The organism is Flammeovirga aprica JL-4, assembly GCF_012844305.1.
Taxonomy (GTDB): Bacteria; Bacteroidota; Bacteroidia; order Cytophagales; family Flammeovirgaceae; genus Flammeovirga; species Flammeovirga aprica.
In genome coordinates, this window is the sequence record NZ_JABANE010000025.1 from 1 (window position 1) to 57,671 (window position 57,671).

The following is a 57,671-nucleotide window of genomic DNA, read 5'->3' on the forward strand; positions in this document are numbered from 1 at the left end:
TCTTCCCTCCGAGGGGCGAAACAGCTTTCTTTCAAGCTGTCGGGATAGTTTGCATGCAGGGCAAACAAAAAAACCTATTGAGTAAACTCAATAGGTCAAAGTGTTATGTATAATATATGTCTTTATTGGTTAAGGTATAATATCTATAATGAAACCGCTAGTGCGATTGCGAATCCTACCGCGATAACCACTGTTGCAATTGTGAAATTTTTCATGTCTATAGTGTTTATATATGATTAAAACTATTTCTCTTTTTTTGTACTTCAAATGTATATCTTACCCTTATTATTACCAAACTTTTTTTAAAGTATTTTTTACACTTATTGAAAGATGTTTTTATAATTTTTCAAAGAATGAGCTTTATTTTTAAATTCTTAAAAACAACCCCTTTAAATATTTTCAATAACACATAAAATAAAGTGTAATTAATACGGAAAAAATAATTTCATAAAAGTTGAAAAAAGTTGTTTTTAAGGCAAAAACAGAAGGTAAAATTGGCTATAAACGCCCCTCTTGTTGGGCTCTTTTTTTTGATCAATAAATTATTTAATCAATTATGGAATAATGCAATCTGTTTTTTTTGTTTTTAAGAAAAAAAGACCGCATTTTGGATGTCCATATTTTTTAACTTGGTTCATGAAAAGGAACCGAGACCTATACTATTAATATTATGAGCAATTTAACTGTGCTTTATTGGTTCATAAGTACTAAGACACCTAAATTGCTTTATAGACTCCGAAAAATTTATGAATAAAAACTCAATTATTCCATTTGGTAAAACTAACCTTTATGTTTCTAGAGTTGGATTGGGATTGGCAGCGTTGGGAAGACCTGGATATATAAACCTTGGACACGGAAGCGACCTTAACAATAACTACGATATAGATGTAATGCAAAAGAATGCGGCAGAAGTGATGGACATCGCTTTCAAAAATGGCATTCATTATTTTGATACGGCTAGAAGCTACGGTAAAGGAGAATTATTTTTAAAAAGCTGGCTGGATCAGCAAGAAAATACATCAAAATTGGTGATCGGTTCTAAGTGGGGGTATGAATATACTGCTGAATGGAACGTGAAGGCTGAACACCACGAAATTAAAAGTCATAATATTGACCTTCTAAAAAAACAATGGGCTGAAAGCGTCACCTTGCTGGATGATCATTTGAATATTTACCATATTCACTCCGCTACTTTAGAAAGCGGCGTTCTGGACAATGAAGAAGTCATCCAACAGCTTTGGGATATAAAAGCTACAGGTACAGTCATTGGGCTTTCACTAAGTGGTGAAAAACAAGGAGAAACGCTTGAAAAAGCTTTGAAAATACAAAGAGAAGGAGAACACCTTTTCCAATCCGTACAAGCTACTTACAATATTTTGGAAAGGTCAGCTTCTAAAATGCTGGAAGAAGCCGCCTATCAAGGATGGGGCGTTATCATCAAAGAGGTGGTAGCCAACGGACGTCTGACAGATAGAAATGAAGAAGAGGATTTTAAACCTTTCAAGCAGAAACTGACTTCAATTGCTCAAAAGCATGAGGTAGGAATTGATGCAATCGCTATGGCTTTTGTACTATCTCAACCTTGGGTTTCGGTGGCATTAAGCGGTGCTTCTACACCACAAATGCTTTTGGATAATCTAAAAGGTGCTGAAGTGCAGCTCGATATGTTTGATCTTCAAATGCTGGATGAAATTTTTGAAGAAAGTGAAATCTACTGGCAGAAAAGAAAAGAACTAGATTGGAATTAATTGATAATGTTCTAACTTTACAAGTACCTATTAATGAATAGATTTAATAGGTACTTAAGCATCTACAACTCCAAAACAACTTTTTAATTGCTCAGAAATCTAAAGACAGCAATAGAAAGCAACCTAGAATTACTTAACTATATCTATATATCAAGACCATTAAACTATGAGAAAATTACTTTTTTTCTTCACACTATTCATTATCGCATTTTCAGTCGATGCCCAGAAAAAAAGCAAAAACAAGAAACCTAATATTCTTGTGATATGGGGTGATGACATAGGCTGGGCCAATATCAGTAAATATAACCACGGCATGATGGGGTATCAAACTCCAAATATTGATCGTATTGCCAACGAAGGGGCTATGTTTACAGACTGGTATGCTCAACAGTCGTGTACTGCCGGAAGAGCCGCTTTTATTTTAGGACAGCATCCTTTTAGAACTGGTTTGCTTACCATTGGTATGCCTGGCTCAAAACAAGGCATCAAGGACAATCAGCCCACTATTGCGGAGTTATTAAGACCTCTGGGATATACTTCTGGACAATTTGGTAAAAACCACTTAGGAGATCAGGATGAGCACCTCCCTACTAATCATGGTTTTGATGAATTCTTTGGTAATCTATACCATTTGAATGCTGAAGAAGAACCAGAAACTTATTACTATCCTAAAGATCCTGAATTCCATAAAAAATTCGGCCCACGTGGCGTCATTCACTCTTATGCTGATGGTCGTGTACAAGATACAGGTCCTTTGACAAGAAAAAGAATGGAAACTGTGGATGATGAATTCACACAAGCCGCACTTCAGTTTATTGAAAAAGCACACGAAGAAGGCAAACCATTCTTTGTATGGTTAAGTGCTACGAGAATGCACGTTTGGACCCACCTGAAAGAAGAAAGTAGAGGTGTAACTGGTATTGGTCTCTATCCTGATGGGATGGTGGAACACGATAAAAATATAGGTATAGTACTGGCAAAATTAGAGGAGCTCGGTATTATTGACAACACCATGATCATGTACTCTACAGATAACGGTGCAGAGAAATTCTCTTGGCCTGACGGTGGTTCTACTCCTTTTGCAGGAGAGAAGGGAACAACTTGGGAAGGAGGTTTCAGAGTACCTTGTGCGATTCGTTGGCCAGGCGTAATCAAGCCCGGTACTATCGACAATAACATTTACTCGCATGAAGATATGTTACCGACAATCTTAGCCGCTGCAGGAGTTTCAGATGTAAAAGAAAAACTTTTGACAGGTTATAAGGCTGGAGACAAGACTTTCAAGGTACACTTGGACGGTTATAATCAAATGAGTTTCTGGAAAGGAGATATTGATAAAGCACCGCGTAATGAGATCTTCTATTTTGATGCGGCTGGAAATCTGAATGCTTTAAGGTATCAGGACTGGAAACTGCATTTTGCTATTATGGAAGGTGCTATTAATACCGCCTACAGAAAAACTCCTTCATGGCCTATCCTTATTAATCTGAGAGCAGACCCTTATGAAGTCTCTTACAAATCAGCCTTATATATCCGCTGGTTTGCAGATAATATGTGGACTTTCGTTCCTGCTCAAGCCTTCACTGCAAAGTTCTTAGCTACTTTCAAAGAGTTTCCTCCTGTTCAAGGTTCCTCTTTGGGTATCGATAAAGTGTTGCAATCGCTACAGACAACACCGAAAAATTAATACATAAAGTGAACCGACCAATAGACCTCCTCAATTAAGTTTGTGGAGGTTTTTTATTCTGAAATCCTATTCATCAATTATTTTATTTAAAATCTTATTGGCCAACGGAGCAGTATAAATTCGTGAAGAGGGACCTCTTTTTTATCATCAAAAAATGTTAAATCAACACCGAATCAAAACAAATGTGAACTCTACCACATTTCATATGTAGATACTTCCGTAACATTGTATTCATAGAATAATACAAACCTAAATAAAACATTATGAAAAGGATACTCGGATTACTTACATTATTATTAGCGTTAAGCAGCATTACATTTAGTCAGGATATGGAGAAGAAAACAAAATTTAACCCTCTTACAGATTTTGAGAAATATGTTATAGTTCACAAAGGAACAGAACGACCAGGAACTGGTATTTATAATGCTCATTTTGAAGAAGGAACCTATACCTGTAAGAGATGTGATACACCACTTTATAAATCAGATGATAAGTTTGACTCCCACTGTGGATGGCCAAGTTTTGATGATGAAATTGAAGGTGCTGTTAAAAGAGAAACGGATGCTGACGGTAGAAGAACTGAAATTTTATGTGCCAACTGTGATGCACACTTAGGTCACGTATTTATTGGTGAACGATTGACAGACAAAAACACGAGACATTGTGTCAACTCAGCATCATTGAATTTTACGCCTGCTGAAGAAGAAAAAGCAGCTGAAACAAACGTAGCTATTTTTGCCGGTGGATGTTTCTGGGGAGTAGAATATTACTTCGCAAAACTGCCAGGTGTTATCAGTACATCCGTAGGCTATACGGGAGGCGAAAAGAATAACCCTACTTACAAAGAAGTATGCTACACTGATACAGGACATGCAGAAGCTTTGGAAATCAAATATGATCCCAATAAAGTTTCTTATGAGGAGTTAGCAAGGTTATTTTTTGAAATTCATGATCCTACTCAAGTCAACAGACAAGGTCCTGATGTTGGAAAGCAGTACCGATCAGAGGTGTTCTATACTTCAAATTATCAGAAGGAAATTGCTGATAAACTAATCAAGGAATTAGAAGATAAAGGGTACAATGTTGCTACTAAAGTAACAAAAGCGTCCACGTTCTGGGATGCTGAAGAATACCATCAAATGTATTACTTCAAAAAGAAATCAAAACCTTATTGTCATATCAAAACAGAGAGATTCTAATAACGCTCAAACTAACCAGCCCATGGGACTTTTAATTCCATGGGCTTTTTTATATCTTGATGGTTATAAGTACTTCTAACTAAATAAATATAAAGTGGATTTAAAGCATTTGATTGTCAATTGCGGCAGTGTAAAAACGAAGCATTTTGGTGAAATCTTAGAGCAGGATAAATTAGAATATTCTATTGTCAACATTGACAAACTTACGGACGAACATCTGAAAAATGCCGATAAGATCATCATCAGCGGTGCTCCTATTTTGCTGACAGAAGTAGACCCAAAACCCTATTTAAAGCAATTTGAAATATTAAAAACTCTTAGCACACCTGTTTTAGGTGTATGTTTTGGCCATCAAATTTTGGGAATACTTGAAGGCGGGCAAATTAAAAGAACAGAAGAGGCTCGAAGTCTGGAAACAATACATCAGTGCGGTCCTTCACCTCTGTTTGATAGTATCCCGCAAGACAGTTCTTTTGCAGAAGACCACTGTGAAAGTGTTACGTTGAGTGAGAATTTCAAATTATTAGCATTTTCTGATTCCTGTGAAAATGAAGCCATGCAACATAAGCATTTGAATTGGTGGGGAGTACAATTTCACCCAGAAGTGTCCGAAGAATATGGTACTTTACTAATGAAAAATTGGTTAAATCTTTGCTCTTCGACAAATAAATAATTAAACCATTACAAGATAAAAACTGTGCAAACTGTATATAAATTTGCCTCAATCGTTCTTAGTTTACTTCTATGCTTTAATCTGACAGCATTCAGCAGTGTGAAGCAATTGAGCATTAAACAGGGTATGAAAATGGAAGATAGTGCCAATAAAGTGGAAGTACTATCAGCAATGGCTTTATTGGAAATAGAGAAAAATCCTTCATCGCAAAAGGAACCTTTTCTTTTAATAAATCAAGCAATACGCACTGCCAAGAAGATTTCTAATAATCAATCTCTGGCAATGGCGTATAACACCAAAGCAATTATTTTCAGAGAATTTTCTACCTTCTCACAGGCGGTGAGTTTTCATCAGAAAGCCATAAAACTATCTGAAAAATCTACTCAGGAATCAGATAAGGTCAACTTCCTGCTAGACCTTGGTGCCACTTATAGGGTAAGCCTTGATTTTGAAAACGCCAAATCCTCTTTTGAAGAAGCACAAGCTTTATCTAACACTCTTCAATTGCCTATTTTAGAAGTGATCTCTTATTTAAATATTGGTTTCCTGTATACTTCACTCGAAATTCAAGATGAAGCACTTCCCTATTTTGAAAAAGCAGAAAAGATAGCAAGTGAAAACAGTATTAAAGATGCCTATATTCTTGCTATTATTGGTAAAGGAATCAACTATTCGTTAGGAAATGATCCTGCTTTATCAAAAGCTAAAAAATTCTTCGTGCAAGCTGTTACAAGTAGTAAGAAGAATGAGAAAAAGTATTTCGAAGGTGTTTCCAGAATATTTTTAGGTAGGACCTATTTAAGAATGAATAAAATCAGCGATGCTTACCGTCAGCTGAATTCTTCTGTTGGGTTACTGGAAAAATACAAGTACAAGCCGGTTTTGAAAGTGGAATACAGAAGCCTGGATGATGTGATGAAATTCAGAAACTTCTACTCTCAGGCACTTTCATATTTCAACAGTATAAAATATTACAGAGGAGAAATTTCTCAAAGTCAATATAATGCCGCCGTTAAAGAAGAGCTTGAACTCTTTGGAAACCCTGATCAAGATGAGCTGGAACAACTAAGAGATGCTTTAGCAGAACTGAAAAACCACTACTCTTTTCTTGACAGTATCAATCAGCTGGATGAAGAAGAAGCAGTTTATCTGTTAAAAAACTACCTTGATCAGCAGAATAATAAAATGAACTCCCTTGAGTCTGACCGCTCTTACTTGAAAAAACTATTGGAAGAAACTGAGAAAGCCGCTAAGCAAAAAATTGAGATTTTGGAGCAAAAAAATCAGCTTCAAAAGGCTTTAATTTCCAAACAGTATTGGGCAGCTGCTACTTTATTATTACTGTTGGTATCACTCGGTGTGGTGGGAAGCCTACAGTATAAAAATGCGATTCAGAGAAAGAAAACCAACCTTGAGTTGAAAGCTAGGAATGAAAAAATATCAGAACAGAATTTTGAAATCCGTTCTACTGCTAATCAACTAGAAGATGCTCTTTCTTCTTTACAGCATCAGAGTAAAAAAACAGAAGAGAGTATTCATGCAGGCTGGCGTATTCAAAATGCGATGCTTCCTGCTGAAAAAAGTTTTTCTGACTTTTTCGCTACTCACTTTGTAATGTATCAGCCTAGAGATATTGTATCTGGTGATTTTTATTGGGTAGGCCAAAAGAATCAGCAGACAATCATTGCCGCATTAGATTGTACGGGGCATGGTATTCCGGGCGCGTTTATGTCTATGATGGGCAATGCATTGATGAATCAGGTGGTCAATATTGAAGGGCTTACCTCGCCTTCTGAGATACTCGCCAAAATTGACAAGTACATCGCGCAAGCTTTACATCAGGATGAAAATGAAGATTCACGTGAAGGTATGGATGTAGCCATCTGTACAATTGCTGAGGATAAAAAATCATTGCAGTACGCAGGTGCAAAAAATCCGCTTCTAGTAGTGAAGAATAATGGACAACATGAGTTCTACAAAGGAACTAACCGTCATGTGGGTGGCAACAGAGTAAAGAACAAACAGAAAACCTACGAGGAGCACAATATTACTATTGACTCAACGGATACTTTCTATATCTATTCTGATGGTATTCAAGATCAGTTTGGCGGTCAGGAGAATAAGAAATACATGAGAAAACAGTTGATTGAGGACCTCTGCAAATGGAATCAACTTCCACTTGCACAGCAAAAAGAAAATATGATCAAGAAGTTTGACAACTGGAAAAACGGCAGCAAACAAATTGATGATATTCTGTTAATAGGCTTCAAATGTTAGGACTTAATCAATATTATATTTGGATTTTACAACGATTAACACAACAATATTTTAGTAATCGGAATTTTATTATTTCTTGCAAGTAGTTATTTAAAGCTTGAAGAAAATTTACTTTCGATTCATATAAATTACAGAGGCAATTCTTTTGAACATTGATTTGCCTCTTTTTATATTCAATTTCTAGGTATAGAGGTAAATTGACAAATACATCAGAATACTTCCTGCCAAAACAAACAGGTGCCAAATGGCATGATTGTATTTCAATTTTTCCCATACATAAAATACCACACCTAACGTATATGCTATTCCTCCTCCTATCAGCAACCAAAAACCGGCTCCTAATTCATGATATAAAGCACCTAGTTTAAAAACAGCAATCCATCCCATTCCGACATACAATGTCACTGAAATCCATTCATACTTTATCTTGAAAAATAACTTATAGATCATCCCTAAGAATGCAATCGTCCAGATGATAATTGCCACCGTCACTCCTCCATCATTTTCTAGCGAAAGCAATGCAAAAGGGGTATACGTTCCCGCAATTAAAAGATAGATACCACTGTGGTCTAATTTCCTCAGAAACTGTTTCAGTTTTTCTAATGCCACCATATGATATAAAGTAGAGGCCAAATACAACAAAATCATACTTGCTCCAAATACGCTATATACCACATAATCAAAAGGAGTGTTGGCTTTAATCAGCAGAAACAACAATCCTACAATACTCAACAATACACCAATTGCATGGGTAATTGTATTCCAAATTTCTTCACGGTCGCGGGTTAATAAATACATATCCTATAAATTTGAATGAATATTCATTTTATATTTATAAGACAATCTGAACTGTGAAGTTGTGACAATGAAGAATGTTAAAAAAAAGAATATTTTATGCTACTACTTCGACTTAATGCACCATCACAAACGCTCCCCAGTAATAAGGATCTCTGTATTCTTTCATCAAAGTCAATTGAGCATTTCTAAAAGCCTGATCAATGTCTTTGGTTTTAAACCATTGCTCATAAAATTCATTCATCAATTTTTGAGTAGCCACATCATCTACACTCCAAAGGCTCATCACTATTGTCTTTACCCCTGCAATACTAAAGGCATATTGCAAACCTGAAATACCATCACCATCCGCTATATCAGACACGCCAGATTGACAAGCTGAAAGGATCAATAAAGAGGTATTTTTCAAGTTCAATCCTTTCACCTCATACGCCGTCAGAATTCCATCATTGCCTGATTTATAAATGTCCCTTACAGTTTTATCATTGTTGGAGGAAATTTCGGTAAAGAATAAGCCTGATTTTAACAGCGGGTTTTGAAGAATTGGATTGATCAATTCATCAATATAAATACCGTGTGTGGCAATATGCATGATTGCTGGAGAGGAAGGCAGTTTTTTGATATTGTTTTCAGTGGCCTCATTTTCATAATAGGCATTTACATTCCATCCTCTGCTTGAAAATAAAGCCTGAGTATTTTCAAGTTCTGTTTTTGTTCCAGGAAGATTCTCAAGGTAGAATGAATACTTCTCTTGATCTGAAGCACTGTTACCAGTTGCCTCTCTCACCCCTAAATCTTCCGCATTTCCCTCAAAAGATGGATTACCGAATAAACAGATATTATTATTTTTAAAATTGGATAATTGTTTTTTCGTTCTAATATCCGATGTGCTGATCACCAAATGAATATCCTCCTCTTCAATCAAATATTTTTCGGTCACATCATTATATAAAACATTCAAATTAATGGCATTATAGATACCATCTTTACTTAAATAAATAGTCTCAATATCTTCTTCCCATTCTTCTAGTCCCTCCTTGATTGGTTTCCAGTAATACTTATAAGAAGAAACTTTTTTAGTAGTATTTTTTTTATAAACCAACGACCTTCTTTTAGGTTGGATTTCTTTGGTATATATACTGAACAAGTCATTTTCTAGTAACTGAGCATTGCCAATAGGGATGAACTTCGGCAGTTTACAATCTTTAGAAATTGCTATTGCCACATAAAATTCTGAAGTTTTATCTATGGTTTTTAGTTTTATAATTTCAACAGCTACCTCCTTCTCTTTTAGGTGACGTTGTATTTCCTTCCATGAGATATACTCTGATACATTCAATGAATCCTCATCTGAATTTGAAGCAAAAGTCAATGATTTCTCCAAGTTATTTATTCTATCCGTGAGCATGTAAGTATCTATCTTCAAGTCATTACGCTCTTGAATGGAAAAGAAATTAGCAGTAGCTAACTTTGATTTTTGCTGATTGAGGTGTTGGTTGTAGTTCGTAAAATTCATCTGACGTCTGTATTTGCCCAGACTTTCAATTTTCTTTTTCCTGACAATCGCCTCATTCAAAAAGTACTTCCTATAATTGATCTGAAGATCATAGCACTTTTCTACCATCAATCCCGACTTATAACCTTCGGGCATTGACATCAAACTGAAAAAATATCGGAAAATGCCTGATGTATGATGCACATAATTGATCTTTTCATCTTCACTTGTAAAATTGAGCTGTGTATCATATTGATTCAAACGGATATTGACACCTCTTATCGCTAATTCCCTTGCTTCTTCCCAGTTGCCCTGTAATGCTTTCACATAAGCAATTCTTCCTAAAAACGCAGGGAAATAAACGGATTCATCTGTGAACTTTCCTTTTAAAACTCTATACTCATCCAAGGCTTTATCTAATTCACCTTTTTTGATATAGATATTTCCCATATAATCGATGATTTGAATTTTCTGAAAATGCAATTCCTCAACCCCGTGTTTATTAGCAAAGTCAAGTGCTTTTCTAAAGTAGGTAATCGCCTCATCATATTTTAAAGCATCAGAACAGAGACCTCCCTTCAAAGTATTGGTTTTGATAAATAAGGGATGTTTTGGATTGACAAAACGAGTAAGCGTATCCTCTATATTTGTAATCTGCATCATCGCTTCCGTCTCATCGATCAGTTTCTCATACCACTGAGCAGACAAAAGTGTTAATTTCAAATCTAAGTAAGTCACACTTTTATTTCTTCCTCTTTTTTCTAGAAAGTGGACTTCATTTTCACATAAACCTATTGCATTCTGCAACCTGCCCAAAGTGATAAAAAGCTCTGTCAGGGTCACAATTGCTTTGCTGTAATGCTTGGTGAAAAAGACTTTCTCTTGTCTGACAATGGAAACCAATTCCATCAATTTAAGCTCAGCATTGATATAATCTCCATTGATAAAACAAAGGTCGCCTTGTACTCTCAGATAAAAGAAATACAAATCTCTTCTAGTAGTATTCTCAATGCCCACACTTTCGAAATACTCACTTGCACTTTCTGCATCACCTTTTTGTAAATAAACATCAGCAATATTGAGCAATACTTCAGCCTCTAAATTGACATATTCCTTATACTTGCCTAAATATTTTTTAGCGATCTCAAAATAAAGAAGAGCGTTATCTAAATAGCCTGTTTCTGCAAGAATTTCACCCATCTTTAAGGCCGACATTACTGTAGCAATATGATTTTCTCCATAGTACTCCTTCCTATGGTTGTATAATTCTTCATAAAATGTATAAGACATTTTATATTCATTATCATATAAGTAATGTTTTGCCAATGCCTCCAGTAAAATAGAATACAAAGGACTTTTCTCCCTTTTCTTTTCTATGAGATCATTTTGAGTCTCTTGTAATAATACAAGTGATTTTTCAGGTTTATACCAATTTATATAAAGGTGTGAAAACTGAATTTTCAACCATTCAACCGAGATCGTATTAGCAGTTTTGCTTTTCATTAACTCTTCCTTATTCTCTTCTATAAATTGAAAAGATTTCAGGAAGTAATCTTCACTTTTCTGAAATTCTCCTAAATGAAGATTGAGAATAGCTCTATTGATATTGCATAAATTATAGTCAGGATGTTGTTTTGAAAGCGTTTTATAGTAGATCATTTCAGCCTCATTGAGCAAAGGGAAAGCGGCAAACTTGTCGCCTAAATTGATCTTGCAGAAAGCGAGATAATTGAGTGCTAATGCATAATCAGGATAAAGCCACCCAGAAGAAAGATTAATTATTGCAATGGCTCTTTCCAGGCTTTTTACAGCATCAGTATATTCATAATAAATAATATTGAGCTCAGCTTTCACCAAAAGAGGAATAACTACTTCAATCGCTTCATCACCATATTGATCTTCTGTGTCTTCAAGCCAAGTCGTCACTAGGTCTTTGGCTTCCTCTATTTTACCCTGATCTTTTAAAACATTGATTGAATCAGGCGTTATTTCATGAACTGCATAAGAAGTCACCGGCAATAGAAAGGCGCCGATTATAAGTAGAAAGTAAGTGGTAAGTTTATACATCATCTAAAGTTATAATTAGGTATCGTTTCTTAGGGGGAATACAAAGTTAATAACTTCAAACACAACTTGGGCTACAAATCTTTCTTTTAACAAAAAAAGACTGCCCTTTCGAACAGTCTTCTTTTATATATTTGAATGTATGGATTAACCACCGAAGTCGTCAAATAATACATTTTCTTTCGGTACACCGAAGTCTTCAGTCATCTTAATTACTGCTGCGTTCATCATAGGAGGTCCACAGAAGTAGAATTCGATTTCCTCTGGCTCGTCATGCTTACCTAAGTAGTTGTCAATTAAAGCTTGGTGAACAAATCCAACGAAACCATCGCCTTCTCTGTCAGCCATGTCTTTCTTAGGCACCCAGTTATCTTCTGGAAGTGGCTCAGACAATACTTTGTAGAAACGGAAGTTCGGGAATTCATCCTCGATCTTCTTGAAATCCTCTTCGTAGAATAACTCACGACGAGAACGACCACCATACCAGAACTGTACCTTACGGTCAGTTTTCAATGTGTGGAATAAGTGGAATAAGTGCGAACGCATTGGCGCCATACCTGCACCACCACCTACGTAGATCATCTCAGCGTCAGTCTCTTTGATGAAGAATTCACCGTAAGGACCTGATACTGTTACTTTATCACCTGGCTTACGTGAGAATACGTAAGAAGAACAGATACCTGGATTTACGTCCATCCAACCGTTTTTCGCTCTATCCCAAGGTGGAGTCGCGATACGGATGTTCAACATGACAATGTTACCTTCTGCAGGGTGGTTAGCCATTGAGTAAGCTCTGAAGATCTCCTCATCGTTAACCATTTTAAGATCCCAAAGACCGAATTTGTCCCATTCTGGTTGGTATTCGTCTGGTTTCTTACCCATACGAGGGTGAGCAGTGATATCGATATCCTTGAAGTTTACAGTTACTTCAGGAACGTCGATTTGGATATATCCACCTGCCTCGAAATCAAGTGTCTCACCTTCAGGAAGCTGTACTACGAATTCTTTAATGAAAGATGCCACGTTGTAGTTAGATACAACCTCACACTCCCATTTCTTAATTCCGAAGATTTCTTCTGGTATTTCTACTTGCATGTCATTTTTTACTTTAACCTGACAAGCAAGGCGGACATTTTCATGTTGTTCGGCACGGCTTAGGTGACCTACTTCGGTAGGGAGTACATCTCCACCACCGTCTGTAACGCGACATTTACACATCGCACACGTACCACCACCACCACAAGCAGAAGGCAAAAAGATTTTTTGCGCTGAAAGTGTCGTTAAAAGTGTTGAACCCGCAGCAACAACTACTGGGTTTGACTCATCACCGTTTAAAACGATGCTTACGTCACCACTTTGAACTAACTTCATCTGTGCGAATAGAAGTACGAAAACCAAAAACAGGATCAAGACCGTAAAGGCCACAATCGCTGCAGGTACTACTACTGATAGTTCCATAAATAAAAATTTGGAAAGATAAGTTTTAAAATTTCCTTAATCGGCTACAAATATAAAAGCCTTCTTCTCTAATTAAAAGTAAAACAGGCTATAAATATTCTAAATAAATGATATTAAATCTTCCTTTGTTAAATTGATATAAAACAGATGAAAATTCATTAATACAGAATACTAAACCACAGCAGTATTCTATCATTCATTTTTGAATTTGTACTTATATAACGTTTTGTTTAATTACTTCTGAACATCCATTTGAAAATTTCTGCGTAAGTAGGCTTTTTGCCATAAGTCAGCAAACCAATTCTGTAAATTCTGCTTGCGACCCAAAGTGAACCTACAAAACCTACCATCAGTGTTACCATGGAAATAAGCACCTCTGTACTAAAACCAATAAACGGCAATCGTATCATCATCACAACAGGCGAGGTCAATGGAAATACTGACAGCCAGAAAGCCATGGTTCCCTGCGGGTCTGACACTATACCTCCTGAAAGGGATATGGCCAAAATCAATGGCATCGTCACAGGCAACATAAATTGTTGTGAATCTGTTTCATTGTCTACACTTGCACCTATGGCGGCAAACAATGAGGAGTACATGAGATAAGCAAAGATGAAATAATAGATAAACACTAGGGTAGTTGTAGCAAAATCGAAATCACCTATGGTATAGTATAACTCCGTAAATTTATCTACTTCTACTGGAGGCTGTACATTGCTGTCAATTTGTGCAATTTTGTTTTGCTCAAACTCTTCGTAAGGAATATCTACAAAAGTGGACAATGTACTTACGGCAATAATTCCCAACATAATCCACAAAAAAAGCTGTGTTAGACCAACGGCCCCTACGCCAATGATTTTTCCTAACATCAATTGGAATGGCTTCACAGAAGAGACAATCACCTCTACTACTCTACTTGTTTTTTCTTCCAACACGCCCTTCATTACCATAGAAGAATACATAAAAACAAAAAAGTAAATCACCAATCCACCTACAATGCCAATCACACTTGAAATCCCAACATTACTATCAGACTCCTCTCCATCGCCTGTGAGACTGACTGTTCTGATAGGGATAGACTGATCTAATATTTTAATTTCCTCTTCCGTCACTCCTAATCGTGGCAGCCTCAATTCCTTTACTCTTCTTAATATCCTTTGCTCCAGTTCAGAAACAGCTTTTGCTCCCAAACCTTTGGATTCAAAAAGTACAACTCCTTTTGTATTATCGATTGTAAAATCTTTCGGTATAAATAAAAAGCCATCAATTGCTCCGCTGTTCAATTGCTCTTTACCATGGTCCAACCCTCCAAAAATTCTCAAAAACTTAAATGAAGCGGTATTATGGTCAAAATCATTTTCAAAAAGACCTGATTCATCTACTACCGCTATTTCTTTCTGATCGCCGTCAGAGATACTTGCCCAAATGATGATACCGTAAAAAGCAATAATCAACAACGGTCCTAAAATAGACATGATGATAAAAGAGCGCTTTTTTACCCGGTTCAAGTACTCTCTTTTTATTATTAATAAAATCTTGTTCATACGTTTACTGCTGTTCGGTAGTCGTTTTAATATTCCCGTTTTGTACTGCCTCAATAAAAATATCATGCATACTAGGAATATTTTCCTGCATACCTAAAATAGTGCTTTGCTTGGCGGCTTCTTCTAGCAATTGATTTGGAGAAGCATCAATGAGGCGTAAAGTTTGTTTATAACCGTACAATTCTTTTTCAGTAGAAGCGATCACTTTATGAGGCGTTGTACTGATGACCACCTCTTTTTCAGTGATCAAATCAAATTGATGATTTCTGTACGCATTCTTAATATCAAACTGCGTTCCTTCCAATACTTTTTTTGATTTATTGATGAGAGCAATACGGTCACACAGCTGTTCCACCGACTCCATTCTGTGTGTAGATAAAATAATAGTTGCCCCTAAATCTCTTAATCTGAAAATCTCATCTCTGATCAGTTGCGCATTTACAGGGTCAAAGCCCGAAAAAGGTTCATCAAGAATTAATAGTTTGGGCTCATGTATAACGGTGGTGATAAACTGCACTTTCTGTTGCATCCCTTTTGAAAGGCCTTCTAACTTGCTTTTAGACCAAGCTTTCAGTTCCAAACGGTCCAGCCAAAAGTTCGTCTTTTCTTTAGCCTCTTTTAAGGACATTCCCTTCAGCTGTGCCAGATACAAAATCTGTTCAGCTACTTTCATTTTTTTATAAAGCCCTCTTTCTTCTGGCAAATAACCCATTCTAAAAACATCCTCAGGCTTCAGAGGACGGCCATCAAAATAGATTTCGCCTTCATCTAATGAGATAATTTGTGTAATTGATCGAATCAAAGACGTTTTTCCTGCTCCATTAGGTCCAAGCAAACCATAAATACATTGCTTAGGAACAGTAATAGAAACGTTGTCCAAAGCGGTATGATTTGCATATTTTTTCGTAACACCCTTGATTTCTAATATATTCAATTTTTGGTATAGTATTAATATTGTAATAATTTATTGTACGCAAAATAAAACATATTCTCTTAAACGACCTATTTTTATTGAAAGATCCTCAATTCTGTACATCAACTAGTTCAAGTTCAGCATTTTCAGTAAATTGCAGTAGCTTAATGATTCAAAAGGTGCGAAAGGCACCGCCTACTATCACAGTCTTTATAGAGACTACAACTACTATTTATTTAAACCTAATTTTAAAACTATTATGATTAGATCAATTAAATCGCGCTACCACTTTAAGCGCACAGAAGCTAAGCCTAAAGTCAATAGAGAATTAGAAGGCTTTGACATCAAAATCAACAGTTCGGGAGAGATTGAAAGCTCTTATACTGTAGATCAACTCAATGAATTTTTGAATAAAAACGTTTTTGACAAGAAACTCAAAAACACCAACGAGTAATCAATAATGATTGTGATAATTTTTAATTATCCGTCTTTAATATATCGCAATAAAAGTCTTTCCTGAGCGGGAAGGCTTTTTTTGTTTTCATGGTTCTGGATAAAAAAATGAGACTCAATGCATTCCCTCCTTCACTAACTACAACCTCTATCTCATCCCTCATTATTAACATAATACAAAACAACCTTCTGATATTAAAAACCCTACTACTACTCCCTTAATAATTACAAATAAGATCAACTCATAGAAAGTAGCACCGTTACTAGAACTGTATTAAATGAAAAAAACTCATGAAAAAGATTTTACAACTTTCTATCTCTTTTGTACTAATAGCTTTCACAACTATTTCTGTTCAAGCTCAAGAAAAAAGCACTTTAAAGAGAGGTGACAAAATAGAAAAAGTGGATATCCGTGATTTGAACAACAATGATGCGGTAACGCCTGGTATAGGAGAGAAAGTAACATTAATCTTTTATCCTGATCCAGATAAACCTTCACAAAATGAATATTTCATTGAAGAAGTGAAAAAATGGAAATTCCCAGAGGATGAGTATTTAGCTTATGGTATTGTCAACCTTGCTGATTCTCCTTATCCAAATGGTATTATCCGTTTTATGACTCGTCAAGTAAGAAAGCGTTCGAAACAAGAAGCGGATGCCTTGATTCTTACGGATCCAAAACGTTTTATACAAGATGCCTGGAATACGGGTGATTGTAATAACACATTTCCAATTTTGTTAGTGGATGCTGATGGAACAGTATTGTTCTGGAAAGCAGGAGAATTGACAAAAGAAGAAGTAGATTTTGTGATTAATGAAATCAAAAACAGTGTTTCAGAATCACATAAATATACTGAAGAGGAAATGGCTCAGTTTGCTTTATAGTCCATTATCATATATTTCTCAAAAAGGAAAAAGCCTCACTTTTCGGTGAGGCTTTTCTTTTTATCTACCAATTTTAATGTCAATTGGCTTAACCATATCTTAAGAAGTCTTCCCATCTTCTAATCAATCGCTGCATATCTTGAGGGATTTCAGAGTTGAATTGCATCCACTTTCCAGTTACCGGATGTTCAAACCCTAGAGATTTTGCATGCAATGCCTGACGAGGACAGATCTTGAAATTATTTTCAACGAATGTTTTATATTTCCCTGTACTCACTCCCTTCAGAATCTTATCACCACCATACATGGAATCAGAAAACAAAGGATGACCTTGATGACGCATATGAACACGAATCTGATGAGTTCTTCCTGTTTCAAGCTTACATTCCACCAAACTCACATAACGCATATCTTTCAATACCTGGTAGTGTGTTATGGCGTGCTTTCCATAAGTAGCATCATCAGGAAGAACGGTGTATACTCTGCGGTCCTGTGCAGATCTACCAATCAATGATTTAATTGTACCTTCCTTTTCTTCATCAGGAAATGTACCCCAAACCACCAAATTATAAGTTCTTTCAATAGTATGATCGTAGAACTGTTTTGCCAGATGCGTAAGTGAGTGTTCTGTTTTGGCAACCACTAACAACCCTGATGTATCTTTATCAATACGATGGACCAAACCCGGCTTGTCGCTTCCGTTGAAAGAAGTCGGCAAATCCTTGAAGTGGTATGAAAGGGCATTGACTAAAGTACCCGATGTATTATTGAAACCAGGATGTACTACCATTCCCGGCTTTTTATTGACAATCAATAAATCCTCATCTTCATAAACGATATCAAGAGGAATATTCTGAGGCTCAATTTCCTGTGCTCTTGGCTTTGGCATAAATACCATCACCACATCCCCTGCTGTCACCTTGTAATTAGGCTTCACAGGCAATCCATTGACTAAAAAGTGACCTTCTTTTAGACCGTTTTGAATTCTGTTTCTTGACAAATTAGGAATTCTGTCTACCAAAAATTTGTCAATTCTCAAGGCAGTTTGCTTAGGATCTACCTCAATGCGTAATTCATCAAACTCATTAAGAGATTGTAAGTCTTTTTCTGTAAGATTAAAATCCTCTGGCCTATAATAAAAGTCTTCCGCATCCTCCTCTTCTTTTTGAGAAGTTGTTTGACTTTCATTCATCACTGAAGAATCAGAAACTACATTATCGTTTCCAGCTGTGTCATTAGGCAGTGAATTTGCCGAATCTTTTACTTCTTCCTGAGAGGTATTTTTTTTCGACATTTCTTCGTTATTATGATGATTAATTTCTTGTTTCTTTACGTAATTGCTTGTTCCGCTCATCTTTTTTGATAATCAAGTTATAGATTAAAAGTTAACATTAATTGGTTCTAAGAAAGAGTGTTGATTTACTGTTTTGAAAGTTATAATTCTGAGAGTAAAACTGTCAATTTATACATCTCGTAACACAATACTCTTGCTTAATATAAATGAATACAGACCAATAATAAAAGTTCCCCTTTCATCTTTAATTAAAAAGCAAAATGATTTCTTATTTGAATTCAATTCATTCAAATAATTTGCGTGAATAACGCATTTTATTTAATGTACACAGTGGTACTTATTTATTTTGATTCGGAAGCTTGAATCCATTCTTAATGAAGTCAATAAACTCCTGAAAAACAGCTTTATCAGTAAAAACACTTTTTACAATCCCCCAGAATCCGCCAACTGCTTTCTGCTGTTCCATCTGCGCTTTTGAAATGGCCGCCTTTTCCTGAATCAACTGACGCTGTTCCTCTTCTTGCTTCGCTTTTTCTTCCTTCCAGTCCTCAAGAAGTTCAGTGATTTCTTTTTTCTCAGGATCAATACCTTCATAACCTACAAGGTCATTTGACTTTTTGTAGTGCTCCTGTGCTTTATCCCAAGCGCCAGTCTGCTCCTGAATCAAACCAAGGTTGTTATGAGCAATGGCATCTTCCGGATCTAGCTCAATCGCTTTTTCATAATCAGCAATTGCACCTTTGGTATCCTTCATGTGTGCCTTTACAAATGCACGGCTTGAATATCTGAATGGATTTTGAGGTTCGATCTGAATGGCTTTATCAAAATCGTGTATTGCTCTTTTGCTATTGCCCTGCATGTGCAGTACGATACCTCTGTGTGCGAAAAAGTCAGCATTTAACGGCTGAAGGTTAATCGCTTTGTTGATGTCTCCTAATGCACCGTCGAAAGCTTTCATTTTATAACGAGCCACTGAACGATGGTAGTAAGCACCAATATTTTTCTCGTTCTCTTTTAATACAGCATTAAAGTAAGACACCGCTTCGGTATACTTACCTTCTTTAATCAATTCTAAACCTTGACTATATTCTTCCATATCTATTTACGAAGTGAATTTCACCTCCAAATTTTTATCCTTTCCCTTCTTCTGATAAAAAGTTCTTTAAATACTGTTATTCTACACAAATAACAATGAAAAAGCATTTTTGTTTACATTTCTAGCTTCTCACTCAACTTTTGCATCAAGTGACTTGACACTTCAATGTCTCCTGAGTTTTGAGAGAAGAAATCTTGCATCTCTGAGATGTAATCAATAAATGAATCTCTGTCTCTAGTTTGGATGATATCAAACAGCTTGTTCATTTCATCTCTGAAAATTCTCACCACTTCATATACATATTCATTTCTCATTTGAATATCAGCGTATAGCAATGGATTCTGCATGACATATCGAGTATAAAATACGATAAAAATTCTGTAAGGAGGGGAAGCAACACTCTTAATATCTTCAAAGTCCTCGTTATATCTTGCCATTGTCTTGGCTGATACAAAAACATTGAAGTGATTTAGGCCTTGCACTAGTCCCATCTGCTTGTCATGCTTGATGTACTCAACATCTTTCACAATTCCTTTATGGTGTGTGAAAAACTCTTTGAACGCTTTTTCTAAATCTTCCGCACCGTCCACGTGGTTAAACAAAACAACGTTGCCATCAAAACTCTTGATAGAAGGACCAAACATAGGGTGAATAGAAAGATACTTTGGCAACACCTCTGAATAAACTTTTCTGAGAGAATAATATTTCTCCACTACAAATTTTTTCACGGATGTTAAATCCACCAAATACTTATCGTCTAATGAAGGAAATACTTCTTCCATCACATTTGACATGGCTGAAATCGGTACTGCAAGGATCACAATATCCGCCCAATCTGCCAGCTGTCTATTCGACTCAAATTCACTTTCTTTGCCTCTTGATGAAAACCTAGTTTCTATGCCTTGGGCTCTGAAAAATTTCACAACCCAGCTTCCCAAACCTTGGTTACCACCAACAACTCCTATTTTTTGCTTGTCTAGTTCCACAATTATCTCACTCAGATTTTTTATATTCGTTAAAATTACTTCATTTTTGAAGATTCAAACGAGATTCTTTTTGCATTCGTCATGCAAAAGTACGTATTTCATTTTTTATTTGGGAGTAGAAGCAACGGGAAGTGGCGAAATGACGATGACTTTTGATTATTTTATGCCTGTAGACTGTACAGGCGAGACATTAGATGAGTATTTAGAAGAGGCTTGGTTTAGAGATGGACCAATGATGTCTCGCTATGAGATGATTTATTTTAGAAATCATGTCTACTCCATCGTGCCCATACGTGTAGGCCTTGACGGTTTTAAGTTTTCTAAAAGCCAAAGAAAGCTGATGCGTAAGAACCGCTGTTATGAAATCAAGATACAACCGCTTGAAATCACAGAGGAAAAGGAAAAAATGTACGCCGAACATAAAGGGCGTTTCCAGTCTCCTAACTCCCCTACTTCTCTAAAAAATTATTTCTTGGAAGAAGGAAATGAAGAGTCTCCTTTTGAAACATGGGAACTTCAAATCCTTGACGGAGATAAAATTGCCGCCATTTCATTTATGGATTTAGGCAAAAATTCCATCTGTAGTATCTTGGCTCTTTTTGATCCGGAATACAGCAAGCAGTCATTGGGCATCACTACCATGCTATTGGAAATAGAATACGCTCAGATGACCAACAAGAGTTTCTATTATCCTGGTTATGTGCTTGATGAAGGTTCGGTCTTTGATTACAAGAAAAGATTAAATAACCTTTACTTCTTTGACTGGGAGGATTATACATGGCAGGAATGGGATAAATTTCAGCCAGAAAAATCTACCAATGCCATATTAAGACAAAAGCTGGGTGCTGTTCAGGAAATTGCTCAAGAGCTAAATGAAACGAAACTAGAACTTGTGCAGAATGAGGCCTTCTTTTATAATATATGGCACAATACTTTTGATGTATCTGGTATAATTCCTTCTCCTTTATATTTAGAGTGGGAATCGCAGTGGTTCCATCAGCTTACTATTAATGTTGATTTCCTCGAAGATATCCACGAACCGCTTTATGTTCTTACACATCAGCAAGAAACTTTAGAGCAATCCTACTCTGCAACGGCCATTAATGATTCGCTTCATAAATTCCAGATGCGTATCAGAAATGCCGCCATTGTACAGCAGCAAAACCTTTTCTTGCTGGAAGAATATTTAATACAGGAAAATATTGAGACCGACATTACGAAAATGTTCTCCAATGGTAATAAGCTGGATGGATTTATTGAATTAGCAATTGAAGGAAAACACCTTACAATATATATATCCTATATTCTTTCAAAAAGAGTATTTTTAATGCAGGCTTCTAATGATCTCCGCGATATTACCGTGGATACATTCGCCTCAGCTAGAGACTGTGCTATGGCCATTAAAGAATGGTATTATAGAAAAACCTTGAGTTTGGTATTATAAGAGCATGTGTGATCATCTCTTTTAGTAAAAAATATATTCCAAACGTGCTCTAAAGCTTTTCCAGAATTTTAGCACCAAGGCGATGCTTAGCTTAGTACTTGTCCATTTAAAATATTTTCAATTCTGATTGTATTTTTTAGATGTATGAAAAAAACTTTCTCTCTCTTATTTATCGTTTCCATCCTTTGTTTTTTCTCATGCGAAGAAGAACAAGGTGATCAGTTCCATCCCTCCCACTTTTTTGATTTAAGTGATTTTGACACACTCACTTCTCCAAAAGACAATTTCTATCAGTATGTCAATGGCAATTGGCTCAACAATGCTTCCATCCCAAACGATAGAGGCACATGGGGAAATTACGCCGCTTTGAGATCAAAGAATGACATCAGAATAAAATCATTGCTTGAAAAGACATACAAAGAGGGCAATTATGAGGAGAAGACCAATACAGCTAAAGCGCTTCTATTTTTTAATGAAGGGATGGACTCTGCTAAAATAGAGAAATTGAAAGCAGATCCTGTGCGACCAATGCTGAGAGAGATTATTGATATTGAGAATTTCTTTGACCTGCAAAAAGTAATTACACAATTGCACACCAAAGGTATTCATCCATTTTTCAAACCTACCATCTTTCAAGATTCTTACAGAAATAACAAACAAAGTCTCTTCTTAGAGCTTTCTGGAATAAGCATCCATAATACTGTCTTTTATGCACTTCAGGATGAAAATGCGAATAAAATGCAGGAAGAATATATGCATCATATTCAGCAGATGTTTCATATACTTGGTTACACTCAAGACGAAGCTTCTGTGATTGCCAAAACGGCCTATGCTGTAGAAGAAGACATAGCAGAACAGTACAATATTTCTATCCGCAACCATACCAACGAAAAATATTATAACTTAAAATCATTACCCGAACTGACTGACATCTGCCAGTCTTTTGTGTGGAAACAGTATAATAATGAGATTGGTATTCAGACAGACACCGTAATTGTCACCAATATCACTTACTTTTCAAGCATCGATGCTATTATTCTCAAAAACGGTATTGCAAAAATCAAAAACTATTTGCTTTGGAGAGTACTCCATCATGCAGCACCTTATCTTTCTCATGAATTTGTAACGGAAGATTTCAGGTATTTCGGCAAGAAAAGGGATGGACTTCGCGAACAGCCCGAACGATGGAAATCAGTATTAAAAGCCACAAATAAAGCTGTAGGTTTTGCCGTTGGCGAACTCTATATCAATGAGTATTTTCCAGAAGAAGCAAGAATAAAAATCAAACTGATGATTGATAATATTCTTCTAACTGCTGAAGATCATATTCAGAATGTGGAATGGATGGATAGTAAAACGAAGGAAAGTGCTTTACAGAAACTCAAAGGCTTAACCATCAAAATAGGCTATCCTGATAAGTTCCCTTCTTATGCTTCCTTAAAATTAGGCTCATCCTATTACGAAAATATTATCCTGTCTAACGAATGGCTTTTTCAGAATAAAATCAAAGCCTTCAATAGCGGAAGCAATGCCAAAAAGTGGATTATCACACCACAAACGGTCAACGCTTATTACCATACTCTTTATAATGAATTTGTGATTACGGCAGGTATTTTACAACCGCCTTTCTTCCATCATCAAGCCGATGACGCGGTTAATTATGGAGCTATTGGAGCTGTGATTGCCCACGAAATCACTCACGGTTTTGACAACATTGGCAGAAGATACAATGCAAACGGGAATGTGCAGAATTGGTGGACCACCAAAGATTACTATGCTTTTAAAGACCGCACAAAGAAACTGATTGAGCAGTTTGATCATTACGAACCTCTTCCTGGAATCACGATCAATGGCAATCTCACATTAAATGAAAATATTGCTGACCTCAGCGGTTTGGCCATTGCTTATCATGCCTTGGGACAATCTCAGGGAAGCAATCTAGATATTTCGAAAATTGATGGCTTTACCCCTCAGCAACGTTTTTTCCTTTCATGGGGTACATTATGGAGATCGAAAACACGAGTAGAAGTACTTCGTCAGAAATTAATGACAGAAATGCACGCTCCCGGTGAATACAGGGTAAACGGCCCACTCTCTAACTTCACTCCTTTTTATGAGGCTTTTGGCGTACATGAATACGATGGCATGTGGAGGAAAGAGGAAGACAGGGTGAAGATTTGGTAAGTTGTGTAAATCGTAATTGTCGTTTATTTAGAGAGTGTTTACTTAACGCTGTCTCTATTTACTTGTAGTTTCTTTTTCTAGGCGACTTCAAAGTTCTTTTTTTCTTCTTCTATTTCGACCTTCGATAATTCTGTCAATCTAATTAGAAAAATAATGTAGTTTGACATTTTTAATGAGTTAACCTTTATACCTTTTTTTCTGTTATTTGTATAAATCTTAATTTCCCTTTGATTACCTCCACCCTTTCTTTTTTTGTTATTCTATTTATATCAGTAAGAATAATCTTCCTATATCTGATACCATTGTTAAGTAAAAGTGCATTTTTCGTCAGCCTAACCTTGGCAGTCGTATAAAAAATCAACCATATACACGAAAGTCCAAACACTAAAAATCCCACTGTGAGTACTAAGAAAAATGGATGAATACTTGATAAGTTAACGTCTTTAAGGTGTAAGAAAGTTTCATATAAAAAATACCCAACTGACACCAACCCCAATACAGAAATGAGTAAGGTCAGTATATTTGGTCTCGATTCGAAAATTATTTCATCTTTAGTTTCCATATTTTGAACATATAATTTCACCTAACATTTTACTAAACTGCAAACAAGGATGTTCAATCGAAACTTGCTGTTTATTTTTTGCTATAAGTTGTTGAATTTTCGGTTTTTTGTTTAATATGATTTAGAACACGTTCATGTATTCTGTGTAAAATATAATTTGTCCAAATTTCCCAATAAATGACAGGTTTGATATTTAAAGTATACCACGTTGTACCTGATAGTTTTGTTTTATTTTTCCCAATCGCCTCTAAATTGAATTCACCTTTTTTAGAGAGAAAATAACCATTTAAATGAGGAGGCTGAATTTCCCAAAATGGATTCATTTCATGCATAGGTGTTGGTTGACTTGTTACAGAAAATGCTAACTTATGTGGCTTTTCCCATACAGTAATAGGCTCAATAAAACTACCTGTAGTAAAATTACAATATCTAACAGCACCAACTCCATTACCCTCAATATTAGCATTAATTGGATAAGAAATACCTGTCTTGAAAAGTAATTCAGTAGGTTCTGGTATAGTTCCAAAGGCTATGACTTCATTCCAGATATCTTCTATTGGAGCATTAACTATAACAGATGTGGTAACTGGTGTTAGTTTAATATTTGTATTTTTATTAGCATAATCAAAACCACAAAAAATGAATCCTAAGATAATTAGAATACCATTAATACTTTTTATCGTTGTTTTATTAATAACCATTATTGCAACACTCACTCCAATCCATTGACAAATTAAGATCAAAGGTAAGGTCATTAAAATACAAATAAGTCCTTCTATTTTGAATATTAAGATTCCTAAGATTATAACTCCCAATACTTTTAATGACAAGAAAAATAAACTTCTTTTCCTGATTTTTTCTCCTAATCTTAATATTAAAAATGAAGGTAAAAAACCCATTAAAAATGGTAGAAATATAAAAATAAATATTCCATAAGATTCTATAAAATAAACTCCAAATACTAATAACATAATAGTGTTTATTGAAGTTATCCCGATTACTTTTAGTTTGTTCATTTGATGAATAGTAAATAGTTTGCATTACTGCTAAATTATTGAGCCTATGCGTGCAACATGTGACCTGGAGGTTTAGCTACAATTTTATTTTTTTGAATCACAAAGTAAATCCTTATGATTAATCTTAAAATGTAATTAGCCGTTTTTTATTTACTTATCGGATTGATTTTCAAATCCAATATTTCAATTACTTCACAATCGGCAGAATACATTGGACCTTCTCTAAAATTACATTTTAATCCGATCATAATTTTCTCATATATGATTGGCCTTCTTTCTGGATTGATTACCCACATTCTAGCAGTTCCTTCATTCGGGACCTGTCTATCATTATTCGTTATCAGTTCCCCTGATTCATCTTCAAACTCAGGCCAGATCATATATAGATGTTTTTCATTTTCACCTTGAATTGAAAAATCACATTGAATTCCTTGAAAGGGTGTTCCAGATATTCGTCCACCATCTTCAGGTGATCGAAATTTGTAGCTGACTCTAAAATCAGCTCTATGTCCAAGCCTTATTTCGTAAGATTCATGCATATCTACTACAATTCAAAGTTTTTAGAAACCTTCAACTTCTGTGCTATTAGCTTTCCATATATATACCCCATACACAATTAGAAAATTCACCTGCAGCAAATTGTATTTCTATATTTTCTTTAACAATCTTATATATACTCAATTTATAAGATTGTCCATACTTTGGATCTTTAACCTGAATAGAATTTCCTGTATTCTCCCATTGAAAATCCCATATATTTAACTCTTTTAGCTTAAATGTTTGACCATCAATGATAGTCGCTTTATGTTTCCAGATACCGCTCATATTATTATTGCTAACATTTAGTGTACATGTTGTGCTGACAAAAACGGAGATATGAATATCATACATATTGTTCTCCGCTTTTTCTTTATTTAATCTGTTGATGAACCACAAATTCCTATATACCAATCTTTTTCAGGATTATACACAGTCCAAAAGAATGTTCCCCACCATTCCTTTCCAGCATCGAAATAAGGTGAATAATCTGTGCTCCATTTCATAATTTCTATTTTCTTCAAATCTGAAAAGATGTAGTTCATAAACTCTATGAGATATTCTCCTTGCTCTTTTATAGTCTTACCTATTTGAATAGAGAAAGGAGGTTCCATAAAAGCATAAATAAAATCACTATTCGGAGTTTCATACTTCAAGTTAAATTCATTAATCCTATTATTTATATCAATTTTATTTGTTGTAAGTTCTTCAGAATCATAATAGAAATATGAGTTTATCGTATCATTACCTTTTATTCCTCTCACAAATGGCTTTTCAAGTTTAAAGTCATAAAAAGGTCCTAAAAATTCTTCCAAGCCAATCTCTAATCCACTGTTATCAAAATTTGTTTGATATACAGGTAAAGTTTTTCGGTTTCCTTTTGATGCACTCCTGTTCCAATGGTGATTCATATCAGAATTTATCCGTTCCATTATTTGCTTAGCGACAATTAAATGGCACTCGTATTTATCAGATGGTTTGGCTCCTTCGTAATTTTCAAATATTCGGAATATGTGAAAGTGTAATACTCCTCCTTTCTTTTCAAAGTCTTCAGTTCTCTTTAGAACCTCTTCATTCCGTATTTCTTGAATATTTATGTGCATTTTTTATTTTTCAATGGCTGAGAATATTGAATAAACACAATGACATCTATCCTTAAAAAATTAGTTTGCTGAATAGATTGCCGAAAGCCTTTCACAATTTATTGGTTATTGTAATACGAAACAAGAAGTTACATCTTCTGAAGTGCGTATTTAGCATCTCTCCAATGATAAAAAAAATAAGGAGGCGAATCAAACTTTTCTTTTCAATTCACCTCCTCTATCTTTCAGAAGAAATTATTATTCCTCTTCCTCTTTATTTTTCACTTCAAAAAGTGCATCTTCCACCGCATTATAGCAGACTTCTGTCTCAAAACCTTTTCCTGCTAGGTGCTGAAGGGCTTTTCCTTTAACAAGGTGGTTCTGTTCTCCTTTGTCCATCAATTTCTCTACTTTTCTGAGGGCTATTTTCAAGGCTACTTCATAGTATTCCTCTTCATTGATTTCCTTCAGTGCTTCCTTTCCTAAAGAAGGAGAGACGCCCTTCTGATGTAAAGCCATCTGAATTTTGCGTCTCCCCCATTTATTACTTCTGAATTTGCCTCTTACAAAAGAAGCGGCATACCTTTCTTCGTCCCAAAACTTATTTTCTTTCAGCCACGCCAGCACTTCTGGAATATCTTCCTCATCGTATTCCCACTTTATCAATCGGTTCACAATTTCTTGCTGACAACGATCTTGATAGGAACAATACGCGGCTATTTTGGGTAGAATCTGTTGATAGGTATAATCCATTAAAATATTTTTGATTTATTGACTACTTTTTGAGTTACATTGTAGAACTCGTTGAAGACATTGAATGAACGGTCTCCTTCTTTTATTTTCTGTTTAGTGTAAGATCCGTCTTCATTCATAACGAAGCTGTTTACATTATCTTTCAAGTTGAAATCAAGAATGTTGATCGCTTCTTTTTTACACAATGGATCTACAATTTCAAACTGAGATTCAATTCTTCTATCAAATGATCTTGTCATTGCATCTGCACTACCACCATATACAATTGGTTCTCCGTTATTATGGAAATAGAATAATCTTGTATGTTCTAAGAAATCACCGACAATTGATCGTACTGTGATATTTTCACTCAATCCTTCACGACCTGGACGGATACAGCAGATACCTCTCACGATCAAATGTATTTTTACACCCGCTTGTGAAGCAGCATAAAGTGCATCCATCATCTTATCATCTTGGAATGAGTTGACTTTGATAACAATGCCTGATGAAAGGCCATCTTTAGCGTTTTTCGCTTCTTGTTCAATCAAATTAATAAACCCTTTTCTCATTTGGCGAGGTGCAGTGAGAATTTGGTTATAGCGTTTTGGCTGAGAGTGACCTGTGATGGCATTGAAAAATTCTGATACATCTTCACCATAAGCCTCTTTTGAAGTCAGCAAGCCAATATCTGTATAAAGCTTGGCTGTGGATTCGTTATAGTTACCACTACCTAAGTGAGCGTATCTTCTTACTTGATTGCCTTCGTTTCTAACAACAAGCATTAGTTTGGTGTGTGTTTTCACTGCAGACATACCGTAAATCACAAAACACCCTGCCTCTTGTAATTTCTTTGCTTCCTGCAAGTTGTTTTCCTCATCAAAACGTGCTTTCACTTCGAAGAGTACTGACACTTGTTTACCACTTTCTACAGCACTCAATAACGCTTTTGTTACCCTTGAGTCTTTTGCCAAACGGTAAATAGTCATTTTGATGGCCAATACTTTTGAATCATCTGCTGCTGCTTCCAACAATTCCAGCATTGTATCAGGACTGTTGTAAGGGTGGTGCAGGAAGATATCCTGTTTTTTCAAACGGTCAAAAATATTGTCGCTATCTCCTTTCTTGAAGCTTTGCATAGCCACAGGAGTAGTGAACTGAGGTGAGGACGGCTGTAAGTAAGCAAATGCTTTGTGTCCTACAATTTGCCAATATCTTGTATGATCCAGCAACACTGGCGATTCGAAGATATTGTCTTCATCTATATCAAAACGCTCCATCAAAACTTCTCTCAACAGTGGACTAGGATTGGCTGTGATTTCCATTCTCACTACCCTGCCCGTTTTACGCGTTCTTAATTTTGATTTTAATTCATTTAAAAAGTCTGTATCCAAATCATCACTTTCATCCAGTGTGAAATCACCATTTCTTGTCAATCTAAACAAGTCAACCGACTCCACTTCTACATTTCTGAATAAGCGGGTGATGTGGGCTTCAATAATTGATTCAATCGGAACAAAAACCCAATAATCCTCTCTTTCTATTTGGAAAAACTTAGGTAGGTTTTTAGGAATTTGAACGAATGAAATCTTTCTCCTATTTCCCGTCTCCTCTCTTTTGTCCGTAGTGACTACACCGAAAATCGTCAGCAAGTTCTGCAATACTGGGAAAGCATGGTAAGTATCATATACCATTGGTGTAAGCATTGGGAAAACCATTCTATTGAAGTAGGTATCCACATGCTCTTTTTCATTATCATTCAGATCTTCTACATCCAGAATTTTGAAGCCGTTATTTTCAAATTCAGGTTGCAGTTCCTCTAATAATAGTTGTGATCCCTGACTAGAGAACCCATGTATATCCTCAAAGAGTTTTTGCTTAAATTGATCTTCTCTTAACCCTGAATAATCCGTTCTTCTTTTACCGTAATCAATGTAATTATAAAGTGAACCAACACGAATCATAAAAAACTCATCCAGATTTGAAGCTGTAATTGCTAAGAACTTCAATCTTTCGAAAACTGTTCTCGAAGACATTTGCGCCTGGTACAAAACTCTATAATTGAACTGAAGCCAGCTTAAATCTCTACTGATATAATTACTACTATTGATTAGTGCTGTTATCTTCTCTTGGTTTATCATATAAGTACGGTGTATAGGATTTTTTGGATATATATGTTTTTACAGTTCAATACTTCCTTAAAAGTCTGTTTTTGTTGAAGTATTTATCCAAAATTACTATATATTAATGGCAAAAGCATTACAATATTGTAAGTTTATTGTAAAATAATTTCATTATCTTCAACTCGGAATTGAACAACAAAAAAACAAATATTTAATATATTTAAATGAAATCAATACTATCATTATTTTTATTTTTGCCTGTATTTGCCTTTGCTCAAAACTCCATTATCGTCTTCCCTTATACAGAAGAAAGTGAGTCGTTTTGTGATAACTATAATGTGTACAATACCAAAATGGCTATTCAAGCTATTGAGGAAATCTATAAATATAATGCGTATAATGTGATCGACACCAAATCACCTATGCGTAAGCTGCAAGCTGAAAACGCCTGCTATCTGGATAATAATCAAATAAAAAATGTTTTACTGGGCGGATGGCAAAGTACTTATGTGGAGGTCGCCTATCAGTTACATAAAACTTCACAAGGAAATTATTTTGATTTAGTATTGCTTTTCAGGGACGCCGCCTCTTCTGATGTGTTAGTGTCTTTCAAAAAAACATCTAAAAAACGCTACTCTTCTAATATCAAAGAATTTACGCATAACCTTTTTGAAACGTATTTTGAGGAGTTTATCGAACAATGCAACTGGGCAAAATCAAGCGGTCAAAAAGTGGACCTCTCTACGATGTTGATCCCTTCTATTGCCCCTGCGAAAAAGACGGATTACAGCAAAGGTAAAAAGCCAAAAGAAAGTAAAGGGGTAAAAGAGAAAAAGGTCACTGAAACAGTGGTAGCGGAGAATTTTCCTTTGAGTGATGTCGATCAGAATATTCCTGCTTTTGGCAAAGTCAACGAATATGCTGTTGCTGTTGTGATTGGCAACAGAGCGTATAGAAATAAAGATGTACCAGAAGTAAAGTTTGCCCGTAATGATGCTAAAATCATGAAGTCTTACTTGAAGTCGGGTTTAGGATTTAAGGAAGAAAACATCATTTATGTTGAAGATGCCACTCAAGCAGATTTCAATGCTATTTTCGGTATAAAAGGCAATCCAAAGGGAAAACTTTTTAATTATGTAAAGCCTAATGTCTCTGATGTGTACATCTATTATTCAGGGCATGGAGCACCAAATCCTGAAACCAATAAAGGTTATTTTGTTCCTGTAGATACCGATCCTTCCTTGATTCACTTCAACGGCTATTCTTTGGATACTTTTTATGAGAACTTGGGTTTAGTGCCTTACAAATCACTGACTGTAATTGTGGACGCTTGCTTTAGTGGTAGTTCTGAAGGAGGTATGCTATTGAAGAACATATCACCAGTTTTTATCAAATCTGAAAACAAAGTACTGAGAGATGAAAATGCGGTGATCTTGACTTCGGCGGCTTCAGAACAAGTTTCCTCTTGGTATAACGAAAAGTATCACTCTTTATTTACCTATTATTATTTGAAAGGATTGCAAGGTGCTGCTGATACAAATCAGGACAGAAAAGTGAGTTTGGGTGAAATGAAAGCCTATATCGCGGAGAATGTACCTTACATGGCAAGACGTTTAAACAACAGAGAGCAGACTCCTGAGGTTACTGGTGACGAGCAGATTATACTGATACAACGCTAATGAATTCACTTCTCTTTATTTTACCATTATTACTCTTACTGTTCCTCCTGTTTCAGTACATTTACCTGAGGAAAGAAAGAAAAAAACGTGTCCATTCACTTGTTAAGAATTGGGGCAAAAGTCATGAAGGGCGGTATATTAATTTTGACAGGACGAAACAGTATTTTCTAAAATCAAGGTACAGTTCAATCGCTTTTCAAGCTATTTCTGCCAACTCCATTCACGACCTTGACCTTCATGATGTTTTTCGATTTATCAACAGAACGATGTCTTCTATTGGTGAGCAGTTTTTGTATTTCAAATTACTCACGCTAGATACACCTCAAGAAAAAAATAAATTAACACCTCTTGTTCGTTACTTCAAGGAAAACAAGAAAGAACGTATTGAAATTCAACAACTTCTATCAGAACTGAAATCACCAAAAGGATATAATGTAGAGAAACTAATTCATGACCGCCACCTGACGTTGCCCTCTCATTATGAATTTTATTATTTAAGCAGCTTCGCTACCATCTCAGCCCTCGTTCTATCCATATGGTTTCCATTTTTACTGATTATCCTCATACCGCTGTTCATTGTCAATATGGGCATGCATTATTACAATAAAAAGAATATTGACAAATACAGCGAAGGTTTGTACGTTCTTTTCAAAATGATGAAGGTAAAGCCTGAACTAGAAAAATATTTTGACACTGAAATCAAGGCTATCTCAATTGATAAACTGCAACAGCTGAGGTTTTATTCTTTCTTTATTCATTTTGCCTCAAATCATGATCAAGACCCACTTGCACAGCTCGTCATCTGGAATGTTGAGCTATTGAAAATTTTTCTAAACGTGGAAGTTATTTCATTTTACAAGTGCATTCAAAAATTAGAGAAGCATAAAGAAACGATAGAAGAACTATTCCAATATATTGGCATGATAGACGCCGCTCAATCCATTGCCAATGTTCAATCAGGAGAACTTACTACATGCCAGCCTTCTTTTTCAAATCATTTTAATGTAGAAGCCATCACCCACCCGCTTATTCATGATTGTGTTGCCAATTCTTTTTCACTGGATAAAAAAGGAATGTTGCTGACGGGATCAAATATGTCGGGCAAAACCACTTTTATCAGAACAGTGGCCATCAATGCAATATTTGCACAAGCATTTGATTTTTGTTTCGGTGAAAAATATAATGCTCCTTATTTTAAGATTTACACAAGCATCAGAATAAGTGACAACCTGAGAGAGAAAACCTCATACTATTTGCAAGAGGTGAAATCCATCAAAAAAATTGTGGATGCCTCACAAACTAACACGCCATGCCTTTTTGTAATGGATGAATTGTTTAAAGGAACGAATACGTTAGAGCGAATTAAAAGTGCCAATGCTATTCTTTCTTACTTGAATAAAGGTCCTCATTATACATTTGTTGCCACCCATGATCTTGAATTGACAGCATTGCAGGCTTCACATTATGAACTTTGGCATTTTGCGGAGGTTGTAGAAAAAGAGAATGTTTATTTTGATCATAAATTGAAAAAAGGGAAGCTAAGCAGGTTCAATGCCATAAAAATATTAAAGCTTAATAATTACCCTGAAGAAATCATTAATACCTGTCTTGATACTTAAAATAAAATTATTCCCACTCTAAATTTTGTAAATTCAAGCATGCATAAGTTAGAAGGAGATGATATAACACCACAATCAGTCTATAAATATATCAGTGATATTTATGGCGGGAATTGGAATGGAGAATCAATGGTGATTGAAAATGAAAAGATCAACTGTAAAGCCACTTATTTCAATTACCCTAATGATATTATAGTAGGTCTCGTAAAACTGAAATGTACTGAACGACTTACCTATGAAAGCATAGCCACTGATAAAAAAGACTATTTGACGATCCGAATTGGATACCAAGCTGTTTTTGATGAAAAAAATAATCAAAAGGCGGCTGTCAATAAAGGGATATTTATCTATGATGTGAATTTCTTATATGAAAATCATCTCCATCCTGATATTTGGTATGAATGGTTTGCCATAAAATGCCCTATTGATTTTTTAAAGACATGGTTTATTGAGGATACTGATTTTGATGATTTTAAAAACAGAGTCATCAACAGTTATATCTACTGCCCTTTTATACCTGAGATTGAAACCATCATCCGTGAATTATCATTTTTCAATGAAGATGACAAATTAAAGAAAACCATATTTCTATCGAAGTTATTTGAAATCCTTGGTCGCTTATTTACAGTTTTAAAAGAACAAAGACCACGGCAGTTTCAAGACATCAAACTGCATCCTGAAGATTATAAAACCATGCTGGATGTAAGAGAATATATATTAGAAGATTTCAGTAGAAAGCCGAAATTAGAAGAAATTGCCAAAGAATTTCATTTGAGTGTTTCAAAACTCAGAAGAGACTTTTCTTCCGTTTATCAGACAACAGTCATGAAGTTTTTTGATCAACACCGTTTGCAGGAAGCTTATCAGCAAATTAAATATTCAGATAAAAGTATCACTGCCATCAGTATTGATTTGGGTTTTGTATCTGTGGCTCACTTTGGTACAGCCTTCAAAAAAGAATACAAAATCACTCCCAACCAATTAAGAAATAAAGACTCTACCCAAAATGAGTAGAGTCTAAATGGTGTATTATTTTAATGTAACTTCCACTAACTGAATCTCTCCAGAATAAGTGAAATCTCCGTGATAGAATTCTGATGGACTAGAACCTGTATTTTTACCCACATCAAAAGTTGATGTAGCACTGTATTGTACAGGAATTGTTCTTGGGATATCTCCCGATCCAATTACTTTATCGCCAAGCATTAATGTAACTTTGGCGGCACCGCCTCTTTGACCTGATACTTGATCATAAACTGCTTTTAATTGGATATCACCTTCAGGCAATTCAATTTCTGAAATGATATTGGTATACTTCTGATCAAAGAAATTGTAAGTATAGTATAATCGATTGTCTTTGATATAAAGTGAATATCCTGCCTCAAAACCACCGTCTGTTACCAACACCCCTTCATCAGATTTTTTATGGTTTAAGTCTACCACAATGTCATGATTTCTACTTGGTGTTCTTGGAGAAGCACTGTTGGTTACTCTTTCAGTCACACCATAATAAGTGAATTTTGTTCTTGAATTATTGATCGAAGGACGATCAGGGGTTACAATTCTTTCCACAAAACGGTCATCCATTGGATACACATCCTTAGAGGCCGCTTCACTTTCAAATAAAGCCTTCAACTCTTCCAATTTCTCAGGATACTGATCTGCTAAATCTTTAGACTGAGAAAAATCTTCTTCAATATTGTAAAGTTCCCATTTAGCATCATCAAAGTTTTTTGAACCATTCAACTGCCAAGGAATACCGTGGAAAGCACAAGCTACCCAGCCATCATGATAGATCGCTCTTGAACCTTCAATCTCAAAGTACTGTGTATCTCTTTGACCTTTCGCATGTTCCTCTTTAAAAGTATAAGCCATACTTACGCCTGACATTTCAGATTGCTCGAAACCTTTTACCGTTTTTGGTTGCTCAATTCCTGTAATTTCAAGGATTGTTGGTGTGATGTCTGATACATGGTGGAACTGCGTTCTCTTTTCACCTTTGTTTTGAATACCTTCAGGCCATGAAATCACCAAACCATTTCTTGTGCCACCAAAGTGAGAAGGCACACGCTTCATCCATTTGAAAGGTGATGAACCTGCCCATGCCCATGAAACTGCATAATGTGGCTCAGTGCTAGGTGTCCCCCATTCGTCAATATCTTTGAGTTGTCTTTCGAATGATTCTCCACCAAGACCATTGTAAGCCAAATACACATTACTTGTACCTGTCATGCTTCCTTCCGCTGAAGGGCCATTATCACCAACGATATAAATCACTACAGTATTCTCACCTCCAGGTAAACTCTTCGCTGTTTTTAAAACTTCACCAACATAATGGTCAGTGTGATCTAAGAAACCTGCATAAACTTCCATCTGACGAGCTAATACTTTTCTCTCCTCATCTGTGTATGAATCCCATGCTTCTAATACCTCTGGTCTCTCCGTCAGTTTAGTATTTGCAGGAATAATTCCCATTTCTTTTTGACGGTTGAAAGTTTCCTCTCTCATGGCATCCCAACCATTATCAAACTTTCCTTTGTACTTTTCAATAAACTCATCAGGTGCTTGTAATGGAGAATGGGCCGCTCCTGTAGAGAAGTATAAGAAGAACGGTTGATCAGGGTTGTTTGATTTCTGTGTCTTCATCCAACGGATGGCATCATCAGCTAAATCCTCTGTTAAATGATATCCTTCTTCAGGAGAATAAGGTTGATCTACAGGCGTCGTATTTCTATATAAATCCGGCTCATATTGGCTTGTTTCTCCACCATTAAATCCATAGAAATAATCAAAACCTAAACCTGTCGGCCAGCGGTCAAATGGTCCATTGGCTGTTACTTCCCAAGTTGGGGTGTTGTGCCATTTACCAAAAATTGAAGTGCTGTAACCGTTGCCTTGCAATATCTGAGCGATGGAAGCGGCATCATCAGGCCAAATACTATTGTAGCCTGGGAAACCAGTGGATAATTCTGAAATTACACCGAAACCTGCTTCGTGGTGGTTTTTACCAGTCAATAAAGCGGCGCGAGTTGGGCTACACATACCAGTTGTATGGAATCTTGTATAGGTCAAACCCTCATCAGCAAGTTTATCCAAATTGTCCATTTCTACTGGACCACCAAAAGTTGAACTCTGACCGAATCCAACATCGTCTAGCATTACTACGATCACGTTTGGCGATCCAGCCTTTGGTTTTACAGGCTGAGGGTAATCGGATTCTGACTCTGCATAAGTTCTTCCGATTTTGCCTTTAAATTCTTGAATAGGTTGGGGTATTTGTTCTTGTGCAAAAACATTTACCGATAAAAGTGTGAACATACTCAAGAGCCCACAAATCATTTTTGAAGTAATTTTTTTCATATCTGATTCTCGTTTTTCGTCTAATACAAAGGAATCAAATTGGCTTTTCTTGGGCCTTCAAAAAATGCTCAACCTACATCAAAATATGCTCAAACGACGACAATCTTAAAATATTCTACAGTATGTTATTAAGGATAAATACATTTGTTTAATATCAATCATTTTAATTAATTGAGAGTAAATTAAAAATGAGGTCAATTTTGAACGTTTAGGTAAAATGTTTGAGCTAATTGACATTGTTACACATCACACATTTTCGTTTACTATAATAAATTTTACAGCATTAAATTTTATACAACATGCCAATCGCAGTCCTTACTCAAGCTATCGTTTCTGCTATATCAATTCCAACAGAAGCTGATAACATCAATCTACATATGAAAAATGGTGATTTAATTTCTTTGACTAAAGCAGAGTTAAAAGAAAAGAAATCAACTCCTACCGATATAGTTTATAAGAGAGACAAAGAGTATCATAAAATCCCTGTTCATGAAATTGATTATGTACGCTATGAATCATTGGACACTTACGACAAGACCGTCGATTTTATTGAAGAATATAACCTTATGATACAAGAAATTGACGAACACGTTTTGGAATATTACAACACCAAAAGGTATAAGAAGTCGCGTACATCACAAACCTTTGCTGTAGCAGGATGGACACTGGCACTTACAGCCAATCCATTATTCTGGGCGGTTGCACCAATTCCTACAACACAAGCCGTATTAACGATGAAAAAAGCGGATAAAACACATGTAGTAAGCGGTAAGGAATGGAAAGCTGTGAAGAAAGCTCAGAAAGAAAAAGTGAAGGATTTAAAAGAGAAAGCCAAGATGGAAGAAGAAATGGAAATGCTAGCGAGCAATCTGTAATCATACTAAACAAAAAAAGAGTCACTCCCTAATTTATGAAAGGAGTGACTCTTTTTATAAGCTTTTAAATTGATCTTACTGTGCTATATCCCAAATGGTCAAATAACTCAATTTTGTAATCTCGGCCGCTTTATCCATCATGATTTTATCTGCATGATCTGACACCTGATGATAATCTTCATGACCACCTGTATGATACCAGAAAAATGGAATTCCTTCTTTATCGAAATTCACATTATCCGAACCACCCGCTTCACCTTGCTTGGTTTTACCATCAAACATTTCAAGGTTGATATTGTATTTCTCTATATTTTCAGCATTGATATCCCAGGTAGAAGGGTTTTCAGCATTATAGATAAAACTCACTTGATTATCCTTACTATGCCAGTCGCCTCTTCTGCCAATCATATCAAAGTTTAAATACATTTTGATCTTTGATTTATTCTCAAAAGTTCTGAGGAAATTTTTGGACCCATGCAATCCTTTTTCTTCAGCAGTCCACGCCGCAAAAAGCATTGTTTTCTTTGGTTGCACACCCGTTGCCTTTGCTGCTTTTGCAATTCCCAAAATAGCAGCAACACCTGATGCGTTATCGTCCGCACCGTTCCAAATGTAGCCTTCACGTTTACCTAAGTGGTCATAATGAGCTCCTATCATCACCAAACTATCCGGTTCAGTACCTTCAATTTTGGCCAGGACATTTCTCACTCTTTTTCTTTCCACATCACTATTTGCCTTAAAAGTCGCTGATGTTGCCTTTAAATTCACTTTATGCAGTTTACCTGTATTGAGTGACGCTTTATAAGCATTGATTTCACCTTGCTCAATAAGAGAGGCCATCAAATACTCACCCCCCATAAATAATGGTGGAATTGTACTCACTTCAGTTACAGGACTGTATAACCTTGTGTCATAAAATGAAGATAATGGTTTATCTCCCTCATAATATTTCCTGTTATCTCTAAAAGGAACATTGTGTGCATGCTGAGGTAAGTTTCCATCAGGTTCAATTTCAATAACTGCCAATGCACCATATCTGCTTGCTAATTGTTCTTTTAATTTATGAATCTGTTTCAGCGGTATATCTTTCATAGAATTGCCGATTTTCCCTTCAGTGGGAACACCCTTAAGTCTCACCCAAATTTTTCCTTTGAGCTCTTTCTTGTAGAAGTCATTGTAGTCTAAAGAATCCACTTGAATACCATATCCCACAAATATAAGATTTCCTTTTCCATTTACACTATTTGGAGAGGCTTTTACTTCAAAATCTGTATGATTTGCAAATGTAAACTCCTGACCTCTACCGTTTTTCACGGAAAAGTGCTGTTTCTCTGAAGCTTTATACTCCAACACATCAAAGGACTGAAAATAGGTTGATTTTCCATTTACAACGTCGCCAGCAGGCTCCAATCCCATAAATTCAAACATGCTCGCCAAATACTCCGCAGCTCTGTAGGCGCCCGGTCTGCCAGCTTCTCTCCCCTCCATCCAATCAGATGAAAGGTAAGTGATAGTAGACGCTACAGTGTTTTCATCGATCGCCTGCAAACCTTTTTCTTTTGGTGTTTGAGCTAAACTATGTGAAAAGGGAAAGTGAAATAAAAGGGTTAATAAAATTGTGTAGGTTGATAATTTCTTCATTTCGATAAGTGTATGTTTAACTATCGAAAGTTCGGGCTTTTATAATAAAGAAAAAATGAAAAGTAGTTAATAAAGAGAAACACCAAGATGATAGATCGTGCACTTTACATTGAATTATAAAGAGGCTGTTTGATAAACGGCTTTAACGCTATATCCTGTGAGTTGTTCAACGCCCAGCTGGAAGTTTGTAATGCTGTCATTTGAGGTAAAAAAATGATATTTTGGTTCAGCTTCAGCAAGAGGGGCAGACATCACTCTCTTGATTTGTTTCACGACAGCAGGTGCTGGATCTATCAAGTTGACCTCTACTCCTACTATTTTCTGAATGTCCTCTTTTAAGAAAGGATAGTGAGTACAGCCTAATACAATCTGATCTACTTTCTCTTGCAACATAGGCACAACCAAAGGCTTTAGCACTGCAATGGCATTTTCAGTCCCCATCATCCCCTCTTCTACCAGTTCTACCATACCATAGCCGGGCTGTACAATTACATTGATCCCCTTGGTAAACTTTTCTTTGGTCTGTTTGAATAATTCACCCGAAAAAGTACCTTCTGTTGCCAACACTCCAATCGATTTTGTTTTAGAGGCTAAAGCCGCAGGTTTAATTGCCGGTTCCATCCCTACAAAAGGTATGTCATATTTTTCTCTTAGTGATTTGATCACTGCTGCAGTAGCTGTATTACAAGCTACAACAATAATAGTAGCACCTTTAGAAATCAGAAAATCTGTAATTTTATAAGCACGTTCTATTAATGCCTCTTTTGTTTTAGACCCATAAGGAATGTACTTCTGATCCGCAAAATACAGCATAGACTGTTCAGGCATCTGTTCATAAAAGGTGTTCCAAACCGACAATCCACCCAAACCAGAATCAAAGAATGCAATCATAACTTATTTCCTTTTTCGAGGATCATTTGCATCAAAGAAATGCCATGATACTAGTACGTCCTGAATTTGTTTTGTATCAATTTCCGTCACCTCTTTTGTGTTAGGGAAATAAGCAAAAACATTATTCTGGAAAGGATAAATTCCCACCTCCACATCATAAGCCGGAACGAGATCTTCCATTTTTACGATACAGAAAGGTTTGAATTTAGAAACAGTATCTTCTACAAATGAATTTCTTACTTCAAAAGTGCTTCCTTTTGTTTTTGGCAATGAAGTAATAAACTGATAAACAGCAGCAGAATCAATTTCACTCACGCCCTTAACACTGTAGAATTGCCCTTCAAATTTCATTTGAACATTATTTCCAGGGTTTCTATCATATTGTAAATCAAAATTCTTGAGAGTCTTCCAAGAAGTTCTGAAAATAGTTTTGTCTCTCCATTCTTTTGATGGAGAAAAAATCTCTTCCAGATTTACAAATTGCCCCGGCACTTCAACAGCATACGCCTGACCATTGATTTCACCAAAAGAGGCTACATCACTTTCAGAATGAATCTTTGCTGTGATCACAGGTATATTTGAAATATAAATCGTGATTTCCTTCCCTGCATCGATGCTCTTGCCTTTCGCTTCTATGATTTTGGTTTGCTGTACCGCTTGAAATAACATGCCCACTTTTTGAGGTGCCAGATCAATATTCTGATCCATTACCCATCGGCCATCTTCCAATTTTTGAATAGAATGCCCGTCAATATCGAACTGTGTGATATCGCCGAGGTTTTCAATATTAAAAAAAGTAAGGTTTTCCGGTTTGTTTGCTGTTGAAAAATCAACAAAAGAGAAACCTATGGCCACAATAAGCAATAGGTTTACTCCAATTAATGTTTTTATTCTGTTTGTCATTTTCTAGTTTCCTTCCGTAGATTTCACATCTGCCTCAATATACAATGTGGTTTCTGGTTTTTTAGGATCGTTGGTAATAATAGTGATTGATTTTTTCACCTGACGCGTATAATTTCCAGCAGTAAAAGTGACATCCAATTTTGTACTTTCACCAGGAGCCAATGTTGTTTTCTGAGGTTTTGTAGCCGTACAACCACAACTAGCTTTTACTTTTCTAAGTATCAATTCAGATGTACCAGTGTTAGAAATAGTAAACGCTGCTGATTTTTTGTCCAACGCTTTCATCTCTCCCAGCTGTTGTGTCACTTTATCGAATTCCACAGCAGGTGAACTACCATCTTCCGCTAGACCTGAAAAGTCCTCTTTGATATGCGCACTTACATTAATACGTTTTTTAGGTGAATCCAAATCAGAAGTAGGTAGTTGGAAATATTCAAAAAGATAACCATAATCTTCTTTCATGCTCGCGTCATAGCTGATAAAAACCGTTGCCGTATCTTTAGCAGTCAATTTATCTTTAGTTCCCCATACTTTAATGTACTCAGGAACTTTCACTTCTCCATACTTTATATTTACCGGAGAAACACCTTGATTATAGATTACCGTTGAAACTGTATCTTTCCCCGTATTCAAAATATTACCTATTAATATATGTGTTGTTTTAAACCTGAGATTACCAATTTCCATCGGGTACCAATCTTTAGGACCTTTAGGTCTTGGAATTACATTTCCTTTTATCGTCAACACTAATACCTGAGGATTTCCATTGGTTCTCACTGAGATTGTTTTTGTAAAAGGTCCCGGTCTGTTTTTGGTTGAATAACTCACTTGTACGTAGCCCATTCCTTTCACTGCCACCTCTTCAGAAGACCAATTGGGCGTAGTGCATCCGCAACTTGCCTTTACACTTGTCAATTTCAAGGGTTTATTGCCCTGATTGGTAAAATCAAAGATGGTTTGAGCATCGCCATCCTCCTCTTTTATATCTCCAAAATCATGTACAAGAGAATCAAAAACGATTTTTGACTGTGCTAATAATGGATTGCTTAAGACGGTGAAAAATAAAATTGTAAAACTAATGTATATCTTTTTCATCATTACGACTAAAAATTTCGTGTTTGGTATTTTAATTGCAAAAATAAAGATAACTTTTATATACTGATAATCTTTTTTTGACGTTATTGTATTAAGCTTTCAAAAGAAAATAATAATAATCTTATTGGTTCTTAAATATTTACCAAAAAAAATAGTATTATTGGATTTAGATACTATTGATCTGCTCGCAATCTCGTGTAATATTTGACGGAAGCTTATTGATTATTAGGAATTTTTTAAACGAAATTAACGCATTATACAGAGAATATCTATGGGGTACATGGAACACTTTAGCGTAAAAACTTTCAAGCAGCAACTAGCGATGAAAAAAATATCGCTTGCATTTCAGGGAATCTTTTCCCAGGATGTTCTTGCATTGATTGGTAAAAGTCTGCGCAACACTCCCGAAAGTAGAGTTATTGCAAAACGCCTTTTTGCGATAGTAATCGAAATGGCACAAAATATTCATCACTATTCTGCAGAAAAACAATATTCCGAGAAGGATGGCAGAGATATTGGCGTGGGAATTGTAGCTATTGCAGAGGATGATCATCATTATATAATTACTTCGGGAAACTGTATAGTCAAGACAGAGGTTCCCCCTTTGATTGAAAGGGCTAATTACATCAATGGACTATCACCTGAGAAGCTGAAAGAATTCTATCGTGAGCAACGTAAGGCCCCACAGCGTGTAGGTAAGCCGGGGGCAAACTTAGGTTTCATCGACATGGTTCGTAAATCAGGGAACCCGATTGAAATTAATATAAAAGAGTACGACGAGACTAGATCATTTTTTATATTATCGGTTAGAGTTAACAAGGAACTACAAAATTAAAATAGCATGGAAAACTTCCATATAGACGGATCAACATATATTCCTAGAATTGATTTCAATGCTGAAACAGGAGTTTTAGAAATAGAAGGGGAATCGTATCACGAATATACGACAGAATTTTTTGGTCCTATTTTTAGCTGGCTTGAGGACTATTTAGAAGAGTCGGGAAAAGAAATTACAATGAATTTCAAAATGTCTTACTTCAACACTTCTTCTTCTAGAAGATTTTTGGAGATCTTGACATTGCTTGAAGAATACCAAAACAACAAGGAAGGTAAAGTTGTTGTCAACTGGTACTATGAAGAAAACGATGTTGACATGTTAGAAAGTGGTGAAGAATACGCTGATGACGTAGAACTTACTTTCAACTTGCTTCCTTATTAAGCACAGATATTATTAAACATTGAGGGTGAAAAGATGTAGATCTTTTCACCTTTTTTTGTGCCCTTAGGTTTTATATTTTTTTGCTACCGTACACAAATATATTTAAAGATATCTTTGGAAAATTGATTTAATATTTTTCTATACTTTTTCTTTTTCCCAAAATATTCAATTGCTCTAAAACCAATTTGAAATATTGAGTATTGATCGATTCTATCTTTTCTGATGAACTTAGATATATGTTTTTGATAAACAGTAGAATAAGTGCCAAATAAAAATGTAATTAAAAATCCAAGGCATACTATTATTAATAATTTACTAAGCCTTTCAGCATCTTGTATCTTGGTTTTGTGAATCTTAAACCCTCTTGATTTTATGTCCGAAAAAATTGTTTCAATACTAAACCTTCTCTTATAGTAACTTATAATATCAGGAGCATATTCTAAATCGCTTATTAAATATAGAGCTTCTTCATATTCTTTCGAATGCCAAACCAAAAGATGAACAGGTCCATATTTCTTTCTAGTAAATTTTACCTTATCAATACTAAAATAGTCTTCAGATAAAGCCGGAGCCAGATCTTTAGCTTTAAATTCATCATCTGCTTGAGCATAAAAAATACTGCTTTTCGCAGTTCGTAAAACATAAGACCAACCCTTTGATGTACAGAACTTTTGTAAGTTTATATGATCAAATTCTCCATCCCCTAAAAATGTAATCTTATTAGTACTGTTTGAGATGATATCTGCTAGCATATTCATTACTTCTAAATGCAGGCTTACGGGTAGATGCCCCTTTTTACAACGCTTAACTACCCAGCAAATAGGGATCCATAATAAAGACTGATCATCAAGGCTGTACAGCCATTACCTACTTCTGATCCATCAATAACAAATGTCAGATCTAATGAAGAATGAAAACTAGATAAAAGCTTATGAATAAAAGGAAGAAAGAAAGTTTTATGATCTGTATATTTACTATCTAACATACGTTTACACTTCTTGACCTTACTTTCTTTATCTATTGAGCTTTTTAAGTTCGCTCCCATTTTTTCCAAAGAACAGTTCCCTTTTGATATGAGGGAAAAAACGATCAAAGATAGTTTTACAACTCTGTTATTGTGTGACTTTGAAGTGTTATTTGATCCACATAACGTAGACTTTAAGCTTTTTTTATATCTTTGTATTTCATGAAAAAAGAGGAAAATTTAAGTTGTGATGGACTATAAAATTGGAATCTCTTTTTTGCTTTTAAAGTGACGTATGTCATTAATTAAAAAAGTGTACGGTAGAAAATATATTTTATAAACGTCTCTTTCGAATCACAATTTTTCAGCTAAAAACTCTAGTTGTGCAACGCATTCTTAACACTCTGTAAACTAAATTATCATCAACTTTTAATCAGTATTTCTACAAGCTTTTTAATGTTCTTCTTCTCAGTTTCATTATCCATTGATGAAATATCTAGACTAGGTATTGAAATCAAATGTAATAGAGCAGAAAGTTTAATAGTGTGAATGTCAACGTAAATTAGATTTTAAGTACTAAGTCAAAAATAAATCATAGTTAATTCTAATATATTTTGTGTGAGTACAACGCTAAAAAACGTATTAATAGTGGTTCTATTAAGAGTTTTTTGAAGGAAGTAATCACAAAACAATAAATAGAATTAGTATTATATAATTTTGAATTTGTACTTATATAAAAAAAAGCTCAACCCCTAAAAATTAAGAGAAGAGCCCCAATATAACTTCTAATTAACTAAGATTTTATTAATCTTTTAATAACCTGAGAAACTCTTCTCTATAGGAAACATCATTAAACTTACCTCCGTATTCCATGGTTACTGTTGAACTTGTCTTGTCCTTGACGCCCCTTGATGAAACGCAAAGGTGTTCCGCATCCACTACCACAATGATACTTTCCGTTTTCAACGCTTCCTTCAGTTCGTTGTAAACTTGAAGAGTCATACGTTCTTGTACCTGTGGGCGTTTGCCGTAATATTCTACTATTCGATTGATTTTTGAAATACCTATTACTTTACCTGAAGAAATATAAGCGATATGTGCTTTTCCTACGATCGGTAAAAAATGATGCTCACATGCTGAAGAAAAAGTGATATTTTTCTCAATCAACATCTTGTCATACTGGTACTTATTATCGAAAACTGACAATGAGGGTTTATTTTTAGGGTCTAATCCTGAGAAAAGTTCCTTTACGTACATCTTTGCATATCTGTAAGGAGTACCCTTTAAACTGTCATCCGACAAGTCTAATCCCAAGGTCTTCATAATTCCTGAGAAGTATTCCTGAATAATTTCAATCTTCTCTTCATCACTTTTATCAAAAGCATCTGGAAGCATTGGTGTATCAACGCTCGTCATGATATGATTATCCCCTTCCAATTCAATTTTTAGTTGCTCTTCCTGTTCCATCTATTCCATTCCGTCTATAAATTGTAATTTGTTTTCCTCCAAATCATAGCTTCTGTAGAAGCATGCTTTTCTGTTTTCCCCTTCCTGATTGAAAGTATGGCAAACGCCACCACCCATCAGTTTTACCTGATAAATGATAGCGTCTTGGTCACAGTCCACCATTATATTCATAATTTTCAAGTAGTTGCCAGAGGTTTCCCCCTTAGTCCACAATTCATTTCGTGAGGTAGACCAAAAAGTCGCTTTCTTTGTTTTGAGTGTGTACTCAAAAGCTTCTTTATTGGCATAGCCGAGCATCAGAATTTGCCCCGTACCAAATTCCTGTGTTACGACGGGTAATAACCCACCTCTTTTTTCAAACTGAAGTTGTAGGACTAATTCCTCTTCCAAAGCTACTTTTGAACTGTTTTGCATATTTTATTATTGAATGTTCAATACGAATTTTAAATCAAAATCAGTATCACCATCATTAAAACCTGATGTAGAAGTTTTCACACCTGGCTGATGCTTTAATACTACTCTAAATTCACCAGCGGATACCGCTGTTGCTGAAGTTGTCCATTCTGTAGTAAGACCTACAGGATTTCTATTGTTATCTTCATCTTTATAGTTAATAGCATCTGAAGCATTATCAATATTACCATTACCTTCAGGATTAGAAAATGCATTATTTGTGAAACCAAAGAAGAATTGGTGTTCATCAGCTTCTCCAGCGATTTCCTCACCTATGTCTTCACCTGGCTCTTCCAAGTTGTTCATGATTTCATAAGTAAGCAAATAAGTTTTTCCAACACCTAAGTTGATTGCATCTTTAATTTCTAAATCTTTAAGACCTGGGCCATCAGGATCTTGAGCAGTAGCTGTAACCACATCAGTGCCATCAGCAGTGTTTGTGAAAACCAATTTCACATCCGTAATCACTTCCAATTCGTTTTCTTCTTCTGGTACCACTTCGTCTTTATCACAACTTGTGAATAAACATCCAGAAGCTAGTAGTGCAACAAGACTGTACTTTTTGAAAAAGTTGATCGTTTTCATTTGTTTTTATTTAGCGTTAAAATTATAGTTGATTGAGAAGAGGAAATTCCTTCCCATGTCGTCAGCGAAGTATCTAAACTGATTTAGATAGTTTCGGTAACTAGTGTTAAATACATTTTGAACAGAGAGATTAGCACTCAATTGATTCACTTTAAAACCAAAAGAAGCATCTAGTAGAAAGTAGCCTTCAGGAGCAGACATAAAGTCAAAAATTTCTGTTTCGGGTGTTACCACTTCATCCTTCTCAAGTGTTCTGGGAGCTTGGAACTGATGAAATGTATAACTCGGTTCTACTGACATATAAGCTGACTCAAAGAACCAGAAAGGTTTTATAGACCATTTTAAGTTATAGCTTGTTCTGATCGGTGGCTGATTAATGAGAGGTTCATCTCTTTCCACATTTTTAGACCATAGATAACTCAACCCAAAAGAACCATCCAATTCTTCTGACCACTTCTTTTGCCAAGTAAAATCAGCACCAATAAACAATGAATTGGATTGGTCAAAGAAAAAACCGGGCATTGGTCCCCTTACCGTTCCTAGAGCACCATAAGGGCGTTCGTATACATAGTTTTCAATATAATTAGCATACGCAGTAACCGTAAAATCATTCGTTTTCTGATTTATATGCCACTCGTTGATCCATTTAAATCCCTTTTCAGGCTTCACTCCACTCTCACTCAATGGTGTTACTTTATCAGATTGGTATTCACCATTTTCATCGATATAGTAGCGTAACATACCAAAAGAGTATTTGTACCCATGTTGACCAAAGGCAAATAATTCCTCTACATTTGGTGTACGCCAAGCCGTACCAAAATTAGTTCTGTAAGTGATATTGTCAGTTAGCTTTCGAACATAACCCAAAGATGTAGTGACATTCACGAAAGTATAATCATCTCTGAATACATTTTTATAGACATCCCTACCTCTTACATTATTGTTTTCAGAATCCATACGAATGCCTAACTCAAAAGTATTTTTACCTTTTGTCAAGCTTTCGATAATGAAACCACTAAAACGATAAGTATTATAGTTAGGAATAAAAGGAGTGGTATCAGTACCAGGATTATTGTCGTTATCTTGAGTGAAAAATTGAAGCCCCATAATACCATCCAACTGAAGCCATTTTTTATGATTCCATTCCAATTGATAGTCCGTCGTAGTTAAATCCAAGTTTATAATAGGCTTGTGAGAGTTTCTACGTACATCATATTCTTCACGTTGATTCAGCTGTCTGCCCACTCTAAATGTCAGTTTCTCTTCATCAGAATACCACCAATTGATTTCAGCAGTAGCAAGATGATGCTGAATCAACTGATTGGGTTCATTGATATCATATGAAAATGGCCTAATAAAGTCAGGTTTATCTGCCCCGATGGCATTTTCAAAATCTTCTGCATTTCCAGTAATAGAGGCTCTTAGGATACCGAGATTTTGGTCCACAAAACTATAATAGAGTTTTACATCAAAATCATTCAGTTTGTATTTGACACCAGCATTAAATGCTTTTTCTTCTTTACCAGTATTGGTCAATGAGTAATCAGGAGCATGTCTATCTCCTATTCTCGTGTAACCTCCACCCACATGATAACTCAGGTTTTTAAAACCTTGACTCACTTCAGTATTCGCAAAATAACCTCTACCATTGGTTTGATAGCCAGTCCCTATTTTTGCTCCAAAAGATTTATTGAAATGCAATGGATTTCCTTCCACAATTATAGCACCTCCTAAAGCTTCCGGTCCATACCTTACTCCAGATGCTCCTTTTATTACCGTTACGTTATTTGCAGAAGCTATATCTATTTCAGGAGCATGCTCCGATCCCCAGTTTTGAAATCCATGTTTAAAACCATTGTTCAAAACCAAGACTCTATTTCCATAAAGACCATGAATGACGGGGAGTTGTATATTACTTCCTGTTGATGTAAATGTCACACCTTCAATACTTGATAAGGCATTGGCAAGGGATTGTGTAGGATCAATTTTTAATAATTCTCCATCCACAAAATCCTGTGCCACTGACAATGTACCGTCTATATCATTTGTTTCTGAAATAGTGACTTCATTCAATGCTACAACATCAGGCTTCATATAAATCACTGAATTGTTTTTCTTTTCTTTATGAATATCACAATTCGCATCACAAGTAGTCTCACAATAACCATTACAAGATATTACTAGGCAATTTGAAACATGACATAATCCATCTAATTGAAATTCTCCATCATTATTGGTCAATGCATACTTCTTCGTCCCTTTAATACTTACCATCACAAAAGGCAGTGCTTCTTTCGTTTCGGCATCAAGAACAACACCTTTCAATTCATAGCTACACTTATTAGCCTCCTGTGCATTAGTACCAAGAGTGACAATAAGAAATATGAATAGAAAAAGAATTTTGTTCATACAAGTTAAAATTAGTTTGTTATGAAAAGAGTGCAAAAGTGAAACAAAGCACATCAACTTTCTAGGAGTTAATTTTTAATTAATCCAGATTTGCACTAAATGCGACCATGTTGCAAAAATAGAGAATTCATTATTACAAACGCAACAATGTTGTGTTTATTTTTTTAATTTATTTTATATTTGTCGCATGAAAAACGAGCTGGACATACTGGAATTACTTTCCAAACACAGAATAAGAAAAACAAATTTTAGGATTGAGTTATTGAAGTTATTCAGTAAAAAAGAACATGGTCTTTCTCACAAAGACATTAAAAAAGAAATAGAATGTATGCCTGATAAAGTCACTATTTACAGAGCATTAGACACCTTTCTAGAGAAAGGGATTATACACAAAGTTCCTGATATTAATAATATTTCCAGATATGCATTAACCAAAAATAAGTGCACTCATAATCATCACAACCACGCACATTTTATTTGTAAAGTATGCCATAAAACTTTTTGCATGGATGATATCCAATTACCTGAAATACAAAACACCAATGGTTTTCAAATCACAAACACAAAACTGATACTCGAAGGAATCTGTGCTGATTGTACAAACTAAATCTATTTTGAACCTTTCAATTTTTGAGCTTTTACACATTATTTTTTACTCTCCACATTGTTATTTCATTATCATTTATTGCAACATTATCGCATTTACTAATTACCTTTGAGCAATTAAAGATCATGTTTTGATCATATAATCAATGCTAATTATTAACAAAAATGGTAACTAAGGAACAAGTCGTTAGTGCTCAAAACGAATGGGGAGCAGGAGTTGTAAAAATCGGATCTCTAAAAGAAAATAGACCTGAATGCGAAGCTTTTGCTAGTGAATTTTTAAACAAACTTTACTCATTTGAAGTAGGTCCTGTTTTATTCAAACCTACAAAATGTGCCGTTGAGCAATTTAGACCTACAAAAGTAGAGGCACTTTCTTATTTCATTGCTGGTGATGAGCGTGCTTGTCAAGAAGACAAAGGTTTCGCTATCAACCCTTGGACAAAAGTAAGATTTGAAAATTCTGACATTATTTTAGAAGAAAATCGTGCTATTGCTATGGGGAACTACTTCTTTACAGATTTAGATGGAAACGAAGCAAAAGTAGAATATACTTTCGGGTATAAAGTTGTAGATGGTGCATTGAAAATTGATTTACACCACTCTTCATTCCCTTACAACCCTGAGCCAGTGGCATAATGCTTAAGCATTTATACTTTATTTGCCCTACTGATCACTTAGAGTCTGTGATTGAAAGTACTTTCAGGGAAGAAAACTATTATTTTACTTCTCTTGGTAACTCAATTACTTTTGATCAGACGAAAATGGAGGAAATCAACGATTTTATTGAATCTAAAAATATAAAAGAAGTCACTTTTGTATTATCAGATACCAACACGTTTTTCAAAGAGGCTTTAAATAATCAGTTTTTTAATGAAGGAAATCATATGAATAATTTTTATCATGAAATCTCTAACCAAAAAAAACTGACTAGTGTGATATGGCAAAAAAGTGACCTTCAACTTCCTGTTCTTTCATTATTCCTTGACCGGAAAATGAAAGAACTTCAAGCTTATATCAACTATTGGTTTGAAGACAAAGTGAAAGTCAATGCTAAAATCTATAGCAGAAAAAAGAATGTATTTAATGAAATCCATTCTGAACTTTATTCACTTCGATATTACAGTCAGAATTGAAGAAAAAGTTATGAGGAAAGAGGGAGTACAACTCTTACCTCATAACTCAAATCTATTGTTTATTGACAATCGTAGCTGATGCCTGTGCAGTTGGATAAACCACCAAATCAGCAATATTTACATGTCTTTTTCTTGAGACCATGAAGTAGATAATATCGGCAATGTCCTCAGCGTATAATGGATCATAGCCTTGATAAACACCTTCGGCCTTCTCTTTATCTCCTTTAAATCTTACCTCTGAAAACTCAGTGTGCACTAAGCCAGGGTGAACTGCTCCTACTCGGATACCAAACTCATTTAAATCATAACGCATTGCTTCATTCAGTGCATTTACAGCAAATTTTGACGCGTTATATACATTTCCATTCGGATAAACGTCTTTCCCAGCAATAGAACCAATATTGATAATATGCCCTTCTTTTCTGTTTTTCATCTGCTCAATTATGGCTTTTGAGACATACAGCAAACCCTTCACATTAATATCAATCATGGCATCCCAGTCATCCACATCTCCTTCATGAATAGGAGAAAGACCATGTGCATTACCAGCATTGTTTACTAAAATATCTACTTTTTGAAAACCTTCTGGCAAAGATGCGATCTGTGAGAAAACGCTTTCTTTATCTCTGACATCAAAAGATAAAGTATGAACTTCCACCTTACCTTCTAATTGTTTTTTCAATTCCAATAAACGCTCTTCTCTTCTCCCGCAAATAATAAGATTAATACCATTTTCGGCAAAAATTTCTGCTGTTGCTTTACCAATTCCGGAAGTTGCTCCAGTGACTAATGCTGTTTTTTTCATTGATTTTTAAGTTTTTGAAAGCACATGAACGAAAGCTCCATAATACTTTCTTCCTCCGATTGAGGAGGTATGAATATATGTTCGATATAAGTATTGAATTGTAATGCTAATGTGGGATGATATTTCTCAAAAAGGTCTTGAAGGTATTTTTCTCTCATATCCCATTGATGGGTAAGCAATAGCAAATACCCCTCTTCTACTAAATTCTTTTCTATCGTTGCAAAAAGTTGTTTTTCCTTTTCCTGATCTTCAGGCTGACAATGAATTACAGCATCAAGTAAGACCACTTGGTATTGTTGATCAAATTGATAATGAAATAGATCCTCAACCACGCCTTTTATTCCCGCTTCTTTAATCTGTCGAATTCCCTCTTTAGAAATATCGACAGCAGTCACATCAAAACCCAATTGATGAGCGACAAAAGTATCTCTACCCTGCCCCGCACCCAAGTCCAATAAACTGTTTTTGGGGTCGATTTGTTTTAAAAATTCAACTAACTCAGGATAAGCTTTACCAAATGCATTTCGGGCGGTATAAAAACCATCCCATTCTTCTGCCTTAGAGTTTGTTCCCAAAATTGATTTCCGTATGATCTCCTAAATTCAAACTCTGTGCTATTCCCTTTAAAGTAGAATCATGTCCCACTAAAGAGTTTTTAAGCAACAAATCTTTCAGATCTGTAAATGCACCGATAATGGAATTTTCAATAATACAGTTCTCAATAATTGCTTCCTCACCAATCACTACATTAGGGCCAATGATTGCATTTTTAACAACTGTATTTTTACCAATTTTCACAGGTTTAATGATAATAGAGTTTTCACATTTAATATCATCCGTAGTCGTCAACTGAAAGCCCGGTCTGCCAAGCAAAGTGGCATTTGCTTCAAGCAACGAATTCCTAGCACCGCAATCATACCAGTTTTCTACTTCTTGCACCTCAAAATTACACCCTTCAGCCACCATCTTTTGAATAGCACCAGTGATGACAATTTCGTTTTGAGACGTGATATTATTATCAATTACATATTCCAAACCTTTAATAAAAGTAGGAATATCCACAATTTTATATACCCCAACCAAACCTAAATTAGACTTTGGTATCACAGGGCGTTCCACAAAACGTTTTACTTTTCCAGTTGCATCCAACTCTGCTACCCCTACTTCTCCAGGATTATCTACCTTCTGATAACCAACCACGGAATTTGGGTTTTCCAACATTTGTTGCATATCCAAATTCACAATAGAATCTCCTAAACAAATCATCAACTCCTCTTCCTTTTCAAAGAAGTTTTTGGCTACATACACTGCATGTGCAGAACCTTCTCTTGGAATTTGTACGACAAACTCAAAGTTGATCTCTGTGTTTTTATAATTTTCTAGAATAAAGGACTCTATACGGGTTCCCATATAGCCTATGACGATAATAAAATCATCAAAACCTGCATCTATAAATATATCTATAATATGAGCTATAACGGGTTTTCCTGCAACAGGCAATAAAGCCTTAGGTTGAGTATTGGTTAAAGGACGTAAGTTAGAACCTCGTCCTGCAACTGGTATTAATACTTTCATTTTGTTAATTGTGTTCCTTTATATTTCAAATATAAGTACTCAAACAAAATTATCTTTACTATCTATTATTTTTTACAATAGCAATCCTCTAAAAAAATAAAAATTGATTCCTTTTTAATGTTGTTCACATAAAAATTAATTTATCAAGTAGTTATCAACTAACTTTGCAGTAGCTAACACAAAGCGATGCTTAAATCAGAAACTATCCAATTCAATAAAATAAATAGTACCTTTTAAAATTTACATTTAACTAAAACTAAAAATGAAAAAAATACTTTACTTTCTATCACTCACTGCCGCTTTAACTTCTTGTTCTGAAGGAAATAAAAAATCCGAAAAGAAGTTGGAGAAAATCACTGCAGATGAGTGGAAAATTGCATCAACGATGTATGGTGTATTACCTACAGAAGCGATCAATGATGAAAACCCTTCCAATGAATCAAAAATCAAATTAGGTAAGATGCTTTACTTTGATACTCGTTTATCAAAAGACGGTAATATCAGCTGTAATTCTTGCCACGATTTAGTAACATTTGGTGTAGACAACAAACCTACATCTCCTGGCGATACTGGAGAATTTGGAGACAGAAACTCACCTACTGTAATCAACTCTGCATTACAATTTGTACAGTTCTGGGATGGTAGAGCGAAAGACGTTGAAGAGCAAGCAATTGGGCCTATCTTAAACCCAATTGAGCACGCAATGCCAAATGAAAAAATGGTATTAGATCGTTTGGGTGAAGTTGCTGAATACGTGAAATTATTCAAAGAAGCATTCCCTGAAGAAAAACAACCACTTACTTATAAAAATGTAGGTAATGCCATTGGTTCTTTTGAGAGAACATTATTATTCCCATCAAGATTTGACAGGTTCCTTGCTCAAGAAAGCAACTCTTACTTATTGACTGCAAAAGAAGCACAAGGGTTCAGAGATTTCCAAGAGGCAGGTTGTGTAACGTGTCATTCAGGAAATATGTTAGGCGGAAATATGTACCAGAAATTTGGTGTATATGGAAACTACTGGGAAATGACAGGTTCTAAAAAACAGGATGAAGGTAGAAAAGAAGTAACAGGAAACGAAAATGATAAATACCATTTCAAAGTTCCTACTTTAAGAAATATCGCGAAAACCGCTCCTTATTTCCACGATGGTTCAGTAGAAAAATTAGAGGATGCAGTAAAAATTATGGCAAAGCTTCAATCAAATGTTGAGATCACAGATGAGCAAGCTTCAAATATTTCAGCATTCTTAGGAACACTTACTTCTAAAATTCCAGAAGAAGTTTCTCAAGCACCTGTTTTACCATAACAAAACATTATACTATTTATTTTGAAGAGCATCTTAACGGATGCTCTTTTTTTATGCAATACAGGTTAAACTAAATCGTCAACTTTCAATCGATATTTCTACAAGCTTTTTATGGTCTACTTTCAAGCTTTCTTCTTCTTAATTTTTCCATTGATGAAAAACGAAGCAAAAAATCTAGGCTGTGAAGTCAAAAGCTAAATTCCATTCCTCTCGCCTAAATGATTTTAAACTCGCTAAAGCTCAAACAAGAAAATCATTTTTAACGGCTCAATACGTGAAATTCTTAACGCTTTTCCCTTCAAGGCCGATAAAATCACTACCAAACTAATTGGGTAGAAAACCCAATGGCGCGAATGTTAGATGTAACCGTCATACGTATCCTACAAATCGTCAGAAATCTCCTGATTTCTAAACATCAAAAATTAGAAAACTCACTTTTCAACGTACTAGAAAAGAAAATTTTCTCAATAAAAAAAGGCGTCATCGCTGACACCTTTCTTTTATATAAAAAGTACTTAGTACTTAATAAAGTCTATTACTCGTCTTTCATTTTTAGAGGCTGACCAGTAGTCTCCAATACTGCCCACCATAATGGACCATTTACATCAATTTTCTTTCTTGACGCTGTAGCCGCTGGAATTGGAAGGTAAGTAAATTGGTTATGCCAACGACCTACTACGAAATCTGTTAAACCAGCCATTGCACCGTGAACGGCATTTAAAGCTAAGTCGTTACAGAATACACTATCAGCAGGAATTGCCACCTCAGAACGGATGATATATGAAGGGTCAATGTATTTTACAGTTGCCTCAATATCTTCGCTCTTGAAGAATTTGTTGATTTCGTCTTTCAAATGAACACCAATATCTTTATGCTTGATGTTTCCAGACTTATCTTTCTTCACATCTTCATGATCAAATAAGTTTTGGCCAGCACCTTCTGCTACCACTACTAATGCATGATGACGATCCAATACTCTTTCCTTCAATGCCGCTAAGAATCCTTTCTCACCGTGCAAATCGAATTCATTTTCTGGCACTAATACGAAGTTTACATCTGGCATTGCAAGTGCTGCATTCGCTGCAATAAAACCAGAGTCTCTACCCATTAGCTTTACGATTGCTACTCCATTGTATGCACCTGTTGCTTCGTTATGCGCATCTCTTACTACCGCTGCAGCTGTAGTAAATGCAGTATCAAAACCGAAAGTTTTTGTCATGAAGTTTACATCGTTATCAATTGTCTTTGGAATACCCGCAGTAACAATTTTCAAACCTCTTCTTTCAATTTCCTCATTGATTACGTGGTTACCCGAAAGTGTACCATCACCACCAATAGTGAAAAGGATGTTGATGTTTTCTCTTTCAAGCGCATCAACCATAGCAGAAATATCCTGACGACCTCTTGATGATCCCAAAATAGTTCCACCGAATAAGTGAATATCTTTTACAACCTCTGGCGTTAATTTTTTCATTTCATGACCATACTCAGGAATCAATCCTTGGTAGCCATATTGAATACCCCAAATGTTTCTTACTTTATATCTATAGTATAATCCATTAACTAATCCACGGATTACATTATTAATACCAGGACATAAACCTCCACAAGTTACAATGGCTGCTTTTGTCTTTGATGGATCAAAATAAATATCTTTTCTAGGTCCTGCCTTTAAGAATGAGATAGGTTCAGCACCAGACTCTAGTGTATTTTTATAACTGCTTAAAGAAGCATCATATACGATTTTTCTTGACTCGTCGATGAATAATTCGTTACTAATCTCTTCTTCTGCGTAATTCTTATAAATGGGAGATACTAAAGTGGCTTTGCCTAACTTTTTGACCTCAAAGTCTTCTTGTTTCAAGTCGTTCATGAGATAGTATTATTTATTATAATGTATGTATCAATTTTTTCAAACACGAATAACAGTATATTTCTATTAAAAAAGGATGACAAAAGTAACCCTATTTCAGTAGTCATAATAAATTCATGCAACCATTAGTGATTTCTTATGTCTTTAAGGCATATACTATTATTTTCACACAATATTCATTTGTTAATTGTTGTTATTCACAACGAACAATGAGTCGCAAAAATACAATAAAAAATGAAAACAAGATTATTTATTCTTAACATCATCCTATTTTTTTCATCATTTGTTTACGCTCAAAAAGTAGACACTCGTAGTTTAAATTCTTTTGAAGCAATCAAAATCAGTGGATCAATGGATCTTAAACTTATTGCTGGTAATAAAAATGAAGCTGTTGTTCATCTTTATGGCAGTACTAAAGCTACTGATGTTATCACAGAGGTTTCTGGTGGCAAACTTTCTATCAGACCCAAAAAAGGTGTTCGCAATGTAAGAGCTGATATTGAAATCACTTACAAAGATAAAATCAATGGAATTAGCTTTTCCGGTTCATCTGATATCAAATGTGAAGGAAAAGTTTTAGCTGATAATTTATCGCTAGCAGGCAGTGGATCAGGTAGTTTCAGCGGAGAAGTTGAAGTAGAAGAATTAAAAGCAAGCCTTAGTGGTTCGGGTGAGTTAGACCTAAAAGGAAAAGCAGACACTTTCAGCGTTTCTGTAAGTGGTTCGGCAGATATCGATGCGAAAAATATGGAATCTAAAATTGTTACTATCTCAGTAAGCGGTTCAGGCGATGTAGATTGCTGGGCTACAGAAGAGATCAATGCTAGAGTTTCAGGATCGGGTGACATCAGATACAAAGGGCGTCCGGAAAGAACAAAAATTAAAGTTTCAGGGTCTGGCGACATCTCTCAAATTCAATAAAATCACAACAATATATTCATACTGGCTTCACACAAAAAT

General features: G+C 35.4%; 51 protein-coding genes (1 of these 51 running past the window's edge). 21 read left to right on the top strand and 30 right to left on the bottom strand.

What is annotated here, in order from left to right:
• Window positions 1–746: 746 nt before the first annotated feature.
• The 5 genes from HHU12_RS11080 to HHU12_RS11100 all read left to right on the top strand — a co-directional run bounded on the left by HHU12_RS11080 (window position 747) and on the right by HHU12_RS11100 (window position 7,584).
• Window positions 747–1,748, top strand: a complete 1,002-nt coding sequence (locus HHU12_RS11080; RefSeq protein WP_169656810.1) for an aldo/keto reductase — start codon at window positions 747–749, stop codon at window positions 1,746–1,748.
• Between the two features lie 166 nt (window positions 1,749–1,914).
• On the top strand, window positions 1,915–3,435 hold the full coding sequence (locus HHU12_RS11085) for an arylsulfatase (protein ID WP_169656811.1): 1,521 nt from the start codon (window positions 1,915–1,917) through the stop codon (window positions 3,433–3,435).
• Between the two features lie 263 nt (window positions 3,436–3,698).
• Window positions 3,699–4,634 (top strand): bifunctional methionine sulfoxide reductase B/A protein, encoded by a 936-nt coding sequence (locus tag HHU12_RS11090; protein ID WP_169656812.1) that lies wholly within the window; start codon window positions 3,699–3,701, stop codon window positions 4,632–4,634.
• Between the two features lie 94 nt (window positions 4,635–4,728).
• A complete protein-coding gene (locus tag HHU12_RS11095) occupies window positions 4,729–5,307 on the top strand; it encodes a glutamine amidotransferase-related protein (protein WP_169656813.1) in 579 nt (192 codons plus the stop codon).
• A 108-nt stretch (window positions 5,308–5,415) separates the two neighbouring features.
• Complete coding sequence (locus HHU12_RS11100; protein WP_169656814.1) at window positions 5,416–7,584, top strand: SpoIIE family protein phosphatase; 2,169 nt, start codon at window positions 5,416–5,418, stop codon at window positions 7,582–7,584.
• A gap of 180 nt (window positions 7,585–7,764) precedes the next feature.
• Here the strand turns inward: HHU12_RS11100 and trhA are convergent, their stop codons facing one another.
• The 5 genes from trhA to HHU12_RS11125 all read right to left on the bottom strand — a co-directional run bounded on the left by trhA (window position 7,765) and on the right by HHU12_RS11125 (window position 15,874).
• Entirely contained in the window at window positions 7,765–8,382 is a 618-nt protein-coding gene (trhA, locus tag HHU12_RS11105) for a PAQR family membrane homeostasis protein TrhA (RefSeq protein ID WP_169656815.1), read from the bottom strand.
• Between the two features lie 112 nt (window positions 8,383–8,494).
• The gene (locus HHU12_RS11110; protein WP_169656816.1) at window positions 8,495–11,944 is read right to left on the bottom strand and encodes a CHAT domain-containing protein; all 3,450 of its coding nucleotides are present in this window, start codon (window positions 11,942–11,944) and stop codon (window positions 8,495–8,497) included.
• 141 nt (window positions 11,945–12,085) lie between these two features.
• Entirely contained in the window at window positions 12,086–13,396 is a 1,311-nt protein-coding gene (gene nqrF, locus HHU12_RS11115; protein ID WP_169656817.1) for an NADH:ubiquinone reductase (Na(+)-transporting) subunit F, read from the bottom strand.
• Window positions 13,397–13,626: 230 nt separating this feature from the next.
• Window positions 13,627–14,940: an ABC transporter permease gene (locus tag HHU12_RS11120; protein ID WP_169656818.1), complete on the bottom strand. Its 1,314-nt coding sequence runs from the start codon at window positions 14,938–14,940 to the stop codon at window positions 13,627–13,629.
• 4 nt (window positions 14,941–14,944) lie between these two features.
• Window positions 14,945–15,874 (bottom strand): ABC transporter ATP-binding protein, encoded by a 930-nt coding sequence (locus HHU12_RS11125; RefSeq protein WP_169656819.1) that lies wholly within the window; start codon window positions 15,872–15,874, stop codon window positions 14,945–14,947.
• A 238-nt stretch (window positions 15,875–16,112) separates the two neighbouring features.
• Between HHU12_RS11125 and HHU12_RS11130 the strand changes: the two genes are divergently transcribed.
• Together HHU12_RS11130 and HHU12_RS11135 are read left to right on the top strand one after the other, a co-directional pair.
• Window positions 16,113–16,307, top strand: a complete 195-nt coding sequence (locus tag HHU12_RS11130; protein ID WP_062617156.1) for a hypothetical protein — start codon at window positions 16,113–16,115, stop codon at window positions 16,305–16,307.
• 290 nt (window positions 16,308–16,597) lie between these two features.
• Entirely contained in the window at window positions 16,598–17,191 is a 594-nt protein-coding gene (locus HHU12_RS11135) for a YtfJ family protein (protein ID WP_169656820.1), read from the top strand.
• An 88-nt stretch (window positions 17,192–17,279) separates the two neighbouring features.
• Here HHU12_RS11135 and HHU12_RS11140 read toward each other — a convergent pair whose 3' ends face one another.
• From HHU12_RS11140 to HHU12_RS11150, 3 genes are all read right to left on the bottom strand, one after another.
• Window positions 17,280–18,545, bottom strand: coding sequence for an RluA family pseudouridine synthase (locus tag HHU12_RS11140; protein ID WP_240970919.1), 1,266 nt, complete (start codon window positions 18,543–18,545; stop codon window positions 17,280–17,282).
• 277 nt (window positions 18,546–18,822) lie between these two features.
• The gene (locus HHU12_RS11145; protein WP_169656821.1) at window positions 18,823–19,581 is read right to left on the bottom strand and encodes a tetratricopeptide repeat protein; all 759 of its coding nucleotides are present in this window, start codon (window positions 19,579–19,581) and stop codon (window positions 18,823–18,825) included.
• Between the two features lie 113 nt (window positions 19,582–19,694).
• The gene (locus HHU12_RS11150; RefSeq protein ID WP_169656822.1) at window positions 19,695–20,567 is read right to left on the bottom strand and encodes a prephenate dehydrogenase/arogenate dehydrogenase family protein; all 873 of its coding nucleotides are present in this window, start codon (window positions 20,565–20,567) and stop codon (window positions 19,695–19,697) included.
• Window positions 20,568–20,613: 46 nt separating this feature from the next.
• On the opposite strand from HHU12_RS11150, the gene HHU12_RS11155 reads away from it, so the two are divergent.
• Together HHU12_RS11155 and HHU12_RS11160 are read left to right on the top strand one after the other, a co-directional pair.
• On the top strand, window positions 20,614–22,011 hold the full coding sequence (locus HHU12_RS11155) for a hypothetical protein (RefSeq protein ID WP_169656823.1): 1,398 nt from the start codon (window positions 20,614–20,616) through the stop codon (window positions 22,009–22,011).
• Between the two features lie 144 nt (window positions 22,012–22,155).
• On the top strand, window positions 22,156–24,195 hold the full coding sequence (locus HHU12_RS11160) for a M13 family metallopeptidase (RefSeq protein WP_169656824.1): 2,040 nt from the start codon (window positions 22,156–22,158) through the stop codon (window positions 24,193–24,195).
• A 184-nt stretch (window positions 24,196–24,379) separates the two neighbouring features.
• On the opposite strand, the gene HHU12_RS11165 is transcribed toward HHU12_RS11160, so the two are convergent.
• The 7 genes from HHU12_RS11165 to ppk1 form a co-directional block, all read right to left on the bottom strand.
• Complete coding sequence (locus HHU12_RS11165; protein WP_169656825.1) at window positions 24,380–24,757, bottom strand: hypothetical protein; 378 nt, start codon at window positions 24,755–24,757, stop codon at window positions 24,380–24,382.
• Between the two features lie 71 nt (window positions 24,758–24,828).
• Window positions 24,829–25,773 carry an SRPBCC family protein gene (locus HHU12_RS11170; RefSeq protein WP_169656826.1) on the bottom strand — a complete coding sequence of 315 codons (945 nt, stop codon included), beginning with the start codon at window positions 25,771–25,773 and terminating at the stop codon, window positions 24,829–24,831.
• A 146-nt stretch (window positions 25,774–25,919) separates the two neighbouring features.
• The gene (locus HHU12_RS35035; RefSeq protein ID WP_205959858.1) at window positions 25,920–26,312 is read right to left on the bottom strand and encodes a hypothetical protein; all 393 of its coding nucleotides are present in this window, start codon (window positions 26,310–26,312) and stop codon (window positions 25,920–25,922) included.
• 46 nt (window positions 26,313–26,358) lie between these two features.
• Window positions 26,359–26,598, bottom strand: a complete 240-nt coding sequence (locus tag HHU12_RS11180; protein WP_169656827.1) for a hypothetical protein — start codon at window positions 26,596–26,598, stop codon at window positions 26,359–26,361.
• A gap of 89 nt (window positions 26,599–26,687) precedes the next feature.
• A complete protein-coding gene (locus HHU12_RS11185) occupies window positions 26,688–27,413 on the bottom strand; it encodes a hypothetical protein (RefSeq protein WP_169656828.1) in 726 nt (241 codons plus the stop codon).
• A gap of 237 nt (window positions 27,414–27,650) precedes the next feature.
• Complete coding sequence (locus HHU12_RS11190) at window positions 27,651–28,145, bottom strand: regulatory protein RecX (RefSeq protein WP_169656829.1); 495 nt, start codon at window positions 28,143–28,145, stop codon at window positions 27,651–27,653.
• A complete protein-coding gene (ppk1, locus tag HHU12_RS11195; protein ID WP_169656830.1) occupies window positions 28,145–30,265 on the bottom strand; it encodes a polyphosphate kinase 1 in 2,121 nt (706 codons plus the stop codon). The genes HHU12_RS11190 and ppk1 overlap by 1 nt, the downstream gene beginning before the upstream one ends.
• A 206-nt stretch (window positions 30,266–30,471) precedes the next feature.
• Here ppk1 and HHU12_RS11200 point away from each other — a divergent pair, with 206 nt between their 5' ends.
• From HHU12_RS11200 to HHU12_RS11210, 3 genes are read left to right on the top strand one after another with little or no spacing between them, the layout of a single operon-like run.
• Window positions 30,472–31,926, top strand: coding sequence for a DUF6175 family protein (locus tag HHU12_RS11200; protein WP_169656831.1), 1,455 nt, complete (start codon window positions 30,472–30,474; stop codon window positions 31,924–31,926).
• Window positions 31,926–33,545, top strand: coding sequence for a MutS-related protein (locus HHU12_RS11205; protein WP_169656832.1), 1,620 nt, complete (start codon window positions 31,926–31,928; stop codon window positions 33,543–33,545). The genes HHU12_RS11200 and HHU12_RS11205 overlap by 1 nt, the downstream gene beginning before the upstream one ends.
• A gap of 39 nt (window positions 33,546–33,584) precedes the next feature.
• Window positions 33,585–34,559 carry a helix-turn-helix domain-containing protein gene (locus tag HHU12_RS11210; RefSeq protein ID WP_169656833.1) on the top strand — a complete coding sequence of 325 codons (975 nt, stop codon included), beginning with the start codon at window positions 33,585–33,587 and terminating at the stop codon, window positions 34,557–34,559.
• A 15-nt stretch (window positions 34,560–34,574) separates the two neighbouring features.
• Here the strand turns inward: HHU12_RS11210 and HHU12_RS11215 are convergent, their stop codons facing one another.
• Window positions 34,575–36,905: an arylsulfatase gene (locus tag HHU12_RS11215; protein WP_205959859.1), complete on the bottom strand. Its 2,331-nt coding sequence runs from the start codon at window positions 36,903–36,905 to the stop codon at window positions 34,575–34,577.
• Window positions 36,906–37,204: 299 nt separating this feature from the next.
• Between HHU12_RS11215 and HHU12_RS11220 the strand changes: the two genes are divergently transcribed.
• Window positions 37,205–37,780, top strand: a complete 576-nt coding sequence (locus tag HHU12_RS11220; protein ID WP_169656834.1) for a hypothetical protein — start codon at window positions 37,205–37,207, stop codon at window positions 37,778–37,780.
• 75 nt (window positions 37,781–37,855) lie between these two features.
• On the opposite strand, the gene HHU12_RS11225 is transcribed toward HHU12_RS11220, so the two are convergent.
• From HHU12_RS11225 to HHU12_RS11240, 4 genes are all read right to left on the bottom strand, one after another.
• The gene (locus HHU12_RS11225; RefSeq protein ID WP_169656835.1) at window positions 37,856–39,421 is read right to left on the bottom strand and encodes a M20/M25/M40 family metallo-hydrolase; all 1,566 of its coding nucleotides are present in this window, start codon (window positions 39,419–39,421) and stop codon (window positions 37,856–37,858) included.
• Window positions 39,422–39,535: 114 nt separating this feature from the next.
• A complete protein-coding gene (gene murI, locus HHU12_RS11230) occupies window positions 39,536–40,312 on the bottom strand; it encodes a glutamate racemase (protein WP_169656836.1) in 777 nt (258 codons plus the stop codon).
• Between the two features lie 3 nt (window positions 40,313–40,315).
• Window positions 40,316–41,215 carry a hypothetical protein gene (locus tag HHU12_RS11235; RefSeq protein WP_169656837.1) on the bottom strand — a complete coding sequence of 300 codons (900 nt, stop codon included), beginning with the start codon at window positions 41,213–41,215 and terminating at the stop codon, window positions 40,316–40,318.
• A 3-nt stretch (window positions 41,216–41,218) separates the two neighbouring features.
• On the bottom strand, window positions 41,219–42,313 hold the full coding sequence (locus HHU12_RS11240) for a DUF1573 domain-containing protein (protein ID WP_169656838.1): 1,095 nt from the start codon (window positions 42,311–42,313) through the stop codon (window positions 41,219–41,221).
• Between the two features lie 277 nt (window positions 42,314–42,590).
• Here HHU12_RS11240 and HHU12_RS11245 point away from each other — a divergent pair, with 277 nt between their 5' ends.
• Both HHU12_RS11245 and HHU12_RS11250 read left to right on the top strand, forming a co-directional pair.
• A complete protein-coding gene (locus HHU12_RS11245; RefSeq protein WP_205959860.1) occupies window positions 42,591–43,145 on the top strand; it encodes a SiaB family protein kinase in 555 nt (184 codons plus the stop codon).
• 6 nt (window positions 43,146–43,151) lie between these two features.
• Entirely contained in the window at window positions 43,152–43,529 is a 378-nt protein-coding gene (locus HHU12_RS11250; RefSeq protein ID WP_044205426.1) for a DUF1987 domain-containing protein, read from the top strand.
• 83 nt (window positions 43,530–43,612) lie between these two features.
• Here the strand turns inward: HHU12_RS11250 and HHU12_RS11255 are convergent, their stop codons facing one another.
• The 6 genes from HHU12_RS11255 to HHU12_RS11280 all read right to left on the bottom strand — a co-directional run bounded on the left by HHU12_RS11255 (window position 43,613) and on the right by HHU12_RS11280 (window position 49,407).
• Window positions 43,613–44,281: a transposase gene (locus HHU12_RS11255; protein ID WP_169656840.1), complete on the bottom strand. Its 669-nt coding sequence runs from the start codon at window positions 44,279–44,281 to the stop codon at window positions 43,613–43,615.
• A gap of 56 nt (window positions 44,282–44,337) precedes the next feature.
• Window positions 44,338–44,514: a hypothetical protein gene (locus tag HHU12_RS11260; RefSeq protein ID WP_169656841.1), complete on the bottom strand. Its 177-nt coding sequence runs from the start codon at window positions 44,512–44,514 to the stop codon at window positions 44,338–44,340.
• A 783-nt stretch (window positions 44,515–45,297) separates the two neighbouring features.
• Window positions 45,298–45,960 (bottom strand): GTP cyclohydrolase I FolE, encoded by a 663-nt coding sequence (gene folE / locus HHU12_RS11265; RefSeq protein WP_169656842.1) that lies wholly within the window; start codon window positions 45,958–45,960, stop codon window positions 45,298–45,300.
• The gene (gene hisI, locus HHU12_RS11270) at window positions 45,961–46,374 is read right to left on the bottom strand and encodes a phosphoribosyl-AMP cyclohydrolase (RefSeq protein WP_169656843.1); all 414 of its coding nucleotides are present in this window, start codon (window positions 46,372–46,374) and stop codon (window positions 45,961–45,963) included.
• Window positions 46,375–46,380: 6 nt separating this feature from the next.
• A complete protein-coding gene (locus tag HHU12_RS11275) occupies window positions 46,381–46,998 on the bottom strand; it encodes a GTP cyclohydrolase (RefSeq protein ID WP_169656844.1) in 618 nt (205 codons plus the stop codon).
• Window positions 46,999–47,004: 6 nt separating this feature from the next.
• Window positions 47,005–49,407, bottom strand: coding sequence for a TonB-dependent receptor (locus HHU12_RS11280; protein ID WP_169656845.1), 2,403 nt, complete (start codon window positions 49,405–49,407; stop codon window positions 47,005–47,007).
• Window positions 49,408–49,594: 187 nt separating this feature from the next.
• Here HHU12_RS11280 and HHU12_RS11285 point away from each other — a divergent pair, with 187 nt between their 5' ends.
• The 3 genes from HHU12_RS11285 to HHU12_RS11295 all read left to right on the top strand — a co-directional run bounded on the left by HHU12_RS11285 (window position 49,595) and on the right by HHU12_RS11295 (window position 51,149).
• The gene (locus HHU12_RS11285; protein ID WP_169656846.1) at window positions 49,595–50,014 is read left to right on the top strand and encodes a Fur family transcriptional regulator; all 420 of its coding nucleotides are present in this window, start codon (window positions 49,595–49,597) and stop codon (window positions 50,012–50,014) included.
• A 164-nt stretch (window positions 50,015–50,178) separates the two neighbouring features.
• Window positions 50,179–50,652: a hypothetical protein gene (locus HHU12_RS11290; RefSeq protein ID WP_169656847.1), complete on the top strand. Its 474-nt coding sequence runs from the start codon at window positions 50,179–50,181 to the stop codon at window positions 50,650–50,652.
• Complete coding sequence (locus tag HHU12_RS11295; protein WP_169656848.1) at window positions 50,652–51,149, top strand: hypothetical protein; 498 nt, start codon at window positions 50,652–50,654, stop codon at window positions 51,147–51,149. Before HHU12_RS11290 ends, HHU12_RS11295 begins: the two co-directional genes overlap by 1 nt.
• Before the next feature lie 52 nt (window positions 51,150–51,201).
• Here HHU12_RS11295 and HHU12_RS11300 read toward each other — a convergent pair whose 3' ends face one another.
• From HHU12_RS11300 to HHU12_RS11310, 3 genes are read right to left on the bottom strand one after another with little or no spacing between them, the layout of a single operon-like run.
• Complete coding sequence (locus tag HHU12_RS11300) at window positions 51,202–51,954, bottom strand: SDR family NAD(P)-dependent oxidoreductase (protein ID WP_169656849.1); 753 nt, start codon at window positions 51,952–51,954, stop codon at window positions 51,202–51,204.
• On the bottom strand, window positions 51,951–52,529 hold the full coding sequence (locus HHU12_RS11305; protein WP_169656850.1) for a class I SAM-dependent methyltransferase: 579 nt from the start codon (window positions 52,527–52,529) through the stop codon (window positions 51,951–51,953). The genes HHU12_RS11300 and HHU12_RS11305 overlap by 4 nt, the downstream gene beginning before the upstream one ends.
• Complete coding sequence (locus tag HHU12_RS11310; RefSeq protein WP_169656851.1) at window positions 52,513–53,529, bottom strand: sugar phosphate nucleotidyltransferase; 1,017 nt, start codon at window positions 53,527–53,529, stop codon at window positions 52,513–52,515. The genes HHU12_RS11305 and HHU12_RS11310 overlap by 17 nt, the downstream gene beginning before the upstream one ends.
• Before the next feature lie 262 nt (window positions 53,530–53,791).
• On the opposite strand from HHU12_RS11310, the gene HHU12_RS11315 reads away from it, so the two are divergent.
• On the top strand, window positions 53,792–54,838 hold the full coding sequence (locus HHU12_RS11315; protein WP_169656852.1) for a cytochrome c peroxidase: 1,047 nt from the start codon (window positions 53,792–53,794) through the stop codon (window positions 54,836–54,838).
• Window positions 54,839–55,373: 535 nt separating this feature from the next.
• On the opposite strand, the gene HHU12_RS11320 is transcribed toward HHU12_RS11315, so the two are convergent.
• A complete protein-coding gene (locus HHU12_RS11320; protein WP_169656853.1) occupies window positions 55,374–56,711 on the bottom strand; it encodes an ATP-dependent 6-phosphofructokinase in 1,338 nt (445 codons plus the stop codon).
• Window positions 56,712–56,945: 234 nt separating this feature from the next.
• Here HHU12_RS11320 and HHU12_RS11325 point away from each other — a divergent pair, with 234 nt between their 5' ends.
• Both HHU12_RS11325 and HHU12_RS11330 read left to right on the top strand, forming a co-directional pair.
• Window positions 56,946–57,632, top strand: coding sequence for a head GIN domain-containing protein (locus HHU12_RS11325; RefSeq protein WP_169656854.1), 687 nt, complete (start codon window positions 56,946–56,948; stop codon window positions 57,630–57,632).
• Window positions 57,633–57,669: 37 nt separating this feature from the next.
• Window positions 57,670–57,671, top strand: partial view of a head GIN domain-containing protein gene (locus tag HHU12_RS11330; RefSeq protein ID WP_169656855.1) — a 2-nt sliver only. The gene runs 682 nt beyond the window's last position; a 2-nt sliver of its 684-nt coding sequence is all that appears in the window; its start codon straddles the right edge of the window (only 2 of its three bases are visible, at window positions 57,670–57,671); its stop codon lies off the right edge, out of view.

Coding starts and splice junctions, on each gene's coding strand:
- HHU12_RS11080 (WP_169656810.1), top strand. CDS start 747: ATGAATAAAAACTCAATTATTCCATTTGGTAAAACTAACCTTTATGTT.
- HHU12_RS11085 (WP_169656811.1), top strand. CDS start 1,915: ATGAGAAAATTACTTTTTTTCTTCACACTATTCATTATCGCATTTTCA.
- HHU12_RS11090 (WP_169656812.1), top strand. CDS start 3,699: ATGAAAAGGATACTCGGATTACTTACATTATTATTAGCGTTAAGCAGC.
- trhA (WP_169656815.1), bottom strand. CDS start 8,382: ATGTATTTATTAACCCGCGACCGTGAAGAAATTTGGAATACAATTACC.
- HHU12_RS11110 (WP_169656816.1), bottom strand. CDS start 11,944: ATGATGTATAAACTTACCACTTACTTTCTACTTATAATCGGCGCCTTT.
- nqrF (WP_169656817.1), bottom strand. CDS start 13,396: ATGGAACTATCAGTAGTAGTACCTGCAGCGATTGTGGCCTTTACGGTC.
- HHU12_RS11120 (WP_169656818.1), bottom strand. CDS start 14,940: ATGAACAAGATTTTATTAATAATAAAAAGAGAGTACTTGAACCGGGTA.
- HHU12_RS11130 (WP_062617156.1), top strand. CDS start 16,113: ATGATTAGATCAATTAAATCGCGCTACCACTTTAAGCGCACAGAAGCT.
- HHU12_RS11135 (WP_169656820.1), top strand. CDS start 16,598: ATGAAAAAGATTTTACAACTTTCTATCTCTTTTGTACTAATAGCTTTC.
- HHU12_RS11140 (WP_240970919.1), bottom strand. CDS start 18,545: ATGAGCGGAACAAGCAATTACGTAAAGAAACAAGAAATTAATCATCAT.
- HHU12_RS11145 (WP_169656821.1), bottom strand. CDS start 19,581: ATGGAAGAATATAGTCAAGGTTTAGAATTGATTAAAGAAGGTAAGTAT.
- HHU12_RS11160 (WP_169656824.1), top strand. CDS start 22,156: ATGAAAAAAACTTTCTCTCTCTTATTTATCGTTTCCATCCTTTGTTTT.
- HHU12_RS11165 (WP_169656825.1), bottom strand. CDS start 24,757: ATGGAAACTAAAGATGAAATAATTTTCGAATCGAGACCAAATATACTG.
- HHU12_RS11170 (WP_169656826.1), bottom strand. CDS start 25,773: ATGAACAAACTAAAAGTAATCGGGATAACTTCAATAAACACTATTATG.
- HHU12_RS35035 (WP_205959858.1), bottom strand. CDS start 26,312: ATGCATGAATCTTACGAAATAAGGCTTGGACATAGAGCTGATTTTAGA.
- HHU12_RS11180 (WP_169656827.1), bottom strand. CDS start 26,598: ATGAGCGGTATCTGGAAACATAAAGCGACTATCATTGATGGTCAAACA.
- HHU12_RS11185 (WP_169656828.1), bottom strand. CDS start 27,413: ATGCACATAAATATTCAAGAAATACGGAATGAAGAGGTTCTAAAGAGA.
- HHU12_RS11190 (WP_169656829.1), bottom strand. CDS start 28,145: ATGGATTATACCTATCAACAGATTCTACCCAAAATAGCCGCGTATTGT.
- ppk1 (WP_169656830.1), bottom strand. CDS start 30,265: ATGATAAACCAAGAGAAGATAACAGCACTAATCAATAGTAGTAATTAT.
- HHU12_RS11200 (WP_169656831.1), top strand. CDS start 30,472: ATGAAATCAATACTATCATTATTTTTATTTTTGCCTGTATTTGCCTTT.
- HHU12_RS11205 (WP_169656832.1), top strand. CDS start 31,926: ATGAATTCACTTCTCTTTATTTTACCATTATTACTCTTACTGTTCCTC.
- HHU12_RS11210 (WP_169656833.1), top strand. CDS start 33,585: ATGCATAAGTTAGAAGGAGATGATATAACACCACAATCAGTCTATAAA.
- HHU12_RS11215 (WP_205959859.1), bottom strand. CDS start 36,905: ATGAAAAAAATTACTTCAAAAATGATTTGTGGGCTCTTGAGTATGTTC.
- HHU12_RS11220 (WP_169656834.1), top strand. CDS start 37,205: ATGCCAATCGCAGTCCTTACTCAAGCTATCGTTTCTGCTATATCAATT.
- HHU12_RS11225 (WP_169656835.1), bottom strand. CDS start 39,421: ATGAAGAAATTATCAACCTACACAATTTTATTAACCCTTTTATTTCAC.
- murI (WP_169656836.1), bottom strand. CDS start 40,312: ATGATTGCATTCTTTGATTCTGGTTTGGGTGGATTGTCGGTTTGGAAC.
- HHU12_RS11235 (WP_169656837.1), bottom strand. CDS start 41,215: ATGACAAACAGAATAAAAACATTAATTGGAGTAAACCTATTGCTTATT.
- HHU12_RS11240 (WP_169656838.1), bottom strand. CDS start 42,313: ATGATGAAAAAGATATACATTAGTTTTACAATTTTATTTTTCACCGTC.
- HHU12_RS11245 (WP_205959860.1), top strand. CDS start 42,591: ATGGAACACTTTAGCGTAAAAACTTTCAAGCAGCAACTAGCGATGAAA.
- HHU12_RS11250 (WP_044205426.1), top strand. CDS start 43,152: ATGGAAAACTTCCATATAGACGGATCAACATATATTCCTAGAATTGAT.
- HHU12_RS11255 (WP_169656840.1), bottom strand. CDS start 44,281: ATGCTAGCAGATATCATCTCAAACAGTACTAATAAGATTACATTTTTA.
- HHU12_RS11260 (WP_169656841.1), bottom strand. CDS start 44,514: ATGTTAGATAGTAAATATACAGATCATAAAACTTTCTTTCTTCCTTTT.
- folE (WP_169656842.1), bottom strand. CDS start 45,960: ATGGAACAGGAAGAGCAACTAAAAATTGAATTGGAAGGGGATAATCAT.
- hisI (WP_169656843.1), bottom strand. CDS start 46,374: ATGCAAAACAGTTCAAAAGTAGCTTTGGAAGAGGAATTAGTCCTACAA.
- HHU12_RS11275 (WP_169656844.1), bottom strand. CDS start 46,998: ATGAAAACGATCAACTTTTTCAAAAAGTACAGTCTTGTTGCACTACTA.
- HHU12_RS11280 (WP_169656845.1), bottom strand. CDS start 49,407: ATGAACAAAATTCTTTTTCTATTCATATTTCTTATTGTCACTCTTGGT.
- HHU12_RS11285 (WP_169656846.1), top strand. CDS start 49,595: ATGAAAAACGAGCTGGACATACTGGAATTACTTTCCAAACACAGAATA.
- HHU12_RS11290 (WP_169656847.1), top strand. CDS start 50,179: ATGGTAACTAAGGAACAAGTCGTTAGTGCTCAAAACGAATGGGGAGCA.
- HHU12_RS11295 (WP_169656848.1), top strand. CDS start 50,652: ATGCTTAAGCATTTATACTTTATTTGCCCTACTGATCACTTAGAGTCT.
- HHU12_RS11300 (WP_169656849.1), bottom strand. CDS start 51,954: ATGAAAAAAACAGCATTAGTCACTGGAGCAACTTCCGGAATTGGTAAA.
- HHU12_RS11310 (WP_169656851.1), bottom strand. CDS start 53,529: ATGAAAGTATTAATACCAGTTGCAGGACGAGGTTCTAACTTACGTCCT.
- HHU12_RS11315 (WP_169656852.1), top strand. CDS start 53,792: ATGAAAAAAATACTTTACTTTCTATCACTCACTGCCGCTTTAACTTCT.
- HHU12_RS11320 (WP_169656853.1), bottom strand. CDS start 56,711: ATGAACGACTTGAAACAAGAAGACTTTGAGGTCAAAAAGTTAGGCAAA.
- HHU12_RS11325 (WP_169656854.1), top strand. CDS start 56,946: ATGAAAACAAGATTATTTATTCTTAACATCATCCTATTTTTTTCATCA.